This is a genomic window from Mesorhizobium sp. M2E.F.Ca.ET.209.01.1.1 (genome assembly GCF_004010375.2).
Lineage (GTDB): Bacteria > Pseudomonadota > Alphaproteobacteria > Rhizobiales > Rhizobiaceae > Mesorhizobium.
This window is the reverse complement of sequence record NZ_SADP02000007.1, coordinates 43,366-101,036: the sequence shown is the minus strand read 5'-3', so window position 1 is coordinate 101,036 and position 57,671 is coordinate 43,366. Positions and strand designations below refer to the sequence as shown.

Genomic DNA, 57,671 nt, shown 5'->3' with positions numbered 1-57,671 from the left:
CGGCAGTCCGCATTCGATGAAGGCGACAAGCACGTCGTCCCTCTCCTCACCGCGCAGCAGCGAAATGAACTCGAAGCCGGCATCGATGACCACGCCGGCCGGCACGCCAAGCACCGTCGCCTTCAACGCCTCGCGATCGCGGTTTTCGGTGAAGGCGATCAGCGCGGTCAGCAATTGGCGCCGCTGGTCGGCCGCCGCCCTGGCCCGGCGCTCCTGCTGCAGGCGGCGCGCGATCAGGAACAGCATGATCACCAGCGACAAGGCGCTGAGCAATATCGACAGATCCCAGATGTACCACATGGTCAAAACCGCGCCGTCAGGCCGAGGCCGAAAATGTTGCGGTCGAAGGTCGGGCGTTCTTCATGCGCGATGCTGGCGCGCAGCGTCACAGGATCGCTGACGTCGAAGGAAACGCCGCCGAAGACGGTGCGCGTCGGCACCAGCGCGCCGTCGTCGATCTCGGGAGCGTCGGCATAACCGGCGAAGACGTTGAAACGCTTCGTCACGGCAACGTCGGCGCGAAGCACATAGCCGTCCGCAACCGTCCCGGTATCGTCCTCGGCATGCACCCAGCGGGCGGAGAGACCCAGGCGGCCGTCGAGGATATAGGCCTGCACCCAAGGCTGGATGCTGGTCACGCTCGTATCGGCGAAATTGTCGTAGCGGGTATCGATGTTGAGCGAGAGCGGGCCGAACGCCTTTGCCGGCGTCACCACCTGCCAGGACGCGCCGGCGCCGATCGAATAGCGCGCCAGGAAGTCGGCATCCGGCGTCACTGCCGCGAGCGCATAGGCGGAGAAGGCCGGCGTGAAGGCCTGGTCGATGCGGCCTTCGATCTGGATATCGGTGCGGCCGAAGCGGGTCGCCACGCGGGTGTGGCCGGAAATCGTCGTGCGCGGCGACAGCCGGTAGGCAAGCCCGGCCGAACTGTCAGTCCAGTCGCCCAGCCCATTGGTGAGATCGCTGACCTCGCTGCCGAGATCGAGCCGCCATTTGCGCGGCGGCTGCACGGCCAGCCTCTGCTTGATATCGGCGGAGCCAGGCTCGATGGCGAGCGCGTGGCTATAGGCCTTCCGCGCGGCATCGTCGTCGCCTTCGGCCCGGCGCACATCGCCGATCCCCACCAGTGCCTCGGCATTCTGCGGCTCGAGCGCCAGCGCGCCCTGGAATGACTGCGCGGCCCGCGTGTAGTCGCCCTCCAGCAGGGCGATCCTGCCGTCGAGATCGAGCGCCTCGACATTGTCAGGCGCGGTCGCCAGCACGCCATCGATGCCCGAGCGGGCCCGCGGCGTGTCGCCTTGCCAGATCGCCAGGCGCGCCTTGCCCAGTCGCGCGTCGAGAAGGCCGGGCTTGATGGCCAGCGCCCGGTCGAATAAGTGCCCGGCTTCGTCGAAGCGCTGGCTGGAGCCCACGACAAGGCCAAGCGCGACCAGGATGTCTGTGTTTTTCGGGGCCACCTTGAGGGCACGGCGATAGACCTTCTCCGCCTCGGGCAGCTTGCCTGCTTGGCGGAGCCGCCTGCCCTCCTCCATCAGGCCAGGAAGGGGATCCGGCCGGCGATGCGGTTTCTTCCCCGCCACCAGAGCCGCGGCAGCCGGTTCCGGCTTGCTGGACGTTGCCTGTTCCGCCTTGCGGATGTTCTCGACAAGCGCTGCGGCATCGGCATTACCCGGATCGGCCTTGGCGACGGTTTCGGCCAACGGCAGCGCGGCATCCAAGTTACCGGAGCGATATTCGACCTCGGCCATGCCGAAGGAGGCATCCCGATAGTTCGGAGCAAGGGAAAGCGCCTTGGAAAAAGCGTCGCGCGCCGCCGTCAGATCGTTGCGGCCGAGCTCGGCGAAGCCAAGCTGGATCAGCGCATCGGCATTGTCGGGCTTGAGCGCCAACGCGCGCTTCAAGAGGTCGGCGGCCTCGTCGAAATGCTGCGCCTGCCTCGCCTTGACGGCCGAGGCGTAAAGCTCGTCGACCGTCTTCGCCAGCGCCTCGCGCGGAGCGGCGGCGACGGCCAGGATCAGGCATGCGGCGAAGCTGAGGCGCCGGCCACGCCGCATCAGCGCTTCCCGCCCTTGCGAGCGATCAGCCGCGCGAGCCTGGCCAGCAGTTCCTCGGGAATGAATGGCTTCACCAGATAGTCGTCGGCGCCCTTGTCCAGGGCCGAGACAATGTCCTTTTGGCCCTTGCGGGCCGTCAGCATGACGACCGGCGTGTCGGACAGGGTCGGGTCGCCCTTGATGCGCGCCAGCACTTCAAGGCCGTCGACCTTCGGCATCATTGCGTCGAGCACGACGACGTCGGGGGCCTCCTGCTGCGCCTTCTCCAGCGCCTCCGCCCCGTCGACTGCCTTGATGACCTCGTATCCCTTCGCCCTCAACCTGAATTCCATCAGCTCGAGCAACAACGGGTCATCATCGCAGATCAGAACTCTTGCCTTCGCTCCATCCACCAGTTCTGCTCCGGTTCCGTCGCCCCCCGGAGTGATCACCCATGGACCTGCATCCGCCAAATGCGTTCCATGCGTACGAGACCGCGCAACTCACAGATTAAGCCGATTCGCGCCAGTCGCAGTTCGATGCAATCAGTAGATGAATATCGGCGCATGGTATAGGAGGCGTAAATACCAGGCAGGGGCTTGCCGACAGGCTTTTTGCCTCTGGCGGCGCTCTCCCGGCTAGGCCATCGGACCGCCGGTGTGCGAGGCAAGCAGCTTCTTCACGTCACCGGCAAGCGCCATTGGGTCGAAGGGCTTGGCGATGACGCCCACCGCGCCCATGGCGAGATAGCGTTCGACCTCATGCGTCTGGGTACGCGCGGTGATGAACACCACGGGTATCGACCCCGTCGGCGGCGATGCGGCCAGGCGCTTAAGCGTCTCCGGCCCGTCCATGTCCGGCATCATCACGTCGAGCAGAATGAGGTCGGGTCGCCATGCTGCCGCATCGACAAGCGCCGCGGCGCCCGAAGCGCAGGACCGCACCTCGAACTCCGGCTCAAGCTCGAGCGACATCTGCGCGATTTCGCGGATGTCGTCCTCATCGTCCACATAAAGGATTCTTGCCGGCATAGTCACTCCTTGGCTCGCGCGCTGGCTCCCGCGCCGTCGCGGGCCGAAGCCAACATGTTCCTGACCAGCTTCGCGACGTCGATCTCCGACGCTTTGGTCTTGGTCATGATGGCCTGGACCCGATCGCCGAGCTTCTGGTCGAGCTCCGCCGCCGAGAAAACGATGAGCCCCGTTTCGAGCGGCAGATTGGCAAGCAGGTCCAGCCCCGATCCGTCTGGCAGCGCGATGTCGAGAATGACCAGATCGAACCGATGGTTCGAGATCGCCTGTTGCGCGTCCTTGAGCGTTCTCGCCGAGGTGATCGAGACACCGGACCCCAGCCCCTCCGACATCACCGCAAGCACACCCTCATCATCCTCGACATGCAAAATCCGCGGCTTCGGCTCGACCCGGCGGCCGGCGATCTTGGCGAGAGCGGCGTGAAGCCGTTTCGGATCCACCGGCTTCTCCAGCCAGTCGACGATGCCGATGGCGCTGCCGTTCAGCGAACGCCTGGCCTCGTCCGCGACGGCCGAGATGACGATGACCGAAATGTCGGAATTCACCGGCGACGCCCTGATGTCGTGGAAGAGCTTGATGCCGGACTCCCCCGCCAGCTTGATGTCGAGCGTCAGTGCCACGTAGTCGCGGGAGGCAAGGAGCGCCTTTGCGGTGTTGATGTCGGGGGCGACGTCGCTGGAAAAGCCTTCCGCATCGAGAAGCGCCGCGATCACCGCGGCGATGTCGGCCTCGTCCTCGCAAATCAAGACACGCAGACGGCCATCGCGCCTGCGCGCCCGCCGCTCGACCAAAACCGGCTTCTCGGCCGGCCTGCGCGCTTCGGCAAGGTCGACATGAAACGAAGTTCCCTTGCCTTCCTCGGTCTCGAAGGAAACGGCGCCACCCAGCTTCTCGACGATGGCCTTGACGATGCTCAGGCCCAGGCCGGTGCCTCCCTTCTTGCGGGTGCTGGAGGCGTCGGCCTGTTCGAACTTGCCGAATATGCGGCCTCGGAACGCTTCGGGAATGCCCGCCCCCTGATCGATCACGGAGATGCGCAGCATGTCGCCGTCGCGGCGCAGAAGCTTCACCATAACGGTGCCGCCGGGCTCGGAGAACTTGATCGCATTCGACAGAAGATTCGCCATCACCTGGTGCAGGCGGTCTGGGTCGATATTGGCTTCGGCGCGCGGCGCATCGTCGACCAGGACGATGCGGATCCTGTTCTCGGCCATGTAGTTGGAGCTGGCGGCGATCGCCTGCTCCAGCACCGGACGCACGAGCATCTGCTTGATCTTGAAGGCGATCACGCCCGACTCGATCTTCTCGATGTCGAGGATATCGTTGATGAGAAGGACAAGCCTTTCGCTATTGTTGTGGGCGATGTTGACGAGATTGGCGGCCTTGGGCGGCAATTCGCCGGCGACGCCCGCCGCGATCAGGCCCAGCGAGCCGCGGATGGAAGTCAATGGCGTGCGCAATTCGTGGCTGACCGTGGAGATGAAATCGTTCTTGAGCTGGGCGTTCCGCTTCTGCTCGGTGATGTCGCGATTGTAGGTTATGACGCCGGTGATCTTGCCGGTCTCGTCGCGGAAAGGCGCCTTCAGCGTATAGAGCCAGCCCTGCCTGCTGTCCGGGAAAAGCGCGGGCTGGTCGATGCGCAATGTCTGCCCGGCCTCCAGCGCGCCCAATTCATCCTGCCGGAAGCGCTCGGCCACCTCCTTGGGATAGAAATCGAAATCCGTCTTGCCGATCAGATCCTCGACCGATGCGGCGCCCACCATTTCGGCGGTGGCGGGATTGGCGGCGATGAAGCGCCCCTCGCCATCCTTTATGTTAAGGCAATCCGGCAGCTCGCGGACCATGGCGCGGTAGATCATGTTGGACATGGCGAGATCGCGCCGCCGCTGCTGGCGGTCGAGCAGCACGGCGATGATGAAGGTGCCGACGAAGCGGAACACGAGGGACGGGAGCGTGCTCTGCTGCGCGAGCCCGGCGAATTGCGCGGGAATGATCGGGAGCACGATCAGCCCGGCGAGCGACACCGACACGCCGAGGCCGAGTATATCGAACATGGTGCGCGAGCGGACCGCGACGATGTGGTGCCAGGCCAGGCCGACGACAGCGGTGATCAGAATGCCCATGACGCCGGCGGCTGCACCTTGCCCGCCGAGATAGAGCCGATAGGCGATGGAGCCGGCGGTGGCGATGACCATTGCCGGCCACCCGCCGAAGAACGCGGCCGCGCCAATAAAGGCGGCGCGCAGATCAATGACGAAGCCGGAGATCGACAGGGCGGTCGCCATGGAAATGATAGAGCCCATGCACATGACCAGGCCGAGAAGCAGCGACTGTATCCGCCGCGGCAGACGCCCGGTGAAATCCACCACAAGGTCCCAGGCGACGACCAGGATGGAGACAAGGGCAAGGTTGGCTAGGAGTGAGTGCCAGATTTCGGTCATGACTTTCCGGCTCCTTTTCCAGACCAATACCGGCAAAACCTATCCGAGGTCTAAACGCCGCGCGCCTGCCTATGCATGTCGCCCAGAAGTGTGCTGCGGTTCTGGGACAACGACATGCATCAAAACAAAGACTTAAAGCGCGTCGCCTGAATCCGGTTCAGCGCGACGCGCTCTCCATGGGAGGGCCTCGGCGCGACCAAGATGGTTGATCACCGTCCTTCTCTTCAGGCGCAGGTCCGGCGCCTATGTTATCGCGTATGGCAGGACGGTGCGCATGTCGGGTGCGGCACGGCGCGCTGACCCCAATTCAACCGCTCGCAGATGCGGCAGGAGATGCCGATCGGCTGGAAGGCGGCTCGGCCGGGTCGAGGGCGGCGCGATCGACGGCTGACCGTGCCGGGCGCTCTTTCCAGGGTCAGGCGCCGCTCCACATCGCATCCGGCACCACCACCAGCTTGCCGACGAAGTCCTTGCCCATGAAGTCGGTCTGGGCACGGTGGAAATCGGAGAGCTTGTAGACGCCGCCGACCAGCGGCTTGATCTTCTTTTCCTCGATGTAGCGGACGATGCGGCGGAAGTCGGCGCGCGTGCCCTGGCTGGAGCCGTGGAGCTGCAGCTGCTTCAGATACATGGTGCGGAGATCGAGCTGCACGACTGGACCGGCAATGGCGCCCGCGGTGGTGTAGCGCCCCTCGGGGCGCAGGATGCGCAACAGGTCGTTGAAGATGGCGCCGCCGACCAGATCGGCAACCACGTCGATGGGCTCGCCGCCGGTCGCTTCGTTGACGGCGGCGGGCAGATCGGCCACGCCGCGCGTGATCACCTTCTCAGCGCCGATGTCGAGCACGGCCTGTTCCTTGCCCTTGCCGACGACCGCATAGGGGATGGCGCCGCGCGCCCGCGCCAGTTGCACGATGCCGGAGCCGACGCCCCCGGAGGCGCCGGTGACCAGCACCCGTTCGCCGGGCTTCAGCGCAGCACGCTCCAGCATCTGTTCGCCGGTCAGATAGGCGCAGCAGAAGGTGGCGAGCTCGACATCGCTCAACTCGGTGTCGACGACATGCGCGTTCTCGGCCGGCAGCGCCTGGTATTCGGCATAACCGCCGTCGCGGCCGTGCCCCATATAGTCGATGTCGGCCAGCGAATCGTCGTCGCGGTTGTAGATCGAGAAGTCGACCATCACGCGCTCGCCGATGCGGCTGGCAGGCACGCCGTCGCCGATGGCGACGATCGTGCCCACTGTGTCGGTGCCCTGGATGCGCGGGAAGGTCAGCGTGTTGCCTTGCCGGCGCCAGGTCGACACGGCGGCCGCGTTTTCCTCCGTGCCATAGGCGCCCTGGCGCACCCAGACATCGGTGTTGTTCATGCCGCAGGCGCTGACCTTGACCAGCACCTCGCCGGCGGCAGGTGCGGGCACTTTCACATCGGTGCGGTAGACGAGCTTCTCCAGGCCGCCATGGCCGGTAAGCTGCACGGCGGCCATGGTGGCGGGGACGGTTCTGGTCGTGGCATTCATGTCGCTTCTCGGATGTCGCTTCTTCAGATGCTGGCAAAAACGCCGTTCACCGCGTCGGCGGTCTTGGCGACGATGGTGTCGGCCTCCTCGCGCGTCAGGCAGAGCGGCGGCGCGAAGCCGAGGATGTCGCCCTGCGGCATGGCGCGGCCGATGACGCCGCTGGCGGCGAGCGCCGTGGCGATCTGCGGCCCGACCTTCAATGCCGGATCGAAGAAGACGCGATCATCGCGATCCTTGACGAACTCGACCGCGGCCAGCATGCCGTCGCCGCGCACCTCCCCGACATGCTTGTGACCGCCGACGGCCCTGGCAAGCTCGGCGCGGAAATAGGCGCCTGTTTCGCCTGCGTTCCGCACCAGGTCCATCTCGTCGATCAGTTCTAGATTGGCGACGCCCGCGGCAACGCAGATCGGGTGCGCCGAATAGGTCCAGCCATGGCCGAGCGAGCCAAGCTTGTCGGAACCCTTGACCAGCACCTGCCAGACCTTGTCGGAAACGATGACGCCGGAGAGCGGCGCATAGGCCGAGGTCAGGCCCTTGGCGATGGTGATCAGGTCCGGCTTGATGCCGTAATGGTCGGAGCCGAACATGGTGCCGAGACGGCCGAAGCCGGTCACCACCTCGTCGGCGACGAGCAGCACGTCATACTTCTTCAGCACGGCCTGGATCTTTTCCCAATAGCCAGCCGGCGGCGGCACGATGCCGCCGGTGCCGAGGATCGGCTCGCCGATAAAGGCGGCGACCGTGTCCGGGCCTTCGGCGAGGATCATTTCCTCGAGCTTGTCGGCGCAATGCTGCGAGAACTGCTCCTCATTCATCGAGCGGTCGGCGCGGCGGAAATAATAGGGCGCCTCGGTGTGCAGGATAGGCGCGCGCGGCAGGTCGAAGGCGTTGTGGAACAGCTCCAGCCCGGTCAGCGAGCCGGTCATCACGCCTGAGCCGTGATAGCCGCGCCAGCGCGAGATGATCTTCTTCTTTTCCGGCCGCCCGAGAACGTTGTTGTAATACCAGATCAGCTTGATGTTGGTCTCATTGGCGTCGGAGCCGGAGAGGCCGAAATAGACTCGGCTCATGCCCTCCGGCGCGCGATCGATGATCATCTTGGCAAGCGTGATGGAGGCCTCGGTGCCGTGACCAACATAGGCGTGGTAGTAGGCGAGGTTCTTCGCTTGGCTTGCGATGGCGTCGGCGATCTTCTGGCGGCCGTAGCCGACATTGACGCAATAGAGGCCGGCGAAGGCATCGATGCTCTTCTTGCCGGTGTTGTCCCAGACGGTGACGCCTTCGCCGCCCGCCATGATGCGGGCCGGCGATTCACCGCGAGCATGCGTGCCCATATGCGTCGAGGGATGGAAGAAGTGGTCGCGATCCCAGGCGGAGAGTTCATTGGACTGTTCGAGCATTTTTTGACTCCTGACGAGAATGAGGGCCTGCGCAGCTTAGGCTACATCGAGGCAGAGGTATTTGAGGTCGGTAAAGGCTTCGAGGCCGTGGCGCGAACCTTCGCGGCCGATGCCGGACTGCTTGACGCCGCCGAAGGGGATCGGCGCGCCGGTGATCTTGACGCGGTTGATCGCGACCATGCCGTAGTCCAGCGCACGCCCCATGCGCGCCTGCCGGGCGCCGTTGTCGGTGACGACATAGGCGACGAGGCCATATTCGGTGGCGTTGGCGCGGGCGACGACTCCCGCCTCGTCGTCGAACGGCGTCACAGCGGCCACGGGCCCAAACGTCTCCTCGCGCATGACCAGCGCTTCGTCCGGCACATCGACAAGCAGCGTCGGCTGGTAGAACAGCGGGCCGGCAGCGTGGCGCTTGCCACCGGTCAGGCAGCGCGCGCCATGGGAAAGCGCATCGGCCACCTGCTCCTCGACCTTCTTGACCGCGCGCTCATGCATCAACGGCCCGATCTCGGCGTCCGCGGATAGTCCATTGCCAACGCGAAGCTTCTCGATGCGGCGCGCGAAAGCGGCGCAAAAGCGGTCATAGATCGGCCGCTGCACATAGATGCGGTTGGCGGCGAGGCAATCCTGGCCGGAGGTGGCGAATTTGGCATCCAGTGCGATCGTGACGGCCTTGTCGATATCGGCGTCGTCGAAGACGATCAGCGGCGCGTGGCCGCCGAGCTCCATCACCAGCCGCTTCATGGTCGGCGCGCTCTGCGCGGCGATCAGCCGGCCGACTTCGGTCGAGCCGGTGAAGCTCATGGCGCGGACCCTGGCGTCGGCGCACATGGCGCCAACAATGGTGCGCGCGTCGCCGGTGATGACGTTGAAGACGCCGGCCGGCAGCCCAGCGCGCTCGCCAAGCTCGGCCAGCGCCAGTGCCGACAGCGGTGTTTCGGAGGACGGATGCGCCACCACCGTGCAGCCGGCAGCAAGCGCAGCCGCGGCCTTGCGGGTGAGCATGGCCGACGGGAAATTCCAGGGTGTGACGACGCCGACCACGCCGAGCGGCTCGCGGCGCACCGACATCTCGGCGTTCGGCAGATGGCTGGTAACGCTTTCGGCGTTGAGGCGTTTTGCTTCCTCGGCATACCATTCGACGAAGGAGGCGGCGTAGTCGATCTCGCCAAGCGATTCCTTCAGCGGCTTGCCTTGTTCGAGCGTCATCAGCAGCGCCAGATCGTCCTTGGCGGCGACGATCAGATCGAACCATTTTCGCAAAATTTTCGAGCGCTCCTGCGGCAGCAGTGCCCGCCACGCAGGAAACGCACGGGATGCTGCGTTGATCGCCTTCGTCGTCTGGGCGGCGTCGAGTGCCGCCACAAAGGCGACGGTAGCGCCGGTTGCCGGATCGGTGACTTCAAAACTTGCCGCCGCCTCGCTTGCCGTCCAGTGGCCGTCGACATAGGCGAGCGCGCGCAGCAGGCGGCGATCGGCGAGGCGGTCGAGCGCTTCATGGTGGTTGGTGCGGGCAAAATGCGCGGACATCAGTTGGGTTCTCCCGGTGCCGAGGCGATAGGGAGAGACTAGTCGCGCGATCGAGACAAAGAGGCTGTTTCGACGGTCCGATTTAGAGAGATTGTCTCTGTTTGTCCGGGAGAGCAGGTCGATCTCTCTAACTTGCCGGCTAGCGGGTGCCACCAACGGTAAAAATTGGCCAAGCCTCCACAACTTCGTCATCCTAGGCGAAGCAGGAGCGCAGCTCCGTCGCGAAGACCGGAGGATCCATGCCGCGACCTCGATCGAAGGATGCAGCGGAGCAGAATCTGCACCGTTGCATCGCCTTGACGTCACGACATGGATCCTCGGGTCTGCGCTGCGTCGCTTCGCTCCTTGCTCCGCCCGTGGATGACGAAGCGACGGACGTTTCGGCTAATCTCCACGCTGATTGTGAGACCGACTCACCCTTGCTCCGGCAGCAGATCGGCCACCGGCAACACGGTCTCGTCCTTGACAGTCTTGGTGACGATGTAGGTGAAGTAGCGGTCGATGCCGATCTCTCGTTCGAGCAGGCTGTCGACCAGCCGCTGATAGGCATCGATGTCGCGCGCCATGACCTTCAGCACGTAATCGACGCCGCCGCCCACCGACCAGCAGGCGACGATCTCTGGAACGTCGCGCACCACCCGCTCGAACCGGTCGAAGTCAGCCTGGCGGTGGTTGGCCAGGGTCACCTCCATCAGCACGGTCGCCACCGGCGCGATGACCCGCATGGCGATCGCGGCATGATAGCCGGAGACGATGCCGGCCTTTTCCAGCTTGCGCAGCCGCATCCAGCAGGGCGTCGGCGACAGGCCGACCTTCTCGGCCAGCGCCAGCTTGGTGATGCGCCCGTCGCGCTGGATGGCGTCGAGAATCCTGAGGTCGATCGGGTCGAGCTTCGCTGCCGCCATGCGGTATCCGCCTTTCGTTCAGGACACCATGACGATGCATTATTTCGATTGTCAATTGCACTGATTTCGATCTCTAATAAGTCATGACATTATGGCAGCCAGATCCTGCTCTCATTCGCCGCCCGGCCTATCTCTCGCTGGCCGACCAGTTCGCCCGCGCCATCCATGACGGTCGGCTGGCCAATGGCGCGCGGCTGCCGACGCATCGCCGGCTGGCCGACGAGCTGAAGCTTTCGGTGCAGACGGTCAGCCGCGCCTATGAGGAATTGATCCGGCGCGGCCTGATCTCCGGCGAGGTCGGCCGCGGCAGTTTCGTGCAGACGCAGCGCCGGGAACCGGAGCCGCCCTACATCCCGGAGCGGCTTGGCGAGGTCATCGACCTCTCCATCTTGAAGCCGGTCTGCGAGCCGATGCATCTGGAGAAATTGAAGCAGGCGCTTGGGTGGCTCTCCGAGAACCTGCCGTCCAGCTCGGCCCTGTCGTTCCGGCCGAACATGGTGTTCCCGCGGCACCGCGCGGTGGCGGTCGAGTGGCTGAAGCTTTGCGGGCTGGAAGCATCGCCGCAGAACATCAACCTCACCAACGGCGCCACCGCCGGCATGACAGTGGCGCTGATGAGCGTGGCGCCGCCCGGCTCGACGGTCGCCACCGAGGCGATCGGCCACCACACGCTGGTGCCGTTGGCCCGCTATCTCGGCTTCAACCTCGAAGGCCTGCCGATCGACGGCAACGGGCTGATTCCTGACGCGCTCGACGAGGCCTGCCGCCTCTCGGACATCCGCGCCGTCTTCGTGCAGCCGTCGGTGATCAACCCGACAGCGACCTTGATGGACGCCACACGCCGCGAGCAGATCGCCGCCGTTGCCCGCAAGCACGACATCGCCATCATCGAGAACGACGTGCTCGGGCCGCTGGTCGAAGGCCGGCCGCCGGCGGTTGCCGCCTTCGCGCCCGAGCGCACGCTTTACGTCACCTCCTTCACCAAGATCACCGTGCCCGGCCTGCGCATCGGTTATCTGGCGGTGCCGGACCGCTATGTGGCCGCCGTCGCCAACCGCCACCTCGTCTCGAACTGGATGGCGACGCCGATGGTGGCGGAGATCGCCACGCGCTGGGTGAATGACGGGACGGCGACTGAGCTGGTCAACTGGCAACGCCAGGCGTTGAGGCGGCGCCAGGAGATCGCCGCGGAAGTCCTGGCGGGCGTTGACTATCGCGTGCACCGCGACGGGCTGCATCTGTGGCTGGAGCTGCCGGGCGACCGCTCAGAGGAGAGTTTTGTTTCACAGGCGCGCCTGCGCGGCGTGGCGATCGCGCCGGGCACCTCGTTCCGCATCGCCGACACGCCGTGGCACCCGGCCGTGCGCATCTCGCTCGGATCGACCACCGAGGGGGAACTGCGGGCGGGCTTAAGCGTTGTCGCCAAGCTGCTGCTCGGCGATCCGGAGCATCTCCTGCTCGCGATCTGATGCACAAGCCGAACGCAAATTGCCCTGAAATTGTGCCGCGCCGGAAATATTGTCATGATATTATTTTCCTAATTGACATGATTTGACGCGTTTCGCATCGTTAAGGGCATAGGCTTCTCCAGAACGGGGAAATGGATTGCCCGCGCCCATCATCAAGGTCGATGCGATTTCGAAGAGCTTCGGCACCTTCAAGGTGCTGGACGGATTGTCGATGCAGGTGATGCCCGGCGAGAAGCTGGCGCTGATCGGCCCGTCAGGCTCAGGCAAGACGACGATCCTGCGCATCCTGATGACGCTGGAGAAGATCGACGGCGGCCATATCCAGGTCGATGGCGAGCAGCTCTACCACATGGAGCGCCACGGCCAGTTGCTGCCGGCCGACGAGCGGCACCTGGCCAGGATGCGCCAGAAGATCGGCATGGTCTTCCAGCTCTTCAATCTCTTCCCGCACAAATGCGTCATGGACAATGTGACGCTGGCGCCGATGCTGACCAAGGGCGTCGCGCGCGCCGCCGCCGAGAAACGGGCGATGGAACTGCTCGACATGGTGGGCCTTGCCGACAAGGCGAAAGCGATGCCCGCGCAGCTCTCCGGCGGACAGAAGCAGCGCGTGGCGATTGCGCGCGCCTTGGCGCTGTCGCCCAAGATCATGCTGTTCGACGAAGTGACCTCGGCGCTCGATCCGGAGCTCGTCGAGGAAGTGCTCAACGTCATGCGCAAGCTCGCCGCCGAGACCGACATGACGATGCTTCTTGTCACCCATGAGATGGGCTTCGCCCACGACTTAGCCGACCGCGTGCTGTTCTTCGACCGCGGCCGGATCGTCGAGGAAGGCAAGCCCGATGAGATTTTCCGCCATCCCAAACAGGAAAGAACGCAGAGCTTCCTGAAGAAGATCATCGCGGCCGGACATCGCGTCTGACCGCTATGCAGAGGCGACTTTGTCGTCCTCAACGGGCGGCGCAAGCCGTCCACGGGCGGCCAAAGGCCGTCCCGAACCGAGCAAACCAATAACAGAAACAAGGAGTTGGGAACGATGAAGAAACTTGGCATTCTGGCTGGCGTCGCCGGCCTCGCAGTGAGCACGATGCTGCTCGCCTCCGGCGCGCGTTCGGCCGACGATGCAAAGCTGGAGCAGCTCAAGCAGCAGGGCTTCGCCCGCGTCGCCATCGCCAACGAGCCGCCCTATACGGCAGTGGCCGCCGACGGCAAGGTGTCGGGCGCGGCGCCGGACGTGGCGCGCGAGATCTTCAAGCGTCTCGGCGTCAACGACATCGTCGCTTCCATCTCCGAATACGGCGCCATGATCCCCGGCCTGCAGGCCGGACGCTTCGACGTCGTCACCGCCGGCCTGTTCATGAAGCCGGAGCGCTGCGCGGCGGTCGCCTATTCCGAGCCGGTGCTGTGCGATGCCGAAGCGATGCTGGTGAAGAAGGGCAATCCGAAGGGCTTCAAGAGCTATGAGGATATCGCCAAGGACAGCTCCGCCACCGTCGGCGCGCCCGGCGGCGGCACCGAGGAAAAGCTGGCGCTTAACGCCGGCGTGCCGCGCGACCGCGTCATCGTCGTGCCGGACGGCCAGAGCGGCCTGAAGATGGTGCAGGACGGCCGCATCGACGCCTATTCGCTCCCCGTTCTGTCGATCAACGACCTGATGAAGAAGGCCAATGATCCGAACCTCGAAGTGATCGCACCGGTGCAGGGCGCCCCGGTTTATTGCGACGGCGCCGCCTTCAAGAAGGGCGACGAGGCGCTACGCGATGCCTATGATGTCGAGCTCGCCAAGATGAAGAAGTCCGGCGAGTTCGCCAAAATCATCGAGCCCTACGGCTTCTCCGCCAAGGCGGCGATGTCGACGACGCGCGAGAAGCTCTGCGCGGCGAAGTAGTAGGCTTTTTTCCTTCTCCCCGTTCTACGGGGAGAAGGTGTCACGAAGTGACGGATGAGGGGCGGCGCCGAGTTCTGACAGGCTGGCTCTGCCCCTCATCTGCCTGCCGGCATCTTCTCCCCGTTCAACGGGGAGAAGGGACTTGTCGCGGCTGCTCCGCGCAACCGCAAACAATAGGAAATTTACACTCCAATGACCCAGTGGTCCGGCTATCTCGGCCTCATATTGCAGGGAGCGCTTGTCACCATCGAGCTGACGCTGATGGGGTCGGTGCTGGCGCTGATCATGGCCTTCCTTGCCGGCATGGGGCGCGTGTCCCGCTTCTTCATTTTCCGGGCGCTCGCTACGATCTATATCGAGTTCTTCCGCGGCACCTCGATCTTCGTGCAGCTGTTCTGGGCCTATTTCGTGCTGCCTTTCGCCGGCCTGTCGCTGACGCCGCTGCAGGCCGGCGTGCTGGCGCTGGGCTTGAATGTCGGCGCCTATGCGGCGGAAGTGGTGCGCGGCGCCATCCTGTCGGTCGGCCGCGAGCAATATGAAGCCTGCACGGCCCTCAATCTCGGCCGCTGGCAGGGCATGCGCCATGTGATCTTGCCGCAGGCGCTGCTGGTCATGCTGCCGACCTTCGGCAACAACGCCATCGAGCTCCTCAAGGCGACGTCGGTCGTGTCGCTGATCTCGCTCGCCGATCTCACCTTCCAGGCGCAAGTGGTGCGTTCGCAAACCGGCAGCACGCTGATGCCGTTCCTGTCCGTGCTCATCATCTATTTTGCGCTGGCGCTGATTATCTCCTGGGGTGTGCGGACGCTGGAGCGCCGCATGGCGCGCGGCTTGGATGGAGTGCGCGTCTGATGGACTGGGATTGGAACTTCGTCTGGGAGATCATGCCGACCCTGATCCAGGGCGTGAAGATCACCATCCTGGCGACCATTCTTGGCTCGATCCTGGCCGCGATCGTGGGGCTGGGGATTGCGCTGGCGCGGCGCTCGGAGAACCGGCTCGTCGCGCGCGGCATCGGCTGGTTCGCCGAGTTCATCCGCGGCACGCCGCTGCTGGTGCAGCTCTACTTCATCTTCTACGTGTTGCCCGATATCGGCATCCTGCTGCCGCCGCTGGTGGCGGGCGTCATCGGCCTTGGCCTGCACTACGGCACCTACACGGCGGAAGTCTATCGCGCCGGCATCGACAATGTGCCGCGCGGCCAGTGGGAGGCGGCCAAGGCCTGCAATCTCAACGGCCGCCACACCTGGACGCATATCATCCTGCCGCAGGCGATCCCGCCGATGATCCCGGCCTTGGCCAACTATTTCATCGCCATGTTCAAGGAGACGCCGCTGCTCTCGGCGATCACGGTGCTTGAGCTGATGAATCAGGCCAAGAGCGTCGCCAACACCTACTACCGCTATATCGAGCCGATGACGCTGGTCGGCGTCTTTTTCCTCGTCATCAGCCTCTGCTCCGTCGTGCTCTTGCGCTGGCTGGAGCATCGCTACGGCAGGATCGAAAGATGAAAGTCATGAAAGCACTGCCCGAGATCCGCCTCGAAACGGCGCGCCCCGTGCTGGACGCGCTTCCGCTGGAAAAGCGCGTCGGGCTGATCGCTTTAGCCACCGACCACACCAGTGAGGTCGACTTCCGCCGTATGGTGGCGAGCGAGCGCATCGGCGTCTATGTCGCGCGCATCCCCTACGCCAATCCGACGACGCCGGAGAATTTGCGCAAGATGCAGCCGTCGCTTTCGGCGGGCGCGGCGCTGATCCTGCCGGACGAGACGCTCGATGCGATCTGCTATTCCTGCACGTCTGCTTCGGTGGTGATCGGCGATGCCGAGATCGAGCAGGCGATCCAGGCGGGCAAGCCCGGTGTCCCGGTAGTCACCCCGCCGATGGCCGGCATGCGCGGGCTCAACGCTTTCGGGGTGAAGCGCATCAGCATTCTCACCCCCTACACCGTCGAGACCAGCCGGCCGATGGCCGCGTATTTCGCGGCGCACGGCTTCGACATCCAGAGCTTCACCTGCCTCGGCTTCGAGGATGACCGCGAGATGGCGCGCATCAAGCCGGCGTCCCTCGTTGAGATGGCGCGCAAGGTGACGCATCCGCAGGCCGATGCGCTGTTCGTCTCCTGCACCGCGCTGCGTGCCGCCCTCGCCGTCCCCAGCATGGAAGAGGCGATCGGACGTCCGGTCGTCACCAGCAACCAGGCCAGCGCCTGGAACTGCCTGCGGCTTTGCGGCGACGAGACGCCACGACCGGAGTTCGGCCGCTTGTGGACCAAGCCGCTGGCCGCGTGATCGAAATGCTTGTTACGCTTCAGCATATTCGCGCCGCGCGCGAACGCATTGCCGGCAAGGTCGAGCGGACACCTTGCGTGCTGTCGCAAAGCCTGTCGGAGCGCGCGGGCCACCCTGTTCACCTCAAGCTGGAGCACCACCAGACCACCGGCGCGTTCAAGCTGCGCGGCGCCTCCAATGCCATCGCCGCCCTGAGTCCGGAAGAAAAATCGCGCGGGGTCGTTGCCGCCTCGACCGGCAATCACGGCCGCGCGCTGGCGCACGCGGCCAAGCTCGAAGGCATCCGCGCGGTGATCTGCATGTCGAAGCTGGTGCCCGAGAACAAGCTCGATGCGATCCGCCGCCTCGGCGCGGATGTGCGCATCGTCGGCAACAGCCAGGACGACGCCCAGCAGGAAGTAGACAGGCTGGTGGCGGAGGAAGGGCTGGTCATGCTGCCGCCCTTCGACCATCCCGATATCATCGCCGGGCAAGGCACGCTTGGGCTGGAAATCATGGAGCAGGTTCCGGACGCGGCAAGCGTGCTGGTGCCGCTCTCCGGCGGCGGGCTGGCGGCGGGCGTCGCGGCGGCCGTCAAGGGTGTTAGCCCGGACACCAACGTCATCGGCGTCTCGATGGCGCGCGGCGCGGCGATGAAAGCCAGTCTCGATGCCGGCCGTCCGGTGCAGGTCGAGGAACTGCCAACGCTGGCGGACTCGCTTGGAGGCGGCATCGGCCTCGACAACCGGCTGACCTTCGCCATGTGCCGCGACCTGCTCGACGATGTGCTCCTGCTTTCCGAAGAAGAGATCGCGGTCGGCATCCGTCATGCCTATGAGCAGGAGCGCGAGATCGTCGAGGGCGCGGGCGCCATCGGCATCGGCGCGCTGCTTGCCGGCAAGGTCAAAGTGAGCGGCCCGACTGTGCTCATCCTCTCCGGCCGCAACATCGACATGAGTCTGCACCGCCGCATCGTCTGCGGCGAATCCTCCGGAAGGGAGCGTGCCGCATGAGCCGGATGACAATTCTCACAGAAGCCGAGCTGCGCAAGATCGTGACGCTCGACCTGGACGCCGTCGCCTGCGTCGAGAACGCTTTTCGCGCCCTGGCCACGCTGCCGGTGGCGATGCCGCCAATCTTGAGGCTCGACATTCCCGAGCATCGCGGCGAGGTCGATGTGAAGTCGGCCTACGTCCCCGGAATAGACGGCTTCGCCGTCAAGATAAGCTCCGGCTTCTTCGACAATCCGAAGCTCGGCCTGCCGAGCGGCGGCGGCATGATGGTGCTGCTTTCGGCCAAGACCGGCGTGGTCGAGGCGCTGCTGCTCGACAATGGCTATCTGACCGATATCCGCACGGCCGCTGCCGGCGCGGTCGCGGCCAGACATCTGTCGCGCGAAGACTCCAAGGTCGCGGCGATCTTCGGCGCCGGTCTGCAGGCAGGTCTGCAATTGGAAGCGCTACGCCTCGTGCGGCCGATCGAGGAAGCCCGCATCTGGGCGCGCGACGCCGTGAAGGCGGAGGCAACCGCCGCCCGCTTGCGCGATAAGCTCGGCATTCTGGTGCGCGCCGAGCCGGATGCGCCGAACGCGGCAGCCGGCGCCGACATCATCGTCACCACGACGCCGTCGACCGAACCGCTGATCAAGCCCGGCTTCGTTTCCGCCGGACAGCACATCACCGCGATGGGCTCCGATGCCGAGCATAAGAACGAGATCGCGCCGGCGATCCTGCGCATGGCCGATCTCTATGTCGCCGACAGCGCCAAGCAGACGCGGCGCCTGGGCGAGCTCCACCACGCCATCGAGGCCGCTGTCTTTGCCGCCGACGCCGAGGTCACTGAGCTCGGCCAGATCATCGCCGGCAAGAAACACGGACGACGCTCGGCGAGCGACATCACCATCGCCGACCTCACCGGCACCGGCGTGCAGGACACCGCGATCGCCACGCTGGCGCGCGACCGTGCGCGGGTGGCGAACGCTGGACACAATTTCGAAAGCTGATGCTGGCCGCGAGGCCCAACAAACGAGGACAACAAAATGCAGCCAAATTTGAAATTCTCGCGGAGCGAATTTGCCGATCGCCTCGCCAAGACGCGCAAAGCCATGGAGGCCAAAGGGGTCGATCTTTTGATCGTCAGCGATCCCTCCAACATGGCCTGGCTGACGGGGTATGACGGCTGGTCCTTCTATGTGCATCAGGCGGTCATCGTGCCGCCTACGGGCGAGCCGGTCTGGTACGGTCGCGGCCAGGACGCCAACGGCGCCAAGCGCACCGCCTATCTCGCGCATGACAACATCATCGGCTACGCCGACCACTATGTGCAGTCGACCGAGCGCCACCCGATGGACTATCTCGCCAGGGTGCTTGCCGAGCGCGGCTGGGACAAGCTCACCATCGGCGTCGAGATGGACAATTACTGGTTCTCGGCCGCTGCCTTCGCAGCACTTCAGAAGCATTTGCCCAATGCCCGCTTCGTCGACGCCACCGCGCTGGTGAACTGGCAGCGCGCGGTGAAGAGCCCGACCGAGATCGAATATATGCGCAACGCTGCTCGCATCGTCGAGGCCATGCACCAGCGCATCGTCGACAGAATAGAAGTCGGCATGCGCAAATGCGATCTGGTCGCCGAGATCTACGATGCCGGCACGCGCGGCGTCGCGGGCATAGGCGGCGACTATCCGGCGATCGTGCCGCTGCTGCCTTCGGGGGCGGATGCCTCGGCGCCGCATCTCACCTGGGACGACAAGCCGATGAAGGCGAACGAGGGCACGTTCTTCGAAATCGCCGGCTGCTACAACCGTTACCATTGTCCGCTGTCGCGCACCGTCTTCCTCGGCAAACCGACGCAGGCCTTCCTCGACGCCGAGAAGGCGACGCTGGAAGGCATGGAGGCAGGCCTGGCCGCCGCCAAGCCCGGCAACACCTGCGAGGACATCGCCAACGCGTTCTTCGCCGTCCTGAAGAAATACGGCATCGTCAAGGACAACCGCACCGGCTATCCGATCGGCATCTCCTATCCGCCGGACTGGGGCGAGCGCACGATGAGCTTGCGCCCCGGCGACCGCACCGAGCTCAGGCCCGGCATGACCTTCCATTTCATGACCGGCCTATGGCTGGAGACGATGGGGCTGGAGATTACGGAGTCGATACACATCACCGACACCGGCGTCGAATGCCTGGCCAATGTGCCGCGCAAGCTCTTCGTGAAGGACTGAACGATGTCCGCTCTGCGTCCATCGCCGATCGCGCCGACCGTCGACTTCGAGCGCGACGGCGTCCAGCACGGCTTCCTGCGCCTACCCTACAGCCGTGATGATTCCGCCTGGGGATCGGTGATGATCCCGGTCTGCGTCGTACGCAACGGCGACGGCCCGACGGCGCTGCTCACCGGCGGCAATCACGGCGACGAGTATGAAGGGCCGCTGGCGCTTTACGAGCTCGCCCGCACGCTCGATCCGAAAAATGTCTCAGGCACGGTCATCATCGTGCCGGCAATGAACTATCCAGCATTCCGGGCCGGCACGCGCACCTCGCCGATCGACAAGGGCAACATGAACCGCTCCTTCCCCGGCCGCCCCGACGGCACGGTGACGGAGAAGATCGCCGACTATTTCCAGCGCGAATTGCTGCCGCGCGCGGACCTCGTCTTCGACTTCCACTCGGGTGGCAAAACGCTGGACTTCGTGCCGTTCTGCGCCGCGCACACGCTGCCCGACAAGGAGCAGGAGAAAAAGGCCTTCGCCGCGGTCGAGGCTTTCTCGGCGCCGTTCTCGATGCGCATGACCGAGATCGACGCGGTCGGCATGTATGACACGGCGGCCGAGGAGATGGGCAAGGTCTTCGTCACCACCGAGCTCGGCGGCGGCGGAACCTCTCGCGCAGAGACCGTGCGGATTGCCCGGCGCGGTCTCCTCAACGTGCTTCGCCATGCCGGCATTGTGTCTGGTGCGGTCGAGAAGAGCAAAACCCAGTGGCTCGACATGCCGTCGGGCGATTGCTTCGCCTTCGCCGAGGATGACGGCATGATCGAGACCATGGTCGATCTCGGCGAACCGGTGGAGGACGGCGAGGTGGTCGCGCGCATCCATCCGCTCGGCCGCACCGGCCAGGCGCCGCAGGAGATCAGGGCCAGGATGTCGGGACTGCTCGCCGCGCGTCACTTCCCCGGCCTGGTCAAGGCCGGCGACTGCGTCTCGGTCCTGGCCGTGGCCGTTCAGGGATAATCTTGGCGGCCCGCCTGGAGTCTCTGTTTTTACGCAATTCCGGACGGAAAACCGCTACGCACTTTTCCTGGAATTGCTCTACTGCACCACGCGCTTCTCGAGCTTGCGGGCAAGGGTGCGCCGGTGCAGGCCGAGCCGGCGCGCGGTTTCGGAGATGTTGAAGCCGGTCTCGACCAGCGTCTCGTGGATGCGCTCCCATTCGAGGTTCTTGATCGAGGTGGGGCGGCTGGTGAGCGGCACAGACTCATCGCCCTCGTCGCGGCCGAAGGCGGCTTCGATGTCGTCGGTGTTGGCGGGCTTGGCCAGATAATGACACGCGCCGAGCTTGATCGCCTCGACCGCCGTGGCGATGCTGGCAAAACCCGTCAGCACGACGATCCGCATCGACGGATCGCGGGCGCTGAGCAACTTGACGCATTCGAGCCCCGATCCCGCTCCGAGCTTGAGATCGACGACGGCGTAGGCCGGAACGGCTTTTTCAAGCGCGGCCAGCAGCGCGTCGCGGTCGTGGCAGACCACGACGTGGTAGTCGCGCTTCTCAAACGAGCGTTTGAGCGTGCGCGCGAACGTCGCGTCGTCCTCGACGACGAACAGGGATCGATCAGGCTTCACGATCGCCTCCATCGGTCAGCGCCGCCAATGGCAGCGAAAGGGTAACGCAGGCGCCCTCGTCCGTATTGCGCGCCCAAACGTCGCCGCCGAGCTTGCGCACAACATTGAACACCAGGAAGAGACCCAGGCCACCGCCTGGACGTCCCTTGCTCGACATATAGGGCTGGCCGAGCCCGGCCAGAATATGCTTGTCGAACCCCGGTCCGCGATCCTTGACGGTGAACACCAGCTTCTCATCCTGCCGCCCGGCGGTGATGCCGACCCAATCGTGCGATGCTTCCAGCGCATTGTCGAGCACGTTGAAGATTACTTGCCGCAGCGCCGTGTCGGATACGATCGGCTCGTCCGGCCCGAAACCGTTGCTGAAGTCCAGTCCGGAAGGCTGGCGGCTGACACGCCATTCCTGGACAAGTTCGTCGAGGAACCGGCGGATCGTGGTGCGGATCGTGCCCTCGCCGCGCGCCTGGCCGGAGGACATGAGGATGCCGGTGACGATGCCTTTGCAGCGCTCGATCTGTGCCTGCATCTCGGCAACGTCCTCGGAAAGCTCGCGGTTGCGCTTGACGCCCTGCATCTGGCGCCAGTCGGACAGGATGACCGATATGGTCGAGAGCGGCGTGCCCAGTTCATGCGCGGCGCCGGAGGCGAGCAGGCCCATGCGCACGATGTGGTCTTCCTCGGCCGAACGCTGGCGCAGGTCGGCGAGATAGGCATCGCGTTCGCGCAAATTTCGGTTGATGCGCGTCATGAAGATCACGATCAGGCCGGCCGCCAGCACGAAGCAGATGAACATGCCGCGCAGATGCAGTGCCAGGAGGTCGCTGCCGCCGTGATGCGGAAGAGCGATCGGCTGGAAGACGAAGATGAGGAAGACGAAACAGGCGGAGGCCGCCACGACCAGGATCCAGGTCGACCATGGCGCCAGCAGCGCGGCGCCGAGCGTGATCTGCAGCAGATAGAGCGACACGAACGGGTTCGAGGCGCCGCCGCTCAGGTAAAGCTGCGTCGTCAGCGCCGCCATGTCGAAGATCAGCGCGACGAAGAGCTGCGCGTTGCTAATGCGGCGATTGCCGCGCAGCGCCAGCAGGCTGAAGATGTTCAACCCGACGAGGAACAACACCACGCCGGCCATCTCGGTGAGCGGCAGCGGGATGGCGAACCAGTATTGCGCCACCAGGATGGTCAGCACCTGCCCGGCCACCGCCAGCCAGCGCAAGTGAATGAGGAGCAGCAGGTTCTTCCTGTTCGTCACATCGGCGTTCGAGACGGCGCCCTGGCCGGCAAGAGGAGCCGCTGGGAACGGCTTCCCCTGATGAAGCCGCGCGATCGAGATGTTCATCTTGCCGCGTCCCGCTTCCGACGCCCGGCGAAGATCGGCCTGGCCGTGGCGATCGCCAGCATCGATGCCAGGGCAAACCAGGTCAAAGCATAGGCCAGATGGCTGTTGCGGAAGGTGACGACAGTCAGGCCGCCGCGCGGCCAGGCATCCGCGCCGGACGTCCCGGCATCGATGAAATAGGGCGCGACATCCGTCAGGCCGCGGGCTTTGGCGATTGCCGCGACATCGCGCGAATACCAGCGGTTGGCAGCCGGATCGTTGCTGCGCAAGAAACCGCCGCCGGGCTCGCTGATGCGCAGCAGCCCGTCAACCGCCGCAGGCGACCGCGGGCCGCTCTCTTGTTGAAATTCGGCCTTGCGCTCCTGCGGAACGAAGCCGCGGTTGACGAGGATCGTGAAGCCGCGATCGTCGCGCATCGGCGTCAGCACCCAATAGCCGCCACCAAGCTCGGTCACCGCCTGTACCAGCGTGTTGGCGCCGCCGGAAAAACTGCCGGTGAGACGTACGTGGCGATATTCATAGCCGGCCGCGTCGATATCAGCCCATGTTGCGGGTCCGGGCGCATCGACGACCGGAGCATCGATGCGCTGGTCGACGCGGGCGATCAGATCGAGCTTCCAGACCCGTCTTTCCAGCTGCCAGATGCCGAGCCCGACAAACACCAGGACACCGAGAAACCCGAGCAGCAGCAGGAACCATCGCGACGCCAAGCCGACACGCTGCGGCGATGCGACGAAGGAGCCGGCACGGCCGGCGATATCGTCCGCCCTTGTCCTCCCGGCGCCCGATACATGGCTCATGGCATCTGCTGCATCTCGTGGAGCCCGGGCATCATGTTGGCGTTGAGGTGGTACATCACCCAGAGCGAGCCGCTGAGCACGATAACGACGAGGATCACCGTGAAGATGAGCGCCAGCATCGACCATCCGCCTTCCGAGGCGGGGTTCATATGCAGGAAGAAGATCATGTGCACCACGATCTGCACCACCGCGAAGGCCATGATGATGATGGCTGTCGCCTGCTTGTTGTCGATGGCGCCGGTCGAGACCATCCAGAACGGGATGGCGGTGAGGATCACCGACAGGAAGAAACCGATCAGGTAGCCCTTCAGCGACCCATGCGCGGCGCTGCCATGCGCGTGGTCGTGACCGGCATGATCATGAGCGCTCATCGCAACGTCCCCATCAGATAGACGAAGGTGAAGACGCCGATCCAGACGACGTCGAGGAAGTGCCAGAACATCGAAAGGCACATCAGCCGGCGGCGATTGGCCTCGATGAGGCCGTGTCGCGCGACCTGCACCATCAGCGTCACCATCCAGACGATGCCGAAGGTGACATGCAGGCCGTGCGTGCCGACCAGGGTAAAGAAGGACGACAGGAAGGCGCTGCGCTGCGGCGTCGCTCCCTCATGGATCATATGCGCGAATTCGGAGAGCTCGATCGACAGGAAGGCGAGGCCGAAGAGCATGGTTACCGCGAGCCAGCCTTGCGTCGCGCCGACACGGCCCTTGTCCATGGTCAGCATGGCAAAGCCATAGGTGATCGAGGAGAGCAGCAGCATGGTGGTGTTGACCGCCACCAGGCCGAGATCGAACAGGTCCTTCGGCGCCGGACCCGCCGCGTAATTGCCGCCGAGCACGCCAAAGGCCGCGAACAGCATGGCGAAGATCAGGCAGTCGCTCATCAGATAGAGCCAGAAGCCGAGCATGGTGCTGTCGCCCTCGGCGTGCGCATGCTCCTCTTCCAGGTGGAAGACCGCTGCGGTATCAGCCGTGATCGCCGTGGATGCCATGCTCAAGCCCTAGCCCCCTCAGCGGCGAGGAGCGTCGTCCTCGCCTCCTCCGTTTGCGCGACCTCGGCCGCCGGGATGTCGAAGTCGCGGTGATAGTTGAAGGTGTGGCCGATCGCGGTGGCGATCAGGCAGACGAAGCTCAGCGCCGCCAGCCACCACATGTACCAGATTAGGCCGAAGCCGAGGGCGACGCTGAAGATCGCCAGGATGACGCCGGTGCCGGTGTTCTTCGGCATGTGGATCGGCTTGAAGCCGGTGAGCGGGCGCCGATAGCCGGCTCTCTTCATGTCCCACCAGGCGTCGTTGTCGCGGATGACCGGCGTGAAAGCGAAATTATAGGCGGGCGGCGGCGAGGAGGTCGACCATTCGAGCGTGCGGCCGTCCCAGGGGTCGCCGGTGACGTCGGCCAGTTCGGCCCGCTTGCGGATCGAGACAAAGATCTGGACCAGGAAGGCGGCGATGCCGGCGGCGATCAGCACGGCGCCGAAGGCCGCGATGACGAACCAGATCTGCAGCGACGGATCGTCGAAGACGCGCATGCGGCGCGTTACGCCCATCAGGCCGAGGATATAGAGCGGCATGAAGGCGAACCAGAAACCGAGCACCCAGCACCAGAACGAGACCTTGCCCCAGAACGGATCGAGCTTGAAGCCGAAGGCCTTCGGCCACCAGTAGGCGATGCCGGCGAACAGGCCGAACAGCACGCCGCCGATGATGACGTTGTGGAAATGCGCGATCAGGAACAGGCTGTTGTGCAGGACGAAGTCGGCCGGCGGCACGGCGAGCAGCACGCCCGTCATGCCGCCGACAACGAAGGTGAGCATGAAGGCCACCGTCCACATCATCGGCAGCTCGAAGCGGATACGGCCGCGATACATGGTGAACAGCCAGTTGAACATCTTCGCCCCGGTCGGGATCGAGATGATCATCGTGGTGATGCCGAAGAAGGAGTTGACGCTGGCGCCGGAGCCCATGGTGAAGAAGTGGTGCAGCCAGACCAGATAGGACAGGATGGTGATGACCACCGTGGCGTAGACCATCGAGGTGTAGCCGAACAGGCGCTTGCCGGAGAAGGTCGAGGTGACCTCGGAGAAGACGCCGAACAGCGGCAGGATGAGGATGTAGACTTCCGGGTGACCCCATATCCAGATGAGGTTCACATACATCATCGGGTTGCCGCCGAAGTCGTTGGTGAAGAAGTTGGTGCCGACATAACGGTCGAGCGCCAGAAGCGTCAGCACCGCCGTCAGCACCGGGAAGGAGGCCACGATCAGGATGTTGGTGCAGAGCGAGGTCCAGGTGAAGACGGGCATGCGCATCATCGTCATGCCGGGGGCGCGCATCTTGATGATGGTGCAGATCAGGTTGATGCCGGACAGTGTCGTGCCGACACCGGCGACCTGCAGCGCCCAGATGTAATAATCGACGCCGACGTCGGGACTGTAGTTGATGCCCGAGAGCGGCGGATAGGCCAGCCAGCCGGTCCGGGCGAACTCGCCGACGAACAGCGAGGCCATGACCAGGATGGCGCCGCCCACCGTCATCCAGAAGCTGAAATTGTTGAGGAAGGGGAAGGAGACGTCGCGCGCGCCGATCTGCAGCGGCACGACGAAGTTCATCAGCCCGGTGACGAAGGGCATCGCCACGAAGAAGATCATGATCACGCCATGCGCCGTGAAGATCTGGTCGTAGTGATGGGCGTTGAGATAACCTTCCGAACCGTTGAAGGCGATGGCCTGCTGCAGGCGCATCATGATGGCGTCGGAGAAGCCGCGAAGCAGCATGACGAGGCCGAGCACCATGTACATGACGCCGATCTTCTTGTGGTCGACGCTGGTAAACCACTCGCGCCACAGATAGCCCCAAAGCTTGAAATAAGTGATGGCGGCGAGAACCGCGAGGCCGCCGAGCGCCACCACGATGAAGGTGCCGACGACGATCGGCTCGTGCAGCGGCAGCGACTCCAGAGTGAGGCGGCCGAAGATGAATTTGGTCAGCGTCTCAGGCATCCGCCATTCCTCACAATTCCAAGCGCAGCAGGCCGAGCGACGGCGTCTCGGCGTCGGCGCGGCGGCTGCCCGTACCGGGCGCGAGCAGGCCAACGCCGCGCAGCGGGGACAGATCCCTGAGCGGCCAATCCTTGTCATCGTCGTTACGGGCCGCGCGCGAAGCGGCAGCCGCCTCCTCCGCTGTGCAGATGCTGGCGACATAGGACGGATCGTTGCCGAACACCGCCCCGCGCCGGGCGACCTTGTCATATTGCAGCGGCAGGGTGTTGCGGACGCCGGCGAGCCCCAGGCCGCCCTTGGCGTCGATCGACATCATCTCGTTCATGCACATCTTACCGGGCTCGACGCACAGATTGAGGATGGCGCCGAAGAGGTCGGGATCGACGGAGGCATAGTGCCGGACCGGCTCGTTCTCGCTCGGACGTTCGAGCTCGAGATAGGTCTCGCGGCTGAGCGTGCCCTGCGCGCTCTTGGCCTGCGCCACCCAGTCGGCGAAGGCCTGGTCGGAGAGGCCGTGGAACGCGAAGTGCATGCCGGAGAAGCCGGCGCCGCTGTAATTGGCCGAGAAGCCGATATAGGTGCCCGGCCTGTTGACGACAGCGTGCAGCTTGGTCTCCATTGCAGGCATGGCGTAGATCTGCCCGGCAAGGGCCGGAATGTAGAAGGAATTCATCACCGTGGACGAGGTGATGCGGAAGTCGATCGGCTGGTTGACCGGCGCCGCCAGTTCGTTGACGGAGGCGATGCCGTAATCCGGATAGATGAACAGCCATTTCCAGTCGAGCGCGACGACCTCGACCCTGAGCGGCTTGTGGTTCTGCGTCACCGGCTGTCCCGGCTCGATCCGGTCGATGCGCCGGTAGGGGTCGAGCAGATGCGTGCCAAGCCAAGTGAGCGCGCCCAGGCAGATGATGACGAGAAGGGGCGCCGCCCAGATCACCAACTCCAGTTTGGTCGAATGGTCCCAGTCAGGCGTATAGGTCGCCGTGGTGCTGGATTGTCGGTAGCGCCAGGCAAACAGCACGGTCAGCGCCATGACCGGCACGATGATGAGCAGCATCAAAAGGGTCGAAACGACGAGCAGGTCGCGCTGCTGCGCCGCCACGTCGCCCGCGGGCGACAGCACGACGAAGTCGCAGCCGCTCAGCAGCACGGCCAGGGGAAGCAGAAGCAAGGCTCCGGATCGTTTCATCAAACGCTGCTCTCGATAGTCCGGCGCAACAGGCCTATCATGTTGCAATGCGGTATCCACCAACGGCTACCGCTGACGGGCCCGAGACGACATTGGACAATTTGTCCAATGCCCAGTCGGCGCGGCTTTGGCGAAAGTGTGCAACGCACAATGGGATGACAATCGCGTCCCGCATCCAACTCGGTGGCGACGGAATAGATGGCTGAAACTTCGACTGCCGAAACCGACAGCAGGCTGATCGGCTCGCATCACGGCCAGGTCAGCGCCGGCGATATCGCGGTCGGCGTGATCATCGGCAGGACGTCGGAATTCTTCGATTTCTTCGTCTATGCGATCGCTTCCGTGATCGTGTTCCCCAAGCTTGTCTTTCCAATGCATGATCCGCTGGTCGGGACGCTTTACTCCTTCGCCATCTTCGCGCTGGCCTTCATCGCGCGTCCGTTCGGCACGGTGCTGTTCATGGCGGTCGACCGCGCCTATGGCCGCGGCGCCAAGCTGACCATCGCGCTTTTCCTGCTCGGCACCTCGACCGTCGCCATGGCGTTCCTGCCGTCCTATGAAGACGTCGGCGCGGTCGCCGCCTGGCTGCTGGCGCTGACCCGGTTCCTGCAGGGCCTTGCGCTTGGCGGGACATGGGACGGATTGCCCTCGCTGCTGGCGCTGAACGCGCCGCAGAACCGGCGCGGCATCTATGCGATGATCCCGCAGCTCGGCGCGCCGATCGGGCTTATCGTGGCGAGCTCGCTATTCGCCTTCTTCGTCGCCAACCTCTCGGCCGAGGATTTCTTCAGCTGGGGCTGGCGCTATCCGTTCTTCGTCGCTTTCGCCATCAATGTCGTGGCGCTGTTTGCCAGGCTGCGCATCGTCGTCACGCCCGAATTCTCGAAACTCTACGAGAGCGGCGACCTGCAGCCGACCCGCATCAGGGACATGATCAGCACGGAAGGCCGCAACGTCGTCGTCGGCGCCTTCGCGCCGCTGGCGAGCTTCGCCCTGTTCCATATGGTCACGGTGTTTCCGCTGTCCTGGGTGTTCCTGTTCACCAACGAAGGGCCGGAGCGCTTCCTGGTGATCGAGGCGGTGAGCGCGCTGTTCGGCATCGCGGCGATCGTCGCTTCGGGGCCGCTGGCCGACCGCGTCGGGCGTCGCGCTTTGCTCGGCGGCGGCGCCGTCGCCATCGCCGCATTCAGCGGCTTTGCCCCGCAGCTTCTCAACGGCGGCACCGTCGGCGAGACCGTGTTCATGGTGCTGGGCTTCATCCTGCTCGGCTTGAGCTTCGGGCAATCCTCGGGCGTCGTCGCGTCGAGCTTCTCGCGCCAGCACCGCTATACCGGCTCGGCGGTGACGTCGGACCTCGCTTGGATGTTCGGCGCCGGCTTCGCGCCGCTTGCAGCCCTGCTGCTGGCCGGCACGTTCGGCCTCATCGCCGCCGGCGCCTATCTGCTTTCAGGCGCGGCCTGCACGCTGGTCGCGCTATGGATCGACAGGCAGGCCTCGACGACCGGCCGCTAGAACCCGACCGCTAGCACATTGTCGCAGGCGCCAATCAGACCCGGTAGAAATCCCGATACCATTCCACGAAGCGCGGAACGCCGACCTCGATCGGGATCGTGGGCTTGAAGCCGGTCACCTCCTCGAGCGAGGTGACGTCGGCGTAGGTCGCCGGCACGTCGCCCGGCTGGAGCGGCATCAGGTTGCGGATTGCCTTGCGCCCGAGCGCCTCTTCCAGCACGTCGATCAGCCGGCTCAGCTGGACGGGTGAACTGTCGCCGATATTGTGGATCCTGTACGGCGCATTGCTTGTCGCCGGGTCCGGGGCCGCGCTTGTCCACTCGGGGTCGGGCGTCGCGGGATGCTCCATGACGCGGATCACGCCCTCGACGATATCGTCGATATAAGTGAAGTCCCGCTGCATGTTGCCATGGTTGAAAACGTCGATCGGCTGGCCGGCGAGAATGGCCTTGGTGAAGATGAACAAGGCCATGTCGGGCCGGCCCCACGGACCGTAGACGGTGAAGAAGCGCAAGCCCGTGGTCGGCAGTCCGAACAGATGGCTGTAGGTGTGGGCCATCAGCTCGTTCGCCTTCTTGCTGGCGGCGTAGAGGCTCAAGGGATGGTCGGCGGAATCATGCACCGAAAATGGCATGCGCGTGCTGCCGCCATAGATCGAGCTCGACGATGCATAGACGAGATGACCGACCGAGGCCTGACGGCACCCTTCCAGGATGTTGAGGAAGCCGTTGAGATTGCTCCGCGCATAGACGTGAGGATTGATCAGCGAATAGCGGACCCCCGCCTGCGCGGCGAGATTGACGACGATCTCCGGCGTTGCCGATGCAAAGAGCGCCGAGATGCGGTCGCGGTCGGCGAGATCGACATGTTCGAAGCGGAAGTTCGCGAACCCTTTCAGCCGCTCGAGCCGCGCCTTCTTCAGGGCAACGTCGTAATACTCGTTCATGGAATCGAGGCCGACAACCTGCCGGCCTTCGGCGAGCAGCCTGTGGCAGAGGTGAAAGCCGATGAAGCCGGCCGCGCCGGTGATCAGGATAGGCCTGCTCGACGTCAATTCGTGCCCCCAACGTTGTAGTCAGACCAGACCGATCTTTCGTCGGCAGCCCGCGGTCCCGTCCGGAATTCCTCAAGCCGGTCGAAAACTTGCGCCTTTTATGGCAGGCCGTCGACGAATTCAACGATACGCCTTTCTCTGCCGTCTCGACACAACCTACCGGTCATTGCGACGCCAGTGGCTGCAAGGTTGGCGCGGACCAGATGCGGCAGCAGCGCCGTCGATCTCAGCCTGCGCGAACCCGCCATCGGTGCGGCTGGGGCCGGCCCGGAAGGCGAGCAGTATCCGACGGCGGAAATACGATCTCAAGCCGATGCTCATATACGAGCGCTATCAGGGATCGGACTCATCCATGCGAAATGAGATTGCGCTTCCAAGGCCGATTGAGGATTTGATTTTCTTGGTGATCCTCCTTTGCTGAGGCAAACTCTCCAGGGCTGTCAGGAGGAGAAATGAGAGCACGCGCGGCGACGGTCGGAGACCTGGAGGATGTTTTCCGCGGCCTGTCCAAGCGAATGTCGGACGAATATGTGGCGGCCGGCAAGGACAGCAAAAGCGCCTATGACAATCTGATGATGAATTTGAAGGAAGGCCGGGCGCATGCGCTCGTGCAAGACGACAGGACGGTGGCGATCATCGCCTGGCACGAGCATGCGGACGCCGCAGATACGCTGTTTGCAGCGCGGGAAGATTTCTTCAACGCCGCGACGGTCCGCTTCTGCAAGCGGCACATCCGCCATGTCCAGGCGCTTGCCGGCAACCTTCCCATACATTCGCGCAGCTGGCTGGACAGGCCGGACGTCGCGAAATGGTTCCGCGTGATCGGCTATGTCGAGCGAGGGCGGGAGAACGGCGCCCACCTGTTCGAGCTGCCACCGGCCGCCAATAGCTGACCAAAGCGAGACCATTCCTTGCTGCTCTTGAATACAGGGCGGCTTGCGCGAAAATCCAATTGGAAAGATTGTAGGCGCAGGCAGCCGGGCAACCTGGCACGCCGGATGGGTATGGCTGCTGGAAATGGGGATGTTGCGCGTCTGCCTGGCGGTTGTCGCCATCGCTGCCCTGACGAGACCGTCAGGGGCGGAATCGCGTGCGTCCCATCTTTTCGACCGAGCTGACCTCACGGCAGCCTATTCGGGGCAATCCGATCTCGTCACCGCGTATGCGACCGGCATGGCGCGCTACCGGCTTCTATATGCGGGCCAAGCGGCCCATGCCGAGCTGGCCGCGCCGCTCGAGCCTCGCCTGCTGCGGCCTGAATTCAAGCAACGGACATGGCGTTCGGCGGACGGCAGCCTGCTTCAGGGATTTGCCGGCAAGGGCGGCTTCCGGTTGACCACAGGCAATTGCGTGAGCCGCATCTGCGTGGCCAGCGAGTGCAGCGAAGCGGGCTGGCCGCTCTATGCCTGCAGCGACGGGCGCAAGCGCAGCATGTCGGTCAAGAGCTTCGTGACGGCAACATTCGACGGGGTTTCCTACCGGCGATTGAGCGCGCCACAGGAGTGACATTGGCGATCTGACCGAGGTGACGGAGCGCTTGCGCCCATCTCGCCATGCATGGCATCGGTTGCGGCGTTCTGAGCAAGTCCGAAGACAAAGACAGTGGCACGCCAACCCGACCGACGATCCGCAACCCCAAGGGTCAGCCTCGCCCGGGCGCTCTCCAAGCTGGGCTTCTGCTCGCGCACGCAGGCAGAGCGTCTGGTCGCCGAGGGGCGCGTCCAGGTCGGCGGCAAGACCGTGCGCGACGCCTTGCTGCGCATCGACCCCGACTGCGACCGCATCACCGTCGACGGCGAGCGCATCGTTGCCGAGCGCAAGGTCTATCTGATGCTCAACAAGCCACGCGGGCTGGTCACCACCCGCGACGATCCCGAGGGCCGCGGCACCGTCTATGACTGCCTGGAAGGGCTCGACCTGCCTTTCGTGTCGCCCGTCGGCCGGCTCGACAAGGCAAGCGAAGGGCTGCTCTTGATGAGCAACGACACGCGCTGGGCGAACGGCCTGCTCGACCCCGCTTCGCATGTCGCCAAGACCTATCACGTGCAGATCGCGGCCGCGCCCGACGACGAAATGTTGGAACGCTTTCGGCAGGGCGCGGTCGTCGACGGCGAGTTGCTCACCGCACGCTCGATCGGGTTGTTGCGCAGCGGCGGGCGGACGGCCTGGCTGGAAATCGTGCTCGACGAGGGACGCAATCGGCAGATCCGCAGGCTGCTCGGCGCTTTCGACATCGAGGTGCTGAGGCTGGTGCGCGTGGCGATAGGCGGTCTTCAGCTCGGCGAGCTTGCCAAGGGCAAGGCGCGGCATCTGACGAGCGAGGAGCTGGCGATCCTGGGGATTTGACGCGCCAGGCGCTCCCCCTCACCCGGATTGCCAACCGAATTGCGAAGAGCAATTCGGGGCAATCCGACCTCTCCCCGAGGGGAGAGGAGCAGGTAAGCGCCGGCGCCAACCTCTTCTCCCCTCGGGGAGAAGGTGGCCGCGAAGCGGCCGGATGAGGGGGAGTCGCGACCGCTATTTCTGGTTCCACCGCCGGATGACCGGTTCGGTCAGGTCGTGCTCGTAGCCGAGGATGCTGAGGCTGGCGGTGTCTAGCACGAAATGCTGGCCGCCCTCAGGCGGCAGGCCGACCCAGCGCGCCGCGAAGACACGCAGGAAATGCGAGCTGGAGAAGATGAGCACGTTGCCGGCAATCGCGCGCAGCCCGGCGATGATGGCGTCGGCGCGGGCGCCGACATTGGCCGCCGTCTCGCCGTTCGGGCAGCCGTCGCGGAACAATTGCCAGCCGGGGCGCTTCGCCAGGATTTCCTTGGTCGTCACGCCTTCATAGGCGCCGTAATCCCATTCCTGCAGGTCCAGCTTCTTGACCGCGCGCGCGCCAAAGCCGGCGAGCCGGCAGGTATCGAAGGCGCGCTGCGAGGGGCTCGACCAAACCGCCTGGAAGGTCAGGCCCTTGAGACGATCGGCCACGCCGCGCGCGGCCTCCTCGCCTTTTGCGGTCAGAGGGATGTCAGTGCGGCCAGTATGCCTGCCAGAGGCGCTCCATTCCGTCTCGCCGTGGCGAACGACGTAGATTTCGGGAAACGCACTGCTCATCGACCGCCCTCATCCTTGAATTCACCGGTGGGAGAGCCGGCGGCGTCACCCTATGCGGCGGCCGGCAAAAAGAACAGGCCGCGGCTGAGCCGCGGCCTGCACAGGCTCGGGAGGGATGCCTGAATTGCCTGTCACTCCGCGGGCAGCAGGCCGCCGGACAGCGCGAGGTCGGCCTCCTCCGGCAACTGGCCGGCCATGGCGGCGGCGAATTGCTTCTGGTCGAGCTCGCCTTCCCAGCGCGCCACGACGATGGTCGCCACCGCGTTGCCGACAAAGTTGGTGAGCGCGCGGCATTCCGACATGAAGCGGTCGACGCCGAGGATCAGCGCCATGCCGGCGACCGGCACCGAAGGCACCACCGAGAGCGTGGCGGCCAGCGTGATGAAGCCGGCGCCGGTGATGCCTGCGGCGCCCTTGGAGCTCAGCATGGCGACGAGCAGGAGCAGGATCTGGTCGCCGAAGGTGAGCGGCGTGTCGGTCGCCTGGGCGATGAATAGCGCGGCAAGCGTCATGTAGATGTTGGTGCCGTCGAGATTGAAGGAATAGCCGGTCGGGATGACGAGACCGACCACCGAGCGGTTGCAGCCGGCGCGCTCCATCTTGGCCATCAGGCCTGGAAGTGCCGCCTCCGACGACGAGGTGCCGAGCACCAGGAGCAGCTCTTCCTTGATGTAGCGGATCAGCGCCAGGATGGAGAAGCCGTTGTACCATGCGACGGCGCCCAGAACGACGAGCACGAAGAGCAGCGACGTCAGGTAGAAAGTGCCGATCAGGAAGGCGAGATTGGCGATCGTGCCGATGCCGTATTTGCCGACGGTGAAGGCCATGGCGCCGAAAGCGCCGATCGGGGCTGCCTTCATCAGGATGGCGACGAGGCGGAAGATCGGCGCGGTCAGCGCCTGCAGGAAATCGACCACGGGGCGGCCGCGCTCGCCGACCAGCGCCAGCGCGACGCCGAACAGCACCGAGAAGAACAGCACCTGCAAGATGTCACCCTGCGCAAAGGCGCCGGTGATGGTGTCGGGAATGATGTTCATCAGGAAGCCGACGATGGTCGTGTCATGCGCCTTCTCGGTGAAGGTCGAGACCTTCGAGGCATCGAGTGTCGCCGGATTGATGTGCATGCCGGCGCCGGGCTGGATGACGTTCGACACAACCAGGCCGACGATCAGCGCCAATGTCGAGAAGACAAGGAAATAGATCATCGCCTTGCCGGCGACGCGGCCGACCTTGTGCAGGTCGGAGACGCCCGCGATGCCGGTCGCCACGGTGAGGAAGATCACCGGCGCGATGACCATCTTGACCAGCTTGATGAAGGCATCGCCGAGCGGCTTCAGCGAAGCGCCCAGATCGGGATAGAAATGGCCAAGCAGGATGCCGGCGGCGATCGCCACCAGGACCTGCACATAGAGATGCCGGTAAAAGGGAACCTTGCCGCGCGGTTCGGCGGCAGCGATTGCTGTCTGCATGATATCCTCCGTTCGACCCCCGATCGAGACGCTCGACCTCCCAGGGGGCTGTTGACCTCCGCAGCCTCGCGGCTGCTGCGGAGGCACTCGCAACACGCGTGCCAGATCCCATCCGCAGTCCCTGAACACTGATTTCGTTGGCTTTTTCGAAAAGAAGGCACGTGTCTTCGAGAGCTCCCGTGCGGTTATCCGCATAGGCCGAATTGCGCCTTGTGCGAAAACATGCACAAATACGCCATGCTGCAACGCCCCGCCGCTGCTCTCGTCCCGACGCCCGAACTGCTTACCGGGCGGGCGCGGCGCGCCTGGCTGCTGTTTACGGCGGTGGCGCTGGCGATCATCGCGGCAGCGCTCTACGGCGCCGGGCTCTATGGCCGCTCGACTGAGATCGAGGCTTTGGCCACGCAGGGACGCACGGACGCCAATCTCAAGGTCGCGCTGCTGCGGGCGGTGCTGGAAAATCCGCGCGCGCTGCCGCTGCTCCTGTCGGAAGACCAGCAGGTGCATGACGCGCTGAGCGAGCGCAGCCCTGCCTCGATCGACGTGCTCAACCGCAAGCTGGAAGGGCTGGTTTCCGGCACCAAGGCCTCGGTGCTCTACGTCACCGGCACGGACGGTCTGGCGATCGCCTCCAGCAACTGGCGCGAACCGGAAAGCTTCGTCGGCAGCGACTACAGTTTCCGGGCCTATTTCTCAGGCGCGATGCAGACCGGCACCGCCGAATATTTCGCGCTCGGCAATGTCTCCAAACGCCCGGGCCTCTACATCTCGCGCCGCGTCGACGGCGCCTCGGGACCCCTCGGCGTCGTCGTGGTCAAGATGGAGTTCGACCAACTCGAAGCCGACTGGCACGAGGCGAGCCGGCCGGCCTATGTCAGCGACGCGCATGGCGTGGTGCTGATCACGAGCGTGCCGTCCTGGCGCTTCCTGACGACGGAGCCGCTTAGCCGGCCGATGCTCGCCGAAATCCGCGCCAGCCAGCAATTCGGCGATGCGCCGCTGGTGCCTCTGCCGATCACGAGGCCGGAGGCGCTCTCCGGCGACGTCGCGCTGGTTCATGCCCTCACGCCCGGAAGCAGCGACGCCGAGTATCTGCGGCTTTCAACCGCGGTGCCGTCGACGCCGTGGCGGCTCGACTATCTTGTCCCAGCCGAAGCGCCGATCGCCGCCGCCCAGCGCGAGATGCGGCTCCTGGCGCTGGGTATCCTTGTCCCGCTCATCGCCTTTGCCGCCTATCTGCTTTGGCGCCGGCAGTCCGCCCAGATGCGGATTGCCGCTGAACAGGCGGCGCGCGCCGAGCTGGAGCGACGCGTCGTCGAGCGCACGCAGGACCTCAGCCTTGCCCGCGATCGGCTGCAGGCCGAGATCGCCGATCACCGAAGCACCGAGGCAAAGCTGCAGGTGATGCAGCAGGATCTGGTGCAGGCCAACCGGCTTGCCACGCTTGGTCAGGTCGCCGCCGGCGTCGCGCATGAGATCAACCAGCCGGTGGCGACCATCCGCGCCTATGCCGACAATGCGCGCGTGTTCCTCGAGCGCAAGCAAAGCGCGTCAGCCGAGGAGAATCTTGGCGCCATCGCCGCGCTGACCGAGCGCATCGGAACCATCACCGAGGAGCTGAAAGCCTTCGCCCGCAAGGGCCGCACCGCCGCCGAGCCCGTCGAATTGCGCAGCGTGATCGAGGGCGCCGTCGTCTTGCTCAGGAGCCGCTTCGCCGGCCGGCTGGACGCGCTGGCGATCACGCTGCCGCCGCCGGCGCTGAAGGTTATGGGCAACCGGCTGCGGCTGGAGCAGGTGCTGATCAACCTTTTCCAGAACGCGCTGGAGGCGCTCGAAGGCCGTGATGGCGCCCGGGTCGAAGTCTCCGTCGCCGAAACCGTCGAAGACGTGGCGCTGGTCGTTTCCGACAACGGACCAGGAATCCCGCCCGCGATCCTGAAATCCCTGTTCACGCCCTTCAACACCTCGAAGGAAAAGGGTCTTGGCCTCGGCCTCGTCATTTCCAAGGACATCGTCGCCGATTATGGCGGGCGCATCGAAGTGGCGAGCGGCGGCCAAGGCACACGCTTCACCATCCATCTGTCAAGAGCTGGCGCAGCATGAGCAACGACGATCGCGCACCAGTCATCCTGATCGACGACGACAGCGACCTGCTCAAGGCGACAAGGCAAACGCTGGAGCTCGCCGGCTTTGCGGTGTCGGCCTACGCGGTGGCGAAGGAAGCGCTGGCGGCGCTGGACAAAAGTTTCGCCGGCGTCGTGGTGTCGGACATCCGCATGCCGGAGATCGACGGGCTGCAGCTTTTCGATCGGGTGTTGCGGCTCGATCCCGATATTCCCGTCATCCTGGTCACGGGGCACGGCGATATCGCGATGGCCGTCAAGGCGATCAAGGACGGCGCCTACGACTTCATCACCAAGCCTTTCGCCACTGAGCGGCTGGCGCAGAGCGTTGCCCGCGCGGCCGAAAAACGCCGGCTGGTGATGGAAAACCGCGCCTTGCGCGAAGCGGCCGAGCAGGCGCAGGAAGGCTTGCCGCTGATCGGCCAGACGCCGGCGATGGAGCGGTTGCGCCGCACGCTGAGGCAGATCGCCGACACCGATGTCGACGTGCTGGTGACCGGCGAGACCGGCTCGGGCAAGGAGGTGGTGGCGAACCTGCTGCATCGCTGGAGCCGCCGCGCCAAGGGCAATTTCGTCGCGCTCAACTGCGGCACGCTGCCGGAAACGGTCATTGAAAGCGAGCTGTTCGGCCATGAGGCCGGCGCCTTCACCGGCGCCCAGAAGAAGCGCGTCGGCCGTATCGAGCATTCGAACGGCGGCACGCTGTTCCTCGACGAGATCGAAAGCATGCCGGCTGCTACGCAAGTGCAGATGCTGCGCGTGCTCGAGATGCGCGAGGTGACGCCGCTCGGCACCAATGAGGTGCGCCCGGTCGACCTGCGGGTCGTGGCCGCCGCCAAGGTCGATCTCGGCGATGCCAGCCAGCGCGGCGCTTTCCGCGAGGACCTTTATTACCGGCTCAATGTGGTGACGCTGTCGATCCCGCCGCTGCGCGAAAGGCGGGACGACGTGCCGCTGCTGTTCGGCTATTTTACCGAGCGCGCTGCCGCACGCTTCCGCCGCGCTGTGCCGGCGACGTCCACTGCGGTCCAGCGGCACCTGCGGGAGCATGACTGGCCGGGCAATGTGCGCGAGCTCGCCCATTTCGCCGAACGCTTCGTGCTGGAGCTGGAAGACATCGCCGAAGCGCCTTCCGCTGCGGCAGCACAGAACGATTCTTCCGCGCCCTTGCCGGAAAGGCTCGATCGCTACGAGGCCGACATCATCCGCGAGACACTTGGTCGCAATGACGGCGACGTGCGCCGCACCATCGAGGCGCTCGGCATTCCGCGCAAGACCTTCTACGACAAGCTGCAGCGGCACGGCATCGTGCGCAGCGATTTTTCCAGATAGATCAAGCTTGTGGAACCCAATCCAACCCCCGTTCGTTGAGCTTGCCCGGCAAACCGTGGCACGTTGGCACCAGCCGGCCAGTGAACGCATCGCCGTGGCGGTGTTGCCGGGTTGCGCTCGGCAGGCGTTGATGGTTTGTTGCCGCCCAGCGGAGAATGAATGATGCGCGAATCCCTCGGTCAAGACGAATACGGCTCGACCAGCCCCTTCGACCCGGACGACCTGCCCAATCTCAATGCGATGGGCCCGGTCATGGGGGGCGGCAATGATTTCGAGAAATATGCGGTCGCCGTCATCATCGTCTTCGGCGCACTGATCATCGGCGGCCTGATGGCCGCCTCCATGTCCTTCGGCCACCGCAACGGCTTCCTGTTCGCGCTCGGCGGCGCCACCGCAGCCTGGATTTCCGGCAATGCTCTGCTGCTCGACCGGCCGCGCATCTACGCGCTGTTCGTCGCCATTGCCGCCGTCATGCTGATCGCCTCGACGATCACGCTGGTGACCTGATCAGACAATTCGGTTGGTGTGCGACAAACCAACCTAGGCCTCTCCGCATGGGATGGCCTCGGATAAAGCCGCAGGTGCTTGGGCCTCCCAGTCGACCACGTCGGCCTTGATCGGATGGTAAAGCATGGCCCGTTGCGTGAATGCGGTATCGTCTTCGTGAAAATAAGCCCCCATCGATGGGCGCCAGACGAACGTCCCCGGGCTGAGATGAGGGTCCTTCGCCGCATTCAGATAGTTTCGTCCCCTTCGGCGCCAGGGCACGAACGGCCCGGTCCCGCCGATATCCTCGATCCTGAGACCATGAACGCGCGCAATGGTCGGCACGAGGAATTCGTAGTGCCCACTCCACTCGCCTGTCGAAAGCGCCTCCTCATAGGTGCCGATAAAGCGCCTCGAAACGCGCATGATGGGCATAAATGCTCTCGTGAAGCGTGATTTCGGGCACGGTCCGTTTGCCGAGCCCCAGAACGTCCAGCGCGGATCGCGGCGGCGCGTGTTGAGCGTCGTCGTCAGCAAGTCCACGCCATTGTTCGAAAATTGCTGGAAAAAATCGAGCCAGGTGCCGGCAAAGTCGACGTCATATTCGAGAATCCAGACGAATTCCCGATTTGCGGACTTCGCCAAGGGAAAGAGCACGACGTCCATATAGCCCATCGTCAAGTTTCCGTTATCCAGAGCTTGCCGCACGCGCACGGAGGTTCGGTCGATCTCGAAATCTGCTCGTCCGCCGACGAGGTCGCTCAGGGTCCACGGATTATAGGCGAGCTGCCAGTCGATGATCGCCTCCGTTTCGCTGCGGAGACGGTCAAAATGAGCCTGTATTCGATGGTTCAGCACATGCGTTATGAAGATTCCCGCCTGCCTGCCACCTGCCGATGGACCGGGCAATGGCCGCTGAACCGACACGATACGAAAGGGATTCATCGACAGGCGATCCCGCGGATAAGCCGCTTCCATCCCTTGGTCGCCTCCGCGGGTTCAGGCCGCTCGCCATGGAGCCGAAGGGCCAGGGCCGATACGTCCGGATCGTCCAGCGGGGTAAATTCATAAAGGGCCGGATCGAAATCCTCGTAGAGATACTGATACTTCAACAATTCGAACGCTCCCGGCTCTATCCTCTGGTAGAATTCGAGTTTGCTGGCCCGCTGGTCCCGGCTTCGTACAACCCAATCGAAATGGTAGATGTGGCACTCCGAAGGCGCGTACAAGACGTCGGATTCATTGAACGAGAAGCCCGGCGTGTGGATTTTTTTCTTGAATTTTACCGAATCGACGAGGAACCCTCTAAACTGAAAGTCGCCCGGCGGCAAATTGGGTAACTTCGCGGCAAAAACAGCCTTGGAATCGATAACGGCTACGGCGCGGCGTGGGATGGCGATCACCGGTTTATTAGTCGGCGCTGCAACATCGCGCAGCCAGGTCAGCAAGGCACGCGAGGGAAATTCATCGTCGTCCAGCCGGAAAATACGCCTTGCGCGTGAAACGGCTGCAATCTTCGGCAGAATGCCTTCGACATAAGACCGCCCCCACCTGACGGATAGCTTGGTGGCCAAGTCAACTTTGCGAAGCACATCTTCTATGTATCGCGGCGACGAACGGCTATCGACGAAATACCGAATTTCAATCCCGAGCCGTCGATATTCTTCGGCAATGATCAGACTGTGCGGCGCTCCGTCACGCGTAGGAACCACCAAAGAAAAACTCTCGCTCATTCATCGACTGCCGCTGGAGCGCCGGGCTCGGGGCCTTGGCATGTTTAGGCATACAGGGACATCGCCCGCTCCTCTTCTAGCGATCTATCATTAATCTTCAACGGCCTGAGCCGTCGTGAGTGCCAGCGGGTCGCATTCCCTACCCCGGCAGCGACAACACCATCGCCGCGGTCAGTGGGTCGGCCGGCCAAGGCGCGCCCACTGCCACGTTAAATGACCGGCCAATTCATAGGCCCTGAGCTAATATCCCAGCGCCTCGCCTGCAGCCGCGCGGCTGTCCATGGCGCCGTTGTAGCGGGCGCCGCCGCCCTTCTCGATCTCCGCCAGGCTCATGCCGCCGACCAGGATGCCGGCGGCCCGGCCCCAGGTCTCGTCGCTCAGGTCGAGATGGTAGCCCATGCCGGCAAGCAGCTTCTCCGTGTCCGGCGACAGGCCGAACGGCTCGACATAGACCATGTCGGGCAGCCATTGATGGTGGACGCGCGGCGCGTCGATCGCCTGCTGGATGTCCATGCCATGGTCGATGACGTTGACGATCGCCTCCAGCGTGATGGTGATGATGCGCGAGCCGCCCGGGCTGCCGATAACCATGAACGGCTTGTCGTCCTTGGTGAGGATCGTCGGGCTCATCGAGGATAAAGGCGTCTTCTTCGGCTGGATGGCGTTGGCCTCGCCCTGGACCAACCCGTAGAGGTTGGGCACGCCCGGCTTCTGGGTGAAATCGTCCATCTCGTTGTTGAGCAGGATGCCGGTGCCGTCGGCGACGACGCCGGCGCCGTAGGAGCCGTTCAGCGTGTAGGTGACTGCAACCGCGTTGCCGTCCTTGTCGATGATCGAATAGTGAGTGGTCTCCTTCGACTCGTCGAGGCCTTTCGGCATCAGGTCCTTCGAGACGCCGGCGCGGAACGGGTCGATCTTGCCGCGGATGTCCTTCGCATAGTTCTTGTCGAGCAGCTTCGAGACCGGATTGTCGACGAAATCAGGGTCGCCGAGCGCCGAATTGCGGTCGACATAGGCATGGCGCATGGCCTCGACCATGACATGGACCGTTTCGGCGGACCCTGAGCCGAGATAGGACAGCGGATAGCCTTCCAGCACATTGAGGATTTCGCAGATGATGACGCCGCCCGAACTCGGCGGCGGCGAAGAGATGATCTCGTAACCGCGATAGGAACAGGTCACCGGCTTCAATTCGCGCACCGCATATTCCTCGAAATCGCCCTTGCCAAGGATTCCGCCCTTGGCGCCGCTCGCCCTGACGATGGCATCGGCGATCGCGCCCTTGTAGAAGGCGTCCGGCCCCTTTTGCGAGATCGCCGACAGCGCGGCGGCGAGGTCTGGCTGAATGAGGTTCTCGCCGATGCCATAAGGCTTGCCGTCCTTTTTCAGGAAGATGGCGGCAGCAGCCGGATCCTTCGCCAAACGATGGGCGCTGCGGGCGAAAGAGGCGGCGTCGCCTTGGTTAAGCACGAAGCCGTCCTTGGCGTAGGCAATCGCCGGCGCCATCAGATCCTGCCTCGAAAGCGTGCCGTATTTCTCGCGCGCCATCTCGAAGCCGGCGACGGAGCCGGGCACACCGACGGCGAGATAGCCGTCGAGACTGGCGCCCTTGATCGGCTTGCCGTCCTTGTCGAGATACATGGTCCTGCTGGCGGCGAGCGGCGCGCGCTCGCGGAAATCGAGGAAGGTGGTGCGGCCGTCCTTCAGCCGGATGGTCATGAACCCTCCGCCGCCGATATTGCCGGCTTCGGGAAAGACGACGGCAAGCGCGTAGCCGACCGCGACAGCGGCATCGACGGCGTTGCCGCCTTTCTTCAGCACGTCGACGCCGACTTCGGTTGCCAGATGCTGCTCCGTGACCACCATGCCATGCTCGCCCTTGGCGGGAGCCGGCGAGGCGGCGAAAGCAGTGACCGGCGGCGTGAGGGCAATCGCGAGCGAAAGGGTGACGCCGATCAGCGTCCGACGGGTCAAGGGCATGGCGGTGCTCCAAGTGCTGCGCGCTTAGAAGAACTACTTGGAGCGGCCGAGTCCATCCATCAATACGAGCGGACACATATCGGTGTTCGCTCCCCAGCCGGCTCCGCGTTGCAGGAAAAAAGCCGAGGCCGAGGCCAGCCAATCTCAGACGATGCCGCCGCCACCACCTGCAACCATCGGCCGTTCCGCAGCGACCTTGGCCCGGTAGCCGGCTTCGCGATAGGCGGCGACCGGATCGATGGCGCCGCCGGTTCTGAGCCGCGCCATCGCCAGGATCGGCTCGACATCGGTCCGGTAGGCGCTTTTGAGGGTCTGCGTCGCCATCAGCGCGTCGTTGGCCTCCTGGAAGCCTTCCAGCGCCTTGCGGTCGACCAGCAGCGCCTGCGCGTAGGCGCGCTGAACCTCGACCGCCGACAGCATCAGGCTCTCGATCGGATCGGTGACGTTGTGGCTCTGGTCGAGCATATGGGCGGGGTTGAAACCCTTGGCGCCGGAGAGCTCCGCATCGACCAGTTCGTTGAAGACGAGGAACAACCGGTAGGGATCGATCGAACCGGCGTCGAGGTCGTCGTCGCCATATTTGGAATCGTTGAAGTGGAAGCCGCCCAGCTTGCCGAACTGGATCAGCCGCGACACGATCATCTCGATGTTGACGTTGGGCGCATGGTGGCCGAGGTCGACCAGGCAAAAGGCCTTGTCGCCGAGCTCCCTGGCGATGATGTAGTTGGTGCCCCAGTCCTGCACGACCGTCGAATAGAAGGCCGGCTCATACATCTTATGCTCGGTGAACAGCCGCCAGTCGTCCGGCAGGCCGGCATAGATCTCGCGCATGGCATCGAGATAGCGCTCGAAGGCCCTTGCGAAATTGACCTGCCCAGGAAAGTTCGAGCCGTCGCCGATCCACACCGTCAGCGCTTTGGAGCCCAGTGTCTTGCCGATCTCGATGCATTCGAGATTGTGCTCGATCGCTTGCCGGCGCGTGCCAGCATCGGCATGCGACAGCGAGCCGAATTTGTAGGAAAGCTTTTGGTCCTTGGCGTCGGAAAAGGTGTTGGAGTTCATGGCGTCGAAGCCTAGGCCGAAGCGGGATGCGGCCTGCTTCAACCGGTTCGGGTCGGCCTTGTCCCACGGAATGTGCAGGGAGACGGTCGGCGTCGCCTGCGTCAGCTGGCTGATAACGGCACAGTCCTCGATTTTGTCGAAGATGTCGCGCGGCTCACCGGGACCGGGGAAGCGGGCGAAGCGCGTGCCGCCGGTGCCGACGCCCCAGGACGGGATCGCGACGCCGAATTTTTCTATCTTGTCGCGGATGGCGTCGATGGCGATGCCGCGGCGGTCGAGGCGTTCGCCGAGGGAATCGTAGTCGCGCTCGAGGTCGGGTTGGCGCGCGGCGTTGTGGCTGGCGACGAGGTCGGCGCGGATAATTGTTTCGGACACTGCAATTCCTCCCAAGAATACGTTCGGCTGGCGCCGCCCCTCATCCGCCCTTCGGGCACCTTCCCCCCGTAGAACGGGGAGCTCGCCTAGCGCGTAAAGCTCTGCGCGTTGCCGGCGTCGACGTTGACGATATTGCCGGTCGATTTGGCTGACATGTCGGAGGCGAAGAAGTAGACGGCCTCGGCGATGTCTTCCGGGAACACCGAGCGCTTCAGCATCGAGCGCGAGCGGTAATGCTCCTCGAGATCGTCGGTCGACATCTTGTAGGCGGCGGCGCGCTGTTCCTTCCACTCGCCGGTCCAGATTTTTGAACCGCGCAGCACGGCGTCCGGATTGACGACGTTGACCCTGATCTGCGCTTCGGCGCCCTCCAGCGCCAGGCAGCGGGCGAGATGGATCTCGGCCGCCTTGGCGGTGCAATAGGCGGACGCGTTGGGCGAGGCGGCGAGCCCGTTCTTGGAGGCGACGAAGACGACGTTGCCGCCGATCTTCTGGGCGCGGAACAGGCGGAAAGCCTCGCGCGAGACGAGGAAATAGCCGGTGGACAGGATGTCCATATTCCGGTTCCACAAGGCGAGTGTCGTCTCCTCGATCGGTGCCGAGGAGGCCAGGCCGGCATTGGACACCAGAATGTCGACGCCGCCGAATTCGACCGCCGTCTCGGCGAAGCCCGAGGCGACCTGATCTTCCGACGTCACGTCGATCCGCACTGGGCGGACGAAGTCTTTTCCGAAGGCCTTCGAAAGCTCCTCATTCGCGCTGGCCAGTGCTGCCTCGTCAATATCGGCGAGCACGACGCAGGCGCCTTCGCGCAGCAGCCGGTTGGCGGTGGCGCGGCCGATGCCGCCGGCGCCGCCGGTGACCAGCGCGATCTGGCCGGCCAGCGGCTTCGGCTTCGGCAGGCGCTGCAGCTTGGCTTCCTCGAGTTGCCAGTATTCGATGTCGAAAGCCTCCTGCGCCGGCAGGCCGACATAGGACGAAACCGTCGAAGCGCCGCGCATGACGTTGATGGCGTTGACATAGAATTCGCCGGAAATGCGCGCTGTCGCCTTGTCGCCAGCGAAGGTGAACATGCCGACTCCAGGCATCAGATAGACCACGGCATTGGGATCGCGGATGGCGGGCGAATCCGGATGCTTGCAGGCGCCGTAATAGGCCTGGTAGCCGACGCGGTATTCAGCAATGTCGTCGGCGAGCCGCGCGATGACGGCGTCGATATCGGGCTTTGCCGGATCGAACTCGATCACCAGCGGCCGGATCTTGGTGCGCAGGAAATGGTCCGGGCATGAGGTGCCAAGCGCCGCCAGCGGCCGCAAATCCCTGGAATTGACGAATTCGAGCACGGCCGGCTGGTCGTCGAAATGGCCTAGCTTGTGGCTCGTCTGCGAGATCAGGCCGCGGATCCTCGGCATCAGCTTGGCCGCGATGGCGCGGCGTGCCGAAGCATCGAGCGCCTTCACCGCCTCGCCACCGAAAATAGCCACGCCTTCCGACCGGCGCTCGAACCACTCGATGGCCTGGTTGATCACCGAGATCGTGGTCTCGTAGCATTCCTTGGGCGTGTCGCCCCAGGTGAACAGGCCGTGGCTTTCAAGCACGACGCCCTTGGCTTCGGGGTTGTCGAGGCAGAATTTCTCCAACCACAGGCCGAGCTCGAAGCCCGGCCGTTTCCAAGGCAGCCAGCCGATGGCATCGCCGAAGATTTCCTTGGTGATCGCCTTGGAATCCTTGGCCGCGGCGACCGCGATGATGGCGTCGGGATGCATATGGTCGACGCAAGCCTTCGGCACATAAGCATGCAGCGGCGTGTCAATCGAGGCCGCGCGTGGATTGAGGTTGAAGGTGCAGTGGGGCAGATAGCCCACCATCTCATCCTCATGCTCGACGCCTCGATAAAGCCCCTTAATGGCGCGCAGCTTGTCCATGTAGAGGGTGGCGAAACCGTCGAGCTTGATCGAGGCGCTGTCGCCGCCGGAGCCCTTGACCCACAGGACCTCGACCTCCTCGCCGGTCAGCGGGTCCTTCTGCCGGACCTTGGACGAGGTGTTGCCGCCGCCATAATTGGTGACGCGCTTGTCGGACCCCAGCGTGTTCGAGCGATAGACCAGGAGCTCGGGACCGCTCATCCCTTCGGCTTTTGCATCGTCCCAAAGATTGGCGAGGCGCGAGCCGGAGCGCTTGTCGAGCATAGGTATCCTCCCTTGGAGCGCGAAACGCCGCGCCCCTCATTTCTTGCTCGGGAATGTCTACGCTAGTGGCCTGCTTGTCAATCACAAACGATCAATATCGATCATATTGCACTGCACAATGAAAATATATGATTGGAAATGATTGACACTGCGCGTTTTCTAAGGCCTGATGCTTGGGCAGGGAGGAACCATGCACGAAAAAGAACGCCACCGGATCATTCTGTCCGCCGTCCAGGAAAAGCCTGTGGTGACGGTGCAGGAGATGGTCGAGCTGACGGACTCCTCCGAAGCGACGATCAGGCGCGACATCGCGGCACTCCATGTGCAAAAGCGCCTGCGCAGGGTGCGCGGCGGCGCCGAGGCGATCTCGCCGCCGCAATTCATCGGCCTTGCCGGCCGGCCCTTCTCCGTCAACGAAACGCTGAACGCCGCGCAGAAGCGGGCGATCGCGCGGGAAGCGGTGAACCTTTGCGCGGACGGTGAGCCGATCATCATCAACGGCGGCACCACCACCTTCCAGATGGTGCATTTCCTGACTGGACGCCGCATGCCGATCTTCACCAACTCCTTCCCGATCGCCGAGCATCTGCTCAAGCACTCGAAGAACACGGTGATGCTGTCGGGCGGCACGATCTACCGTGAGCAGAACATCATCCTGTCGCCCTTCGACAATGACGTGACGCGCAACTTCTATGCGCGCCGCATGTTCATGGGAGCGCAAGGCCTTGGTCCGCTTGGGCTGATGGAGGGCGATCCGCTGCTGATCCAGGCCGAGCAGAAGCTGATCGATCAGGCCGACGAGCTGGTGGTGCTGGTCGATTCCTCGAAATTCCGCATGCGCTCCAGCCTGATCCTGTGCGGGCTGTCGCGCATCGCAACCGTGATCACCGACGACGGCATCGAGGACCGGGAGGCCAAGATGCTGGAAACGGCGGGCGTGGCGCTGATCGTCGCCCGCAAGCCGGCTAGCGACAAGGAAGAATCTTCACTGCAGGCCTGAGGGAAACTCGCGCCCGCAGCGGCGATGGAATGCAACGCTCAAGGGAGGATATTCGATGAGCTTTTTGAAGAAACTGCTGGTCACGGCGGCCTTTTCCGCCGCCATGTTCGTGAATGCCGCCTATGCCGAGAACGTCAAGATCGCGCTGGTGGTGAAGTCGCTCGGCAACGGCTTCTTCGACGCCGCCAACAAGGGCGCCGAGGAAGCGGCCAAGGAACTGGGCGATGTCGACGTCATCTACACTGGCCCGACCAAGGCAACCGCCGAAGCGCAGATCGAAGTGATCAACTCGCTGATCGCGCAGAAGGTCAACGCCATTGCCGTTTCGGCCAATGACGCCGACGCGCTGGTGCCGGTGCTGAAGAAGGCGATGGATCGCGGCATCACCGTGATCTCGTGGGACTCGGGCGTCGCCAAGGAAGGCCGCCAGCTCCACCTCAATCCGTCCGACACCGGCCTGATCGGCGAAACCATCATCAAGCTCGCCGCCGACTACCTGCCGGAAGGCGGCGACGTCGCCATCCTCTCGGCCTCCTCGACCGCGACCAACCAGAACGCCTGGATCGAGGCGGCGAAGAAAGTGCTGCCGGAGAAGTTCCCGAAGATCAAGCTGGTCGCCACCGTCTATGGCGATGACGACTCGGCCAAGAGCACCGACGAAGCCAAGGGCCTCTTGAAGTCCTATCCGAACCTCAAGGCGATCATCGCGCCGACCACCGTCGGCGTCGTTGCGGCCGCGCAAGTCGTCACCGACGAGAACCTGATCGGCAAGGTGAATGTCACGGGTCTTGCGCTGCCGTCGGAGTTCAAGAAGTTCATCGACAACGGCGCTTCGCAGGCTGTTGCTCTCTGGAACCCGATCGACCTCGGCTATTCGGCGATCTATCTCGCCCATGACCTGGCCGTGAAGAAGGAAGAGGCCAAGCCCGGCGCCACGCTGTCGATCGGCCGCGTCGGCAAGGTGACGCTCGACGACACCAACTCGGCCGCGATGGCTCCGCCCTTCCAGTTCGACAAGACCAACATCGAGAAGTTCTCCAAGATCTATTGATCTCGGACTGACGGCGCTGCCCCTCATCCGGCCGCTTCGCGGCCACCTTCTCCCCGGTGGGGAGAAGAGCCAGGCGCCAAGCTCGCCAACCTCCTCTCCCCTCGGGGAGAGGTCGACCGAGCGAAGCGGAGGTCGGGTGAGGGGGAGTCAATGCGGAACATAGACGGGCTTGATACGACTATGGATACGACGGCCCATCACGGCAAAGTAAACGAACGACCCCCGGCCTCAGCTCCCCGCCTGACGCTCTCAGGCATCTCGAAAAGTTTCCCGGGCGTGCGCGCCCTGCACAATGTCAGCCTGTCGCTCTACCCCGGGCAGGTGACGGCACTGATCGGCGAGAACGGCGCCGGCAAGTCGACGCTGGTCAAGATCATGACCGGCATTTACCAGCCGGATGCCGGCGAGATCGGCATCGACGGCCAAGCCACGACGCTGCCCAGCGCGCATGCCGCGTTCGGCCACGGCATCACCGCCATCCACCAGGAAACCGTGCTGTTCGACGATTTGTCGGTGGCCGAGAACATCTTCCTCGGCCACGCGCCGCGCACCCGCTTCGGCACCATTGACTGGCGCACCATGCGCAGCAATGCCCGCGAGGTGCTGGAGACGATGCGCGCCGGCCATATCGATGCCGACGCCAGGCTGAAGGATCTCGGCATTGCCAACAAGCATCTGGTGGCCGTCGCCCGCGCGATGTCGATCGATGCGCGCATCGTCATCATGGACGAGCCGACCGCGGCGCTCTCGATGAAGGAGATCGAGGAGCTTTTCCTGCTGATCGAATTCCTGAAGAGCGAAGGCAAGGCAGTGCTCTTCATCAGCCACAAGTTCGACGAAATCTACCGCATCGCCGACCGCTACACCGTCTTCCGCGACGGCGAGATGGTTGGCGAAGGCCTGCTGAAGGACACCGGCCAGAACGAGATCGTGCGCATGATGGTCGGCCGCAACGTCGACCACATCTTCCCGCAGCGCGAGCCGAAGATCGGCGCGCCGGTGCTGTCGGTTTCGGGCCTGTCGCATCCGACCGAATTCGACGACATCGGCTTCGAATTGCGCAAGGGCGAGATCCTCGGCTTCTACGGGCTGGTCGGCGCCGGGCGCAGCGAGGTCATGCAGGCGATCGCCGGCATCACCCGCACCAGCCGAGGCGCCATTTCGCTCGACGGCAAATCCATCGCGCCGAGATCGGCCGCCGATTCCATCGAGGCCGGCATCGTCTATGTGCCGGAAGAGCGCGGCAAGCAGGGCGTGGTGATCGGCCTGCCGATCTTCCAGAACGTGTCGCTGCCTTCGCTGGCGCGTACCTCGAAATCCGGCGTGCTGAGGCTCGCGGAAGAGTTCTCGCTCGCCCGTTCCTACACCGAGCGGCTCGACCTGCGCGCCTCATCGCTCAGCCAGGATGTCGGCACGCTGTCCGGCGGCAACCAGCAGAAGGTGGTCATCGCCAAATGGCTGGCGACGACACCGAAGGTGATCATCCTCGACGAGCCGACCAAAGGCATCGACATCGGCTCCAAGGCCGCCGTGCACGGCTTCATGGCCGAGCTCGTAGCGCAAGGGCTTTCGGTGATCATGGTGTCGTCCGAACTGCCTGAGATCCTCGGCATGTCGGACCGCGTCGTGGTCATGCGCGAAGGCCGGATCGCGGCGACCTATTACAACAAGGGCCTCGACGCCGAAACGCTGGTTCGGAGGGCAGCGGGGATCGCGGCATGAAGAATTTCCTCAAATATCGCGAGATCTGGCTGCTCGCCGGCATCGTCGTGCTGATCGGCCTGATTTCCACCCGTTTCCCTGGTTTCGCCGATCCGGCCAATCTGCGCCAGGTGTTCAACGACACCTCTATTTTGATGATCCTGGCGCTCGGCCAGATGGTGGTGATCCTGACGCGCTCGATCGATCTTTCGATGGCGTCCAACCTCTGCTTCACCGGCATGGTGGTGGCGATGCTGAACGCCGCGCATCCGGCGATCCCGATCCCGGTGCTGATCGTCATCGCATTGCTGGTTGGCCTGGTGCTCGGCGCGGTCAACGGCTTCCTGGTGTGGCGGCTGAACATCCCCTCGATCGTGGTGACGCTCGGCACACTGACCATCTATCGCGGCGCCACCTTCGTTGTCTCCGGCGGCGCCTGGGTCAATGCCGACCAGATGAGCCCGGACTTCATCAACTTCCAGCGCGCCGCCTTCCTCGGCCTGCCGGTGCTGTCCTGGATCGCGATCCTCGTCATCGCGCTGTTCTTCCTGGTGATGACGCGGACAGCGATCGGCCGCTCGATCTACGCCATCGGCGTCAACCCGACCGCCTCGGTCTATGCCGGCATCGATGTCGGCCGAACCAAATTCATCGTCTTCTGCATTTCCGGCATGATCGGCGGGCTCGCCGGCTATCTCTGGATCTCGCGCTATGTGATCGCCTCGGTCGAGGTCGCCAATGGCTATGAGCTCAACATCATCGCCGCCTGCGTCATAGGCGGCATCTCGATCGCCGGCGGCATAGGCTCGGTCGGCGGCGCGGTGCTGGGGGCGTTGTTCCTCGGCATCATCTCCAATGCCCTGCCGGTCATCAACATCTCGCCCTTCTGGCAGATGGCGATCTCGGGCAGCGCCATCATTCTGGCCGTGGTGCTCAATGCGCGCGGCGAGCGCCGGCAGGGCCGCATCATCCTGAGAAAGGCGGAAGCGGCATGACAGACACCCCTGCCCCGCGCCATATCCCCGACCGGCTCGACAAGCCGCTTTCCTCGGCGATCTTCTCCTGGGAGGCGCTGCTGGTCGTCATCGCGATCGCCATCTTCGCGGTGAACAGTTTTGCCTCCCCCTATTTCCTCGACCCGTGGTCGCTGTCGGACCTGACCTTCAACTTCACGGAAAAAGGGCTGATCGCGCTGGCGATGGCGCTGCTGATCATCTCCGGCGAGATCGACCTCTCCGTCGCGGCGATCGTGGCTTTGGCCTCGACCATGATGGGCATGGCCGTGCAGGCCGGCGCCGGAACGCCGGTGCTAGTGCTGATCGGCATCGCCGTTGGGCTTGGCTGCGGCGCGTTCAACGGGCTGCTCGTGACCCGGCTCGGCCTGCCCTCAATCGTCGTCACCATCGGCACGATGAGCCTGTTCCGCGGCATCGCCTTCATCATCCTCGGCGACCAGGCCTACAAAGGCTATCCGGAAAGTTTTGCGTTCTTCGGCCAGGGTTATGTCTGGTGGGTTTTCTCGTTCGAGCTGGCGCTGTTCCTCGTCGCGGCGCTGATCTACTGGTTCGTGCTGCACCGCACGAGCTTCGGCCGGCGGGTCTTTGCCACCGGCAACAATCCGGTCGCCTGCCAGTTCTCCGGCGTGCGCGTCGATCGCATCAAGTTCATCCTGTTCTGCCTGACCGGGCTTATGTCGGGCATCGCCTCGGTGCTGATCACCTCACGGCTCGGCTCGACAAGACCGTCGATCGCGCAGGGCTATGAGCTGGAAGCTATCACCATGGCGGTGCTTGGGGGTGTGTCGATCCTCGGCGGCGCCGGCAGCATTCTGGGCGTCGTGCTTGCCGCCTTTATCATGGGGCTGGTGACGTTTGGGCTCGGCCTGCTCAACGTGCCGGGCATCGTCATGTCGATCTTCATCGGCCTGTTGCTGATCATCGTCATTGCGCTGCCGATCGTCTGGCGGCGGCTGCGCGAAGGACGCTTCGCCTGATGGAGAAATACGCTTTCAAGATGAAGCTCAATCACGGCATGAAGGCCGAATACAAGCGCCGCCATGACGAGATCTGGCCCGAGCTGGTGGCGCTGCTGAGAGAGGCTGGCGTTTCCGACTATTCAATCCATCTCGATGAGGAGACCAACATCCTGTTCGGCGTCCTGTGGCGGCGTGACGATCACGGCATGGCCGACCTTCCGAAGCAGCCCGTGATGCAGCGCTGGTGGGCGCATATGGCCGACGTGATGGATACCAAACCCGACAACGAGCCGGTGGCGGTGCCGCTGGAAACAATGTTCCATATGGCATGATCGTCGCCGTCATCGATATCGGCAAGACCAACGCCAAGGTGGCGCTGGTCGATCTCGCGACGCTGAGCGAGATCGCGCTGCGCCGAATGACCAACGCACCGGTGCGGGGCGCGCCCTACCCGCATCACGATGTCGAGGCGCTGTGGACGTTCATCCTCGACAGCCTCGCCGATCTCAACCGCGAACGGCGCATCGATGCGATCTCGATCACCACGCATGGCGCGACTGGCGCGCTGGTCGACGCCGCCGGCGAACTAGTGCTGCCGGTGCTCGACTATGAATTCGACGGCCCCGAGCAGCTTGCGGCCGACTACGATGCCGTCCGCCCGCCCTTCGCCGAGACCGGTACGCCGCGGCTGCCGGTCGGCCTCAATCTCGGCGCGCAGTTCTTCTGGCAGCAGAGGCGCTTCCCGGCGGAATTCGCCAGGGCGACGGCGATGCTGATGTATCCGCAATACTGGGCGCTGCGGCTGACCGGCATTCCCGCGAACGAGGTCACCTCGCTTGGCTGCCACACCGATCTGTGGAATCCCTGGACATCCGCCTATTCCTCGCTGGTCGACAGGATGGGCTGGCGCCGGTTGATGGCGCCGGTGCGACCGGCCAAGGACCGGCTTGGCCCGATCCTGCCAGCGATTGCGCAACGGACGGGGCTCAATCCACAGACCCCGGTTTTCTGCGGACTGCACGATTCCAACGCCTCGCTGCTGCCGCATTTGTTGTCCGACCAGCCGCCCTTCTCCGTCGTTTCGACCGGCACATGGGTGGTGTCGATGGCGGTCGGCGGCAGGAAAGTGGAACTCGACCCGGCGCGCGATACGCTGGTCAATGTCAATGCGCTCGGCGATCCCGTGCCATCCGCGCGCTTCATGGGCGGTCGCGAGTTCTCGCTGCTCACCGACGGCCAGCCGCAGGAATGGATCGATGACGATGTTGCCGCGGCGCTGGCGCGGCAGGTCCTATTTCTGCCTTCCACCCAACACGGCTCCGGACCCTTTCCGCATCGCGACGCGCGGTGGATCAATGCCGAAGACTTGAGCCCCGGGCAGCGCTTTGCCACCATCTCGTTCTATCTGGCGCTGATGACCTCGACCTGCCTGGAATTGATCGGCGGCGATGGGCCGACAACCGTCGAGGGGCCGTTCGCGCGCAACCCGCTTTTCGTCCGCATGCTGGCGGCGGCGACTGAGCGGCCGGTCATAGTATCGGAGACCTCGACCGGGACCAGCATCGGCGCGGCGTTGCTGGCGACGGACGGCGCGCCCGCGATGAGTAGGGGCGAGCGAACCGACCCGCCGACCGATCCGGCCTGGGGCGACTATGCAAAGGCTTGGCAGTTGGCTGTTCAGACATAGTTCCAGCGAAGCCACTGTTTGAATCGTCAGCGCTGCCCCTCATTGCCCTGCCGGGCATTTCTCCCCGTATAGTGACGGGGAGAAATGGCTGTTGTCGCGGCCTTCGCCAATTTCCGACGCCACAGAATGGGCGCCGGCGGCGCGGCCAGCCACTTCGCCCCGTTTACGGGGAGAAGGTGCCCGAAGGGGGGATGAAGGGCGGCGCCAACGTCGGCGATTAGATAGGTTTCAGCGTGCCGTCCCGTACAGCAATCCTTTGGGATCGATCTGCGGCTTTCTGCCGGCGACGACATCGGCCAGGAACTGCCCCGAGCCGCAGGCCATGGTCCAGCCGACATGGCCGTGGCCGGTGTCGAGATAGAGGTTGCGGTATTTCGCCCGGCCGATTACGGGAACCGAATTCGGCATCATCGGCCGCAGGCCGGCCCAGAACACGGCCTTCTTCTCATCGAAGGCACCCGGGAAAAGGTCCTTGCCGGTTTCCAGGATGGTCCTGAAATCACCCGGCTTGAAGCTGCGGTCGAAGCCGGTGAACTCGGCCGTAGAGGACATACGCAGGCGATTGCCGAGCCTCGAATAGCCGATCAGCCGGTCCTCGTCGGCGCCGCCCATGGTCGGCCCCTTGCTCTCATCCCCCAAGGGAATCGTCGCTGAGTAGCCCTTCACCGGATAGACCGGCAGGTCGATGCCGTAGCGGCGGCCGAGCAGCCCGCTCTCTGGTCCCATCGAAATGACGACGGCGTCGCCAGTCACCGGGCCGGCCGAAGTGATGACAGCGCGCACCCGATCGCCCTCGATATCGAGGCCCTGGATTGTCGTGCCGAACAGGAATTTGACGCCGAGTTTTTCGGCGGCGTAGGCGGCGAGCCTGTCGGTGAATTGCTTGGAATCGCCGGTCTGGTCGATCGGCGAATAGATGCCGCCGGCGATCTTTTCCTTCACGCCGGCAAGGCCAGGCTCCAGCTCGACCAGGCGCTCGCGGCCGACGATCTCGATCGGCAGGCCGTGCTCGCCGAGATAGCGATAATTGTCGGTGCCGGTGTCGAGGCTCTTTTGCGACCGGAAGAAGTAGAGGATGCCCTTCTTGCGCTCGTCGTAATGGATGCCTGTTGCCTCAGACAGTTGATTGATGCACTGGCGGGAATGGAGCGCCAATCTCAGCTTGATATCGGTATTGGCGCGCAGCCGCTTCACCGTGCATTCGCGCAGGAAGCGCAGGCTCCAGAGATAGAAATAGGGGTCGAGGCGCAGCCTGACCTTGATGCCGAGATCGTGGTTCCACAGCGCGCGCAGGAAGGTTTTCAGCGCGGCGGGCGAAGCCCAGGCTGTGGCGTCGCCCGGCGACACCAGGCCGGCATTCGACTGGCTGGTGCCGCGCGCAGCCGCCTCATGGCGCTCGATCACGGTCACCTCGTGACCGTCTTTGGCCAGATAATAGGCAGCCGCCGTGCCAACCACGCCGGCGCCGAGAACCAGGATCTTCATGCCGTCCCCTCAAGCATCATGGCGGCGGCGCGCGCTAACGCGCACGGCCGCATGAGGCTCAATACCGCTTCTAAAAGCGCCGGGCGAGCCCTTGGCCCAACAGCTGGACTTTTTGTATTGACGCAATTCCGGACGGAAAACCGCTACACACTTTTCCTGGAATTGCTCAGCTTCTCACGGAATTTTTGCCCGTCAGGATGCGCTCCCAGGCCAACGCGTCGTTGACAATCAGGTCGAGATCGTCGCGCTGCGGCGTCCAGCCGAGCTCCTTGCGGGCAAGCTCGGAATTGGCGACCACGGCGGCGGCGTCGCCCGGCCGGCGATCCCCCATGCGGACATCGAAATCATGACCGAAGGCGCGTCGAACGCTGTCTATCACTTCCAGCACCGAATAGCCGTGGCTGTAGCCGCAATTGGCGACGAGGCTCGTGCCGCCGGCACGCAGCCGCTGCAGCGCCAGCCGGTGCGCGGCGGCCAAATCGCTGACATGGATGTAGTCGCGCATGCAGGTGCCGTCCGGCGTCGGATAATCGGTGCCGAAGACCTGCATGAAGGGGCGTTTGCCCAGCGCGGTCTCGCAAGCAACCTTGATGAGATGCGTGGCGCCTGGCGTCGACTGCCCGGTGCGGCCCTTCGGGTCGGCGCCGGCGACGTTGAAATAGCGCAGCGCCGTATAGCGGATGTCGTGCGCGAGCGCCGCGTCGCGCAGCATCCATTCGCTCATCAGCTTGGAGAGGCCATAGGGCGATTCCGGCGCAAGGCGGGCATCCTCGCGCACCGGCTCCAGCCCAGCGCCGCCATAGACGGCGGCGGTGGAAGAGAAGATGAAATGCGGCACCCCCTCGCGCACGGCTGTCTCGATCAGCGTGCGGGTCTTGCAGGTGTTGTTCTCGTAATAGCCGAGCGGATCGGCGACCGATTCCGGCACCACGATCGAGCCGGCGAAGTGGATGATGGCGTCGACCTTGTTTTCGCGGATGATCCGGCCGACCAGGTCACGGTCGGCGACGTCGCCGACAACGAGCTTTGCTTCGGGGGCCACCGCCCATTCGAAACCGGTGGAAAGCCGGTCGAGCACCACGACGCTCTCGCCGGCATCCAGCAACTCCCAGACCATATGGCTGCCGATATAACCGGCACCACCCGTCACCAAAACCGTCATCTTCTACCTCGCTGATCAAGATTTATCGGAAACTGTCTCAACAGCCCCCGTGCTGGAAACCCCGCCGCAAGCCCTTTATCCTCCCCCTAAATGTTAAACCCGTAACAGTTTCTCCCGTCCGAGGCATCGTACTGAAACAAAGCTCGTTCACACCCCGGGGAATAGGCCACGATCCGGCATCGTTAGGAACAGGGCAAAGGCGTGGCATTTTGACCGGTTGGGTTCGGTGGACGCGGCATGGGGCAGTGACTATGATCCGCCGCAAAATTGGGAAGTCGACATGAATTACCAGCGGTTCTTCGAGGATGCGATCGACCAGCTCCACGCGGAGCGGCGCTACCGTGTCTTCGCCGACCTCGAGCGCATTGTGGGCAAGTTCCCGCGCGCCATCTGGCGTTCCAACGGCCGCGCCCAGGAAATCACCGTATGGTGCTCCAACGACTATCTCGGCATGGGCCAGAACGAGGATGTGATCGCCGCCTTCCAGACCGCTGCCGGCAAGATGGGCTCGGGCGCCGGCGGCACCCGCAACATCTCCGGCACCTCCAACCCGCTGGTCGAGCTCGAGCAGGAGCTTGCCGACCTGCATGACAAGGAGGCAGGCCTCGTCTTCACCTCCGGCTTCGTCTCCAACGAGGCCTCGATCTCGACCATCGCCAGGCTTTTGCCCAACTGCCTGGTGCTCTCCGACGAGCTCAACCATGCCTCGATGATCGAGGGCGTGCGCCGCTCGGGCGCGGAAAAGAAGATTTTTCGCCATAACGACGTCGCGCATCTGGAAAGCTTGCTTCAGGCTGCGGGCCGCGAGCGCGCCAAGCTGATCGTGTTCGAGAGCGTCTATTCGATGGACGGCGACATCGCGCCGATCAGGCAGATCGTCGAGCTGGCCGAGCGCTACAACGCCATGACCTATATCGACGAGGTGCATGCGGTGGGCATGTACGGACCGCGCGGCGGCGGCATCACCGAACGCGAGGGCCTGGCCGACCGCGTCGACATCATCCAGGGCACGCTGGCCAAGGCCTTCGGCACGCTCGGCGGCTACATCACCGGCACAAGTGCCGTGATCGACGCGGTGCGCTCCTACGCGCCGGGTTTCATCTTCACCACCGCGCTGCCGCCGGCGATCGCCGCCGCCACCACCGCCTCGATCCGTCATCTCAAGCGCTCGCAGGCCGAGCGCGACGCGCAGCAGCGCCAGGCGGCGCGCACCAAGCAGGTGCTTGCCGCCGCGGGCCTGCCGGTGATGGAATCGGCCACCCATATCGTGCCGGTGCTGGTCGGCGACCCCGAACTCTGCAAGATGGCGAGCGACCGGCTGCTTGGCGTGCACGGCATCTATATCCAGCCGATCAACTATCCGACGGTGCCGCGCGGCACCGAGCGGCTGCGCATCACGCCCACGCCGTTCCATTCGGACGCGCTGATTGCCGAATTGCAGGACGCGCTGGTCGAGACCTGGGATGCGCTCGGCATCCCCTATGCCGGCTCAGGCCGTCCCGCCGTCGCCAAGACCGACCGCATCATTCCGCTGCTT

Annotated in this window: 51 protein-coding genes (1 of these 51 running past the window's edge); 25 read left to right on the top strand and 26 right to left on the bottom strand. The window is 64.3% G+C overall.

Annotated elements, in window-relative coordinates; genetic code table 11:
• The 9 genes from EN852_RS15250 to EN852_RS15205 all read right to left on the bottom strand — a co-directional run.
• A protein-coding gene (locus tag EN852_RS15250; protein ID WP_127876018.1) for a HEAT repeat domain-containing protein crosses the window boundary here: on the bottom strand, window positions 1-300 show its 5' end (the start). Its footprint begins 738 nt before the window's first position; the window shows 300 of its 1,038 coding nt (coding positions 1-300); it begins with the start codon at window positions 298-300; the stop codon falls past the left edge of the window.
• Window positions 301-302: 2 nt separating this feature from the next.
• Entirely contained in the window at window positions 303-2,054 is a 1,752-nt protein-coding gene (locus tag EN852_RS15245; protein WP_127876019.1) for a YaiO family outer membrane beta-barrel protein, read from the bottom strand.
• Complete coding sequence (locus EN852_RS15240; RefSeq protein WP_127876020.1) at window positions 2,054-2,446, bottom strand: response regulator; 393 nt, start codon at window positions 2,444-2,446, stop codon at window positions 2,054-2,056. Before EN852_RS15240 ends, EN852_RS15245 begins: the two co-directional genes overlap by 1 nt.
• Before the next feature lie 225 nt (window positions 2,447-2,671).
• Complete coding sequence (locus EN852_RS15235; protein ID WP_127876021.1) at window positions 2,672-3,064, bottom strand: response regulator; 393 nt, start codon at window positions 3,062-3,064, stop codon at window positions 2,672-2,674.
• Window positions 3,065-3,066: 2 nt separating this feature from the next.
• A complete protein-coding gene (locus tag EN852_RS15230) occupies window positions 3,067-5,505 on the bottom strand; it encodes an ATP-binding protein (RefSeq protein WP_127876022.1) in 2,439 nt (812 codons plus the stop codon).
• Between the two features lie 415 nt (window positions 5,506-5,920).
• On the bottom strand, window positions 5,921-7,021 hold the full coding sequence (locus tag EN852_RS15220; protein WP_127876024.1) for an alcohol dehydrogenase family protein: 1,101 nt from the start codon (window positions 7,019-7,021) through the stop codon (window positions 5,921-5,923).
• Window positions 7,022-7,044: 23 nt separating this feature from the next.
• The gene (locus EN852_RS15215; protein WP_127876025.1) at window positions 7,045-8,424 is read right to left on the bottom strand and encodes an aspartate aminotransferase family protein; all 1,380 of its coding nucleotides are present in this window, start codon (window positions 8,422-8,424) and stop codon (window positions 7,045-7,047) included.
• A gap of 36 nt (window positions 8,425-8,460) precedes the next feature.
• Window positions 8,461-9,954, bottom strand: coding sequence for an NAD-dependent succinate-semialdehyde dehydrogenase (locus EN852_RS15210; RefSeq protein ID WP_127876026.1), 1,494 nt, complete (start codon window positions 9,952-9,954; stop codon window positions 8,461-8,463).
• 413 nt (window positions 9,955-10,367) lie between these two features.
• Window positions 10,368-10,859 (bottom strand): Lrp/AsnC family transcriptional regulator, encoded by a 492-nt coding sequence (locus EN852_RS15205; protein WP_127868551.1) that lies wholly within the window; start codon window positions 10,857-10,859, stop codon window positions 10,368-10,370.
• An 83-nt stretch (window positions 10,860-10,942) separates the two neighbouring features.
• On the opposite strand from EN852_RS15205, the gene EN852_RS15200 reads away from it, so the two are divergent.
• The 10 genes from EN852_RS15200 to doeB all read left to right on the top strand — a co-directional run bounded on the left by EN852_RS15200 (window position 10,943) and on the right by doeB (window position 20,713).
• A complete protein-coding gene (locus EN852_RS15200) occupies window positions 10,943-12,328 on the top strand; it encodes a PLP-dependent aminotransferase family protein (RefSeq protein ID WP_127876027.1) in 1,386 nt (461 codons plus the stop codon).
• 136 nt (window positions 12,329-12,464) lie between these two features.
• Window positions 12,465-13,250, top strand: a complete 786-nt coding sequence (ehuA, locus tag EN852_RS15195) for an ectoine/hydroxyectoine ABC transporter ATP-binding protein EhuA (RefSeq protein ID WP_127876028.1) — start codon at window positions 12,465-12,467, stop codon at window positions 13,248-13,250.
• A 114-nt stretch (window positions 13,251-13,364) separates the two neighbouring features.
• Window positions 13,365-14,216 (top strand): ectoine/hydroxyectoine ABC transporter substrate-binding protein EhuB, encoded by an 852-nt coding sequence (gene ehuB / locus EN852_RS15190; RefSeq protein WP_127876029.1) that lies wholly within the window; start codon window positions 13,365-13,367, stop codon window positions 14,214-14,216.
• Window positions 14,217-14,408: 192 nt separating this feature from the next.
• Window positions 14,409-15,068: an ectoine/hydroxyectoine ABC transporter permease subunit EhuC gene (gene ehuC / locus EN852_RS15185; protein ID WP_127876030.1), complete on the top strand. Its 660-nt coding sequence runs from the start codon at window positions 14,409-14,411 to the stop codon at window positions 15,066-15,068.
• Window positions 15,068-15,727, top strand: coding sequence for an ectoine/hydroxyectoine ABC transporter permease subunit EhuD (gene ehuD, locus EN852_RS15180; RefSeq protein WP_127876031.1), 660 nt, complete (start codon window positions 15,068-15,070; stop codon window positions 15,725-15,727). The genes ehuC and ehuD overlap by 1 nt, the downstream gene beginning before the upstream one ends.
• Window positions 15,728-15,732: 5 nt before the next feature.
• Entirely contained in the window at window positions 15,733-16,509 is a 777-nt protein-coding gene (gene eutA / locus EN852_RS15175) for an ectoine utilization protein EutA (protein ID WP_127876112.1), read from the top strand.
• Between the two features lie 5 nt (window positions 16,510-16,514).
• Entirely contained in the window at window positions 16,515-17,501 is a 987-nt protein-coding gene (gene eutB / locus EN852_RS15170; RefSeq protein ID WP_189545971.1) for a hydroxyectoine utilization dehydratase EutB, read from the top strand.
• Window positions 17,498-18,490 carry a cyclodeaminase gene (locus EN852_RS15165; RefSeq protein WP_127876032.1) on the top strand — a complete coding sequence of 331 codons (993 nt, stop codon included), beginning with the start codon at window positions 17,498-17,500 and terminating at the stop codon, window positions 18,488-18,490. Before eutB ends, EN852_RS15165 begins: the two co-directional genes overlap by 4 nt.
• A 36-nt stretch (window positions 18,491-18,526) precedes the next feature.
• On the top strand, window positions 18,527-19,705 hold the full coding sequence (gene doeA, locus EN852_RS15160) for an ectoine hydrolase DoeA (RefSeq protein WP_127876033.1): 1,179 nt from the start codon (window positions 18,527-18,529) through the stop codon (window positions 19,703-19,705).
• Window positions 19,706-19,708: 3 nt separating this feature from the next.
• Window positions 19,709-20,713 carry a N(2)-acetyl-L-2,4-diaminobutanoate deacetylase DoeB gene (doeB, locus tag EN852_RS15155; RefSeq protein WP_127876034.1) on the top strand — a complete coding sequence of 335 codons (1,005 nt, stop codon included), beginning with the start codon at window positions 19,709-19,711 and terminating at the stop codon, window positions 20,711-20,713.
• A gap of 78 nt (window positions 20,714-20,791) precedes the next feature.
• Here the strand turns inward: doeB and EN852_RS15150 are convergent, their stop codons facing one another.
• Genes EN852_RS15150 through cyoA form a run of 7 tightly spaced genes read right to left on the bottom strand, consistent with a single transcriptional unit; the run spans window position 20,792 to window position 27,659 of the window.
• Window positions 20,792-21,325 (bottom strand): response regulator transcription factor, encoded by a 534-nt coding sequence (locus tag EN852_RS15150; RefSeq protein WP_189545969.1) that lies wholly within the window; start codon window positions 21,323-21,325, stop codon window positions 20,792-20,794.
• Window positions 21,315-22,664 (bottom strand): ATP-binding protein, encoded by a 1,350-nt coding sequence (locus tag EN852_RS15145; RefSeq protein ID WP_127876036.1) that lies wholly within the window; start codon window positions 22,662-22,664, stop codon window positions 21,315-21,317. Before EN852_RS15145 ends, EN852_RS15150 begins: the two co-directional genes overlap by 11 nt.
• Complete coding sequence (locus EN852_RS15140; RefSeq protein ID WP_127876037.1) at window positions 22,661-23,464, bottom strand: SURF1 family protein; 804 nt, start codon at window positions 23,462-23,464, stop codon at window positions 22,661-22,663. Before EN852_RS15140 ends, EN852_RS15145 begins: the two co-directional genes overlap by 4 nt.
• Window positions 23,461-23,835, bottom strand: a complete 375-nt coding sequence (gene cyoD / locus EN852_RS15135; protein WP_127876038.1) for a cytochrome o ubiquinol oxidase subunit IV — start codon at window positions 23,833-23,835, stop codon at window positions 23,461-23,463. The genes EN852_RS15140 and cyoD overlap by 4 nt, the downstream gene beginning before the upstream one ends.
• Entirely contained in the window at window positions 23,832-24,458 is a 627-nt protein-coding gene (gene cyoC / locus EN852_RS15130) for a cytochrome o ubiquinol oxidase subunit III (protein ID WP_189401685.1), read from the bottom strand. The genes cyoD and cyoC overlap by 4 nt, the downstream gene beginning before the upstream one ends.
• Before the next feature lie 2 nt (window positions 24,459-24,460).
• Complete coding sequence (cyoB, locus tag EN852_RS15125) at window positions 24,461-26,467, bottom strand: cytochrome o ubiquinol oxidase subunit I (protein WP_127876040.1); 2,007 nt, start codon at window positions 26,465-26,467, stop codon at window positions 24,461-24,463.
• A 10-nt stretch (window positions 26,468-26,477) separates the two neighbouring features.
• Window positions 26,478-27,659, bottom strand: coding sequence for a ubiquinol oxidase subunit II (gene cyoA / locus EN852_RS15120; protein WP_127876041.1), 1,182 nt, complete (start codon window positions 27,657-27,659; stop codon window positions 26,478-26,480).
• A 198-nt stretch (window positions 27,660-27,857) separates the two neighbouring features.
• On the opposite strand from cyoA, the gene EN852_RS15115 reads away from it, so the two are divergent.
• On the top strand, window positions 27,858-29,171 hold the full coding sequence (locus tag EN852_RS15115; RefSeq protein WP_127876042.1) for an MFS transporter: 1,314 nt from the start codon (window positions 27,858-27,860) through the stop codon (window positions 29,169-29,171).
• Between the two features lie 34 nt (window positions 29,172-29,205).
• Here EN852_RS15115 and EN852_RS15110 read toward each other — a convergent pair whose 3' ends face one another.
• A complete protein-coding gene (locus EN852_RS15110; protein ID WP_127876043.1) occupies window positions 29,206-30,225 on the bottom strand; it encodes an NAD-dependent epimerase in 1,020 nt (339 codons plus the stop codon).
• Between the two features lie 452 nt (window positions 30,226-30,677).
• On the opposite strand from EN852_RS15110, the gene EN852_RS15105 reads away from it, so the two are divergent.
• The 3 genes from EN852_RS15105 (at window position 30,678) to EN852_RS15095 (ending at window position 32,571) form a co-directional block, all read left to right on the top strand.
• Window positions 30,678-31,118 (top strand): hypothetical protein, encoded by a 441-nt coding sequence (locus EN852_RS15105; RefSeq protein WP_127876044.1) that lies wholly within the window; start codon window positions 30,678-30,680, stop codon window positions 31,116-31,118.
• 43 nt (window positions 31,119-31,161) lie between these two features.
• Window positions 31,162-31,731: a hypothetical protein gene (locus tag EN852_RS15100; protein ID WP_246694296.1), complete on the top strand. Its 570-nt coding sequence runs from the start codon at window positions 31,162-31,164 to the stop codon at window positions 31,729-31,731.
• A gap of 96 nt (window positions 31,732-31,827) precedes the next feature.
• The gene (locus EN852_RS15095; RefSeq protein WP_127876045.1) at window positions 31,828-32,571 is read left to right on the top strand and encodes a pseudouridine synthase; all 744 of its coding nucleotides are present in this window, start codon (window positions 31,828-31,830) and stop codon (window positions 32,569-32,571) included.
• A 171-nt stretch (window positions 32,572-32,742) separates the two neighbouring features.
• Here EN852_RS15095 and EN852_RS15090 read toward each other — a convergent pair whose 3' ends face one another.
• Window positions 32,743-33,324, bottom strand: coding sequence for a histidine phosphatase family protein (locus EN852_RS15090; RefSeq protein ID WP_127876046.1), 582 nt, complete (start codon window positions 33,322-33,324; stop codon window positions 32,743-32,745).
• A gap of 131 nt (window positions 33,325-33,455) precedes the next feature.
• Window positions 33,456-34,793 carry a dicarboxylate/amino acid:cation symporter gene (locus tag EN852_RS15085; RefSeq protein WP_127868569.1) on the bottom strand — a complete coding sequence of 446 codons (1,338 nt, stop codon included), beginning with the start codon at window positions 34,791-34,793 and terminating at the stop codon, window positions 33,456-33,458.
• A 237-nt stretch (window positions 34,794-35,030) separates the two neighbouring features.
• Here EN852_RS15085 and EN852_RS15080 point away from each other — a divergent pair, with 237 nt between their 5' ends.
• The 3 genes from EN852_RS15080 to EN852_RS15070 all read left to right on the top strand — a co-directional run bounded on the left by EN852_RS15080 (window position 35,031) and on the right by EN852_RS15070 (window position 38,755).
• Window positions 35,031-36,896: a sensor histidine kinase gene (locus EN852_RS15080; RefSeq protein ID WP_127868596.1), complete on the top strand. Its 1,866-nt coding sequence runs from the start codon at window positions 35,031-35,033 to the stop codon at window positions 36,894-36,896.
• Window positions 36,893-38,248 carry a sigma-54 dependent transcriptional regulator gene (locus tag EN852_RS15075; RefSeq protein WP_127876047.1) on the top strand — a complete coding sequence of 452 codons (1,356 nt, stop codon included), beginning with the start codon at window positions 36,893-36,895 and terminating at the stop codon, window positions 38,246-38,248. The genes EN852_RS15080 and EN852_RS15075 overlap by 4 nt, the downstream gene beginning before the upstream one ends.
• 159 nt (window positions 38,249-38,407) lie before the next feature.
• Complete coding sequence (locus EN852_RS15070; protein WP_245519731.1) at window positions 38,408-38,755, top strand: hypothetical protein; 348 nt, start codon at window positions 38,408-38,410, stop codon at window positions 38,753-38,755.
• Window positions 38,756-38,788: 33 nt separating this feature from the next.
• Here the strand turns inward: EN852_RS15070 and EN852_RS15065 are convergent, their stop codons facing one another.
• The 5 genes from EN852_RS15065 to EN852_RS15045 all read right to left on the bottom strand — a co-directional run bounded on the left by EN852_RS15065 (window position 38,789) and on the right by EN852_RS15045 (window position 46,073).
• A complete protein-coding gene (locus tag EN852_RS15065; RefSeq protein ID WP_127876048.1) occupies window positions 38,789-39,712 on the bottom strand; it encodes a hypothetical protein in 924 nt (307 codons plus the stop codon).
• Entirely contained in the window at window positions 39,676-40,467 is a 792-nt protein-coding gene (locus EN852_RS15060; RefSeq protein ID WP_127876049.1) for a hypothetical protein, read from the bottom strand. The genes EN852_RS15065 and EN852_RS15060 overlap by 37 nt, the downstream gene beginning before the upstream one ends.
• Window positions 40,468-40,707: 240 nt before the next feature.
• Window positions 40,708-42,447, bottom strand: coding sequence for a gamma-glutamyltransferase (gene ggt / locus EN852_RS15055; protein WP_127876050.1), 1,740 nt, complete (start codon window positions 42,445-42,447; stop codon window positions 40,708-40,710).
• A gap of 144 nt (window positions 42,448-42,591) precedes the next feature.
• On the bottom strand, window positions 42,592-43,884 hold the full coding sequence (gene rhaI / locus EN852_RS15050; protein ID WP_127876051.1) for an L-rhamnose catabolism isomerase: 1,293 nt from the start codon (window positions 43,882-43,884) through the stop codon (window positions 42,592-42,594).
• Window positions 43,885-43,970: 86 nt separating this feature from the next.
• A complete protein-coding gene (locus EN852_RS15045) occupies window positions 43,971-46,073 on the bottom strand; it encodes a bifunctional rhamnulose-1-phosphate aldolase/short-chain dehydrogenase (protein WP_127876052.1) in 2,103 nt (700 codons plus the stop codon).
• 190 nt (window positions 46,074-46,263) lie between these two features.
• Between EN852_RS15045 and EN852_RS15040 the strand changes: the two genes are divergently transcribed.
• The 7 genes from EN852_RS15040 to EN852_RS15010 all read left to right on the top strand — a co-directional run bounded on the left by EN852_RS15040 (window position 46,264) and on the right by EN852_RS15010 (window position 53,487).
• Window positions 46,264-47,073 (top strand): DeoR/GlpR family DNA-binding transcription regulator, encoded by an 810-nt coding sequence (locus EN852_RS15040; RefSeq protein WP_127876053.1) that lies wholly within the window; start codon window positions 46,264-46,266, stop codon window positions 47,071-47,073.
• 55 nt (window positions 47,074-47,128) lie between these two features.
• A complete protein-coding gene (gene rhaS, locus EN852_RS15035) occupies window positions 47,129-48,124 on the top strand; it encodes a rhamnose ABC transporter substrate-binding protein (RefSeq protein ID WP_042637283.1) in 996 nt (331 codons plus the stop codon).
• Between the two features lie 180 nt (window positions 48,125-48,304).
• Entirely contained in the window at window positions 48,305-49,846 is a 1,542-nt protein-coding gene (locus tag EN852_RS15030; protein WP_127876115.1) for a sugar ABC transporter ATP-binding protein, read from the top strand.
• A complete protein-coding gene (locus tag EN852_RS15025) occupies window positions 49,843-50,820 on the top strand; it encodes an ABC transporter permease (protein ID WP_127876054.1) in 978 nt (325 codons plus the stop codon). The genes EN852_RS15030 and EN852_RS15025 overlap by 4 nt, the downstream gene beginning before the upstream one ends.
• Entirely contained in the window at window positions 50,817-51,818 is a 1,002-nt protein-coding gene (locus EN852_RS15020; RefSeq protein ID WP_127876055.1) for an ABC transporter permease, read from the top strand. The genes EN852_RS15025 and EN852_RS15020 overlap by 4 nt, the downstream gene beginning before the upstream one ends.
• Window positions 51,818-52,132 (top strand): L-rhamnose mutarotase, encoded by a 315-nt coding sequence (gene rhaM, locus EN852_RS15015; protein ID WP_210238248.1) that lies wholly within the window; start codon window positions 51,818-51,820, stop codon window positions 52,130-52,132. The genes EN852_RS15020 and rhaM overlap by 1 nt, the downstream gene beginning before the upstream one ends.
• Window positions 52,129-53,487 carry an FGGY-family carbohydrate kinase gene (locus EN852_RS15010; RefSeq protein ID WP_127876057.1) on the top strand — a complete coding sequence of 453 codons (1,359 nt, stop codon included), beginning with the start codon at window positions 52,129-52,131 and terminating at the stop codon, window positions 53,485-53,487. The genes rhaM and EN852_RS15010 overlap by 4 nt, the downstream gene beginning before the upstream one ends.
• A 228-nt stretch (window positions 53,488-53,715) precedes the next feature.
• Here EN852_RS15010 and EN852_RS15005 read toward each other — a convergent pair whose 3' ends face one another.
• Complete coding sequence (locus EN852_RS15005) at window positions 53,716-54,972, bottom strand: D-amino acid dehydrogenase (RefSeq protein ID WP_127876058.1); 1,257 nt, start codon at window positions 54,970-54,972, stop codon at window positions 53,716-53,718.
• 166 nt (window positions 54,973-55,138) lie between these two features.
• Window positions 55,139-56,134, bottom strand: coding sequence for a UDP-glucose 4-epimerase GalE (galE, locus tag EN852_RS15000; protein WP_095819620.1), 996 nt, complete (start codon window positions 56,132-56,134; stop codon window positions 55,139-55,141).
• A 280-nt stretch (window positions 56,135-56,414) separates the two neighbouring features.
• Here galE and hemA point away from each other — a divergent pair.
• A partial coding sequence (gene hemA, locus EN852_RS14995) for a 5-aminolevulinate synthase (RefSeq protein WP_127876116.1) occupies window positions 56,415-57,671 on the top strand: 1,257 nt, incomplete at its 3' end.

Bases quoted from the DNA above. Each gene is read 5' to 3' on its own strand.
- ggt (WP_127876050.1), bottom strand. From the start codon at position 42,447: ATGCCCTTGACCCGTCGGACGCTGATCGGCGTCACCCTTTCGCTCGCG.
- rhaS (WP_042637283.1), top strand. From the start codon at position 47,129: ATGAGCTTTTTGAAGAAACTGCTGGTCACGGCGGCCTTTTCCGCCGCC.
- EN852_RS15005 (WP_127876058.1), bottom strand. From the start codon at position 54,972: ATGAAGATCCTGGTTCTCGGCGCCGGCGTGGTTGGCACGGCGGCTGCC.
- EN852_RS15230 (WP_127876022.1), bottom strand. From the start codon at position 5,505: ATGACCGAAATCTGGCACTCACTCCTAGCCAACCTTGCCCTTGTCTCC.
- EN852_RS15085 (WP_127868569.1), bottom strand. From the start codon at position 34,793: ATGCAGACAGCAATCGCTGCCGCCGAACCGCGCGGCAAGGTTCCCTTT.
- EN852_RS15235 (WP_127876021.1), bottom strand. From the start codon at position 3,064: ATGCCGGCAAGAATCCTTTATGTGGACGATGAGGACGACATCCGCGAA.
- EN852_RS15115 (WP_127876042.1), top strand. From the start codon at position 27,858: ATGGCTGAAACTTCGACTGCCGAAACCGACAGCAGGCTGATCGGCTCG.
- EN852_RS15090 (WP_127876046.1), bottom strand. From the start codon at position 33,324: ATGAGCAGTGCGTTTCCCGAAATCTACGTCGTTCGCCACGGCGAGACG.
- doeB (WP_127876034.1), top strand. From the start codon at position 19,709: ATGTCCGCTCTGCGTCCATCGCCGATCGCGCCGACCGTCGACTTCGAG.
- EN852_RS15040 (WP_127876053.1), top strand. From the start codon at position 46,264: ATGCACGAAAAAGAACGCCACCGGATCATTCTGTCCGCCGTCCAGGAA.
- EN852_RS15020 (WP_127876055.1), top strand. From the start codon at position 50,817: ATGACAGACACCCCTGCCCCGCGCCATATCCCCGACCGGCTCGACAAG.
- EN852_RS15220 (WP_127876024.1), bottom strand. From the start codon at position 7,021: ATGAATGCCACGACCAGAACCGTCCCCGCCACCATGGCCGCCGTGCAG.
- ehuD (WP_127876031.1), top strand. From the start codon at position 15,068: ATGGACTGGGATTGGAACTTCGTCTGGGAGATCATGCCGACCCTGATC.
- EN852_RS15200 (WP_127876027.1), top strand. From the start codon at position 10,943: ATGACATTATGGCAGCCAGATCCTGCTCTCATTCGCCGCCCGGCCTAT.
- EN852_RS15105 (WP_127876044.1), top strand. From the start codon at position 30,678: ATGAGAGCACGCGCGGCGACGGTCGGAGACCTGGAGGATGTTTTCCGC.
- ehuC (WP_127876030.1), top strand. From the start codon at position 14,409: ATGACCCAGTGGTCCGGCTATCTCGGCCTCATATTGCAGGGAGCGCTT.
- EN852_RS15060 (WP_127876049.1), bottom strand. From the start codon at position 40,467: ATGAGCGAGAGTTTTTCTTTGGTGGTTCCTACGCGTGACGGAGCGCCG.
- EN852_RS15030 (WP_127876115.1), top strand. From the start codon at position 48,305: ATGGATACGACGGCCCATCACGGCAAAGTAAACGAACGACCCCCGGCC.
- cyoB (WP_127876040.1), bottom strand. From the start codon at position 26,467: ATGCCTGAGACGCTGACCAAATTCATCTTCGGCCGCCTCACTCTGGAG.
- cyoA (WP_127876041.1), bottom strand. From the start codon at position 27,659: ATGAAACGATCCGGAGCCTTGCTTCTGCTTCCCCTGGCCGTGCTGCTG.
- doeA (WP_127876033.1), top strand. From the start codon at position 18,527: ATGCAGCCAAATTTGAAATTCTCGCGGAGCGAATTTGCCGATCGCCTC.
- rhaM (WP_210238248.1), top strand. From the start codon at position 51,818: ATGGAGAAATACGCTTTCAAGATGAAGCTCAATCACGGCATGAAGGCC.
- EN852_RS15080 (WP_127868596.1), top strand. From the start codon at position 35,031: ATGCTGCAACGCCCCGCCGCTGCTCTCGTCCCGACGCCCGAACTGCTT.
- galE (WP_095819620.1), bottom strand. From the start codon at position 56,134: ATGACGGTTTTGGTGACGGGTGGTGCCGGTTATATCGGCAGCCATATG.
- EN852_RS15205 (WP_127868551.1), bottom strand. From the start codon at position 10,859: ATGGCGGCAGCGAAGCTCGACCCGATCGACCTCAGGATTCTCGACGCC.
- EN852_RS15065 (WP_127876048.1), bottom strand. From the start codon at position 39,712: ATGGAAGCGGCTTATCCGCGGGATCGCCTGTCGATGAATCCCTTTCGT.
- EN852_RS15140 (WP_127876037.1), bottom strand. From the start codon at position 23,464: ATGAGCCATGTATCGGGCGCCGGGAGGACAAGGGCGGACGATATCGCC.
- eutB (WP_189545971.1), top strand. From the start codon at position 16,515: ATGCTTGTTACGCTTCAGCATATTCGCGCCGCGCGCGAACGCATTGCC.
- EN852_RS15215 (WP_127876025.1), bottom strand. From the start codon at position 8,424: ATGCTCGAACAGTCCAATGAACTCTCCGCCTGGGATCGCGACCACTTC.
- ehuB (WP_127876029.1), top strand. From the start codon at position 13,365: ATGAAGAAACTTGGCATTCTGGCTGGCGTCGCCGGCCTCGCAGTGAGC.
- EN852_RS15210 (WP_127876026.1), bottom strand. From the start codon at position 9,954: ATGTCCGCGCATTTTGCCCGCACCAACCACCATGAAGCGCTCGACCGC.
- cyoC (WP_189401685.1), bottom strand. From the start codon at position 24,458: ATGGCATCCACGGCGATCACGGCTGATACCGCAGCGGTCTTCCACCTG.
- cyoD (WP_127876038.1), bottom strand. From the start codon at position 23,835: ATGAGCGCTCATGATCATGCCGGTCACGACCACGCGCATGGCAGCGCC.
- EN852_RS15245 (WP_127876019.1), bottom strand. From the start codon at position 2,054: ATGCGGCGTGGCCGGCGCCTCAGCTTCGCCGCATGCCTGATCCTGGCC.
- EN852_RS15075 (WP_127876047.1), top strand. From the start codon at position 36,893: ATGAGCAACGACGATCGCGCACCAGTCATCCTGATCGACGACGACAGC.
- EN852_RS15070 (WP_245519731.1), top strand. From the start codon at position 38,408: ATGATGCGCGAATCCCTCGGTCAAGACGAATACGGCTCGACCAGCCCC.
- EN852_RS15165 (WP_127876032.1), top strand. From the start codon at position 17,498: ATGAGCCGGATGACAATTCTCACAGAAGCCGAGCTGCGCAAGATCGTG.
- EN852_RS15025 (WP_127876054.1), top strand. From the start codon at position 49,843: ATGAAGAATTTCCTCAAATATCGCGAGATCTGGCTGCTCGCCGGCATC.
- eutA (WP_127876112.1), top strand. From the start codon at position 15,733: ATGAAAGCACTGCCCGAGATCCGCCTCGAAACGGCGCGCCCCGTGCTG.
- EN852_RS15045 (WP_127876052.1), bottom strand. From the start codon at position 46,073: ATGCTCGACAAGCGCTCCGGCTCGCGCCTCGCCAATCTTTGGGACGAT.
- EN852_RS15145 (WP_127876036.1), bottom strand. From the start codon at position 22,664: ATGAACATCTCGATCGCGCGGCTTCATCAGGGGAAGCCGTTCCCAGCG.
- EN852_RS15010 (WP_127876057.1), top strand. From the start codon at position 52,129: ATGATCGTCGCCGTCATCGATATCGGCAAGACCAACGCCAAGGTGGCG.